General features: G+C 43.9%; 56 protein-coding genes (2 of these 56 cut by a window edge). 51 read left to right on the plus strand and 5 right to left on the minus strand.

Annotated features, from left to right (window positions below; all coding sequences use genetic code 11):
- From KCX82_RS16520 to KCX82_RS16645, 26 genes are all read left to right on the plus strand, one after another.
- A protein-coding gene (locus KCX82_RS16520) for an amino acid ABC transporter ATP-binding protein (RefSeq protein ID WP_227019598.1) crosses the window boundary here: on the plus strand, positions 1–256 show its end. Its footprint begins 488 nt before the window's first position; the window shows 256 of its 744 coding nt (coding positions 489–744); the start codon falls outside the window, past its left edge; the stop codon is at positions 254–256.
- 44 nt (positions 257–300) lie between these two features.
- The gene (epsC, locus tag KCX82_RS16525; protein ID WP_227019599.1) at positions 301–1236 is read left to right on the plus strand and encodes a serine O-acetyltransferase EpsC; all 936 of its coding nucleotides are present in this window, start codon (positions 301–303) and stop codon (positions 1234–1236) included.
- A gap of 43 nt (positions 1237–1279) precedes the next feature.
- Positions 1280–2470 (plus strand): trans-sulfuration enzyme family protein, encoded by a 1191-nt coding sequence (locus tag KCX82_RS16530; protein WP_227019600.1) that lies wholly within the window; start codon positions 1280–1282, stop codon positions 2468–2470.
- Between the two features lie 562 nt (positions 2471–3032).
- Entirely contained in the window at positions 3033–4094 is a 1062-nt protein-coding gene (locus KCX82_RS16535; RefSeq protein WP_227019601.1) for an ABC transporter substrate-binding protein, read from the plus strand.
- Positions 4095–4117: 23 nt separating this feature from the next.
- The gene (locus tag KCX82_RS16540; protein ID WP_405127706.1) at positions 4118–5197 is read left to right on the plus strand and encodes an ABC transporter permease; all 1080 of its coding nucleotides are present in this window, start codon (positions 4118–4120) and stop codon (positions 5195–5197) included.
- Positions 5194–5979, plus strand: coding sequence for an ABC transporter ATP-binding protein (locus KCX82_RS16545; protein ID WP_405127707.1), 786 nt, complete (start codon positions 5194–5196; stop codon positions 5977–5979). Before KCX82_RS16540 ends, KCX82_RS16545 begins: the two co-directional genes overlap by 4 nt.
- Positions 5980–6140: 161 nt before the next feature.
- Positions 6141–6290, plus strand: a complete 150-nt coding sequence (locus tag KCX82_RS16550) for a hypothetical protein (protein ID WP_227019602.1) — start codon at positions 6141–6143, stop codon at positions 6288–6290.
- Between the two features lie 11 nt (positions 6291–6301).
- Positions 6302–6460, plus strand: a complete 159-nt coding sequence (locus tag KCX82_RS16555) for a YezD family protein (RefSeq protein WP_227019603.1) — start codon at positions 6302–6304, stop codon at positions 6458–6460.
- A complete protein-coding gene (locus KCX82_RS16560; protein ID WP_227019604.1) occupies positions 6457–6600 on the plus strand; it encodes a hypothetical protein in 144 nt (47 codons plus the stop codon). The genes KCX82_RS16555 and KCX82_RS16560 overlap by 4 nt, the downstream gene beginning before the upstream one ends.
- A gap of 68 nt (positions 6601–6668) precedes the next feature.
- A complete protein-coding gene (locus KCX82_RS16565) occupies positions 6669–7982 on the plus strand; it encodes an O-acetylhomoserine aminocarboxypropyltransferase/cysteine synthase family protein (RefSeq protein ID WP_227019605.1) in 1314 nt (437 codons plus the stop codon).
- A 66-nt stretch (positions 7983–8048) separates the two neighbouring features.
- Positions 8049–8924, plus strand: a complete 876-nt coding sequence (nifH, locus tag KCX82_RS16570; protein ID WP_227019606.1) for a nitrogenase iron protein — start codon at positions 8049–8051, stop codon at positions 8922–8924.
- 12 nt (positions 8925–8936) lie between these two features.
- The gene (locus KCX82_RS16575; protein WP_227019607.1) at positions 8937–10424 is read left to right on the plus strand and encodes a nitrogenase component 1; all 1488 of its coding nucleotides are present in this window, start codon (positions 8937–8939) and stop codon (positions 10422–10424) included.
- The gene (locus tag KCX82_RS16580; protein WP_227019608.1) at positions 10408–11742 is read left to right on the plus strand and encodes a nitrogenase component 1; all 1335 of its coding nucleotides are present in this window, start codon (positions 10408–10410) and stop codon (positions 11740–11742) included. The genes KCX82_RS16575 and KCX82_RS16580 overlap by 17 nt, the downstream gene beginning before the upstream one ends.
- Positions 11743–11768: 26 nt before the next feature.
- Entirely contained in the window at positions 11769–12128 is a 360-nt protein-coding gene (locus tag KCX82_RS16585; RefSeq protein WP_227019609.1) for a NifB/NifX family molybdenum-iron cluster-binding protein, read from the plus strand.
- A complete protein-coding gene (locus KCX82_RS16590; protein ID WP_227019610.1) occupies positions 12125–12988 on the plus strand; it encodes a radical SAM protein in 864 nt (287 codons plus the stop codon). The genes KCX82_RS16585 and KCX82_RS16590 overlap by 4 nt, the downstream gene beginning before the upstream one ends.
- A 129-nt stretch (positions 12989–13117) precedes the next feature.
- Positions 13118–14275, plus strand: a complete 1158-nt coding sequence (locus KCX82_RS16595) for a trans-sulfuration enzyme family protein (RefSeq protein WP_319633362.1) — start codon at positions 13118–13120, stop codon at positions 14273–14275.
- A 5-nt stretch (positions 14276–14280) separates the two neighbouring features.
- Complete coding sequence (locus tag KCX82_RS16600; RefSeq protein ID WP_227019611.1) at positions 14281–15198, plus strand: PLP-dependent cysteine synthase family protein; 918 nt, start codon at positions 14281–14283, stop codon at positions 15196–15198.
- A 220-nt stretch (positions 15199–15418) separates the two neighbouring features.
- Positions 15419–16366, plus strand: a complete 948-nt coding sequence (locus KCX82_RS16605) for an AEC family transporter (RefSeq protein ID WP_227019612.1) — start codon at positions 15419–15421, stop codon at positions 16364–16366.
- A 24-nt stretch (positions 16367–16390) separates the two neighbouring features.
- Positions 16391–18301: a histidine kinase gene (locus tag KCX82_RS16610; RefSeq protein ID WP_227019613.1), complete on the plus strand. Its 1911-nt coding sequence runs from the start codon at positions 16391–16393 to the stop codon at positions 18299–18301.
- Entirely contained in the window at positions 18288–18929 is a 642-nt protein-coding gene (locus KCX82_RS16615; protein ID WP_227019614.1) for a response regulator, read from the plus strand. The genes KCX82_RS16610 and KCX82_RS16615 overlap by 14 nt, the downstream gene beginning before the upstream one ends.
- 148 nt (positions 18930–19077) lie before the next feature.
- The gene (locus tag KCX82_RS16620; RefSeq protein WP_264373309.1) at positions 19078–20289 is read left to right on the plus strand and encodes an ammonium transporter; all 1212 of its coding nucleotides are present in this window, start codon (positions 19078–19080) and stop codon (positions 20287–20289) included.
- A gap of 167 nt (positions 20290–20456) precedes the next feature.
- The gene (locus KCX82_RS16625) at positions 20457–20792 is read left to right on the plus strand and encodes a PRC-barrel domain-containing protein (RefSeq protein ID WP_227019615.1); all 336 of its coding nucleotides are present in this window, start codon (positions 20457–20459) and stop codon (positions 20790–20792) included.
- A gap of 119 nt (positions 20793–20911) precedes the next feature.
- Positions 20912–21379, plus strand: coding sequence for a transcriptional regulator NrdR (nrdR, locus tag KCX82_RS16630; RefSeq protein ID WP_227019616.1), 468 nt, complete (start codon positions 20912–20914; stop codon positions 21377–21379).
- A complete protein-coding gene (gene cmk, locus KCX82_RS16635) occupies positions 21372–22031 on the plus strand; it encodes a (d)CMP kinase (RefSeq protein WP_227019617.1) in 660 nt (219 codons plus the stop codon). The genes nrdR and cmk overlap by 8 nt, the downstream gene beginning before the upstream one ends.
- On the plus strand, positions 22019–23263 hold the full coding sequence (locus KCX82_RS16640; RefSeq protein ID WP_227019618.1) for a DUF1015 domain-containing protein: 1245 nt from the start codon (positions 22019–22021) through the stop codon (positions 23261–23263). The genes cmk and KCX82_RS16640 overlap by 13 nt, the downstream gene beginning before the upstream one ends.
- 81 nt (positions 23264–23344) lie before the next feature.
- A complete protein-coding gene (locus tag KCX82_RS16645; RefSeq protein ID WP_227019619.1) occupies positions 23345–24940 on the plus strand; it encodes a peptidoglycan D,D-transpeptidase FtsI family protein in 1596 nt (531 codons plus the stop codon).
- Here the strand turns inward: KCX82_RS16645 and sigK are convergent.
- The 3 genes from sigK to KCX82_RS16660 form a co-directional block, all read right to left on the minus strand.
- A complete protein-coding gene (sigK, locus tag KCX82_RS16650; RefSeq protein ID WP_264373310.1) occupies positions 24937–25647 on the minus strand; it encodes an RNA polymerase sporulation sigma factor SigK in 711 nt (236 codons plus the stop codon). The two genes, KCX82_RS16645 and sigK, sit on opposite strands and share 4 nt — an antisense overlap.
- Before the next feature lie 90 nt (positions 25648–25737).
- Entirely contained in the window at positions 25738–26325 is a 588-nt protein-coding gene (locus tag KCX82_RS16655; protein WP_227019621.1) for a Maf family protein, read from the minus strand.
- 104 nt (positions 26326–26429) lie between these two features.
- Positions 26430–26606, minus strand: coding sequence for a DUF1540 domain-containing protein (locus KCX82_RS16660; RefSeq protein WP_227019622.1), 177 nt, complete (start codon positions 26604–26606; stop codon positions 26430–26432).
- A 372-nt stretch (positions 26607–26978) separates the two neighbouring features.
- Between KCX82_RS16660 and radC the strand changes: the two genes are divergently transcribed.
- Genes radC through minD form a run of 6 tightly spaced genes read left to right on the plus strand, consistent with a single transcriptional unit; the run spans position 26979 to position 33634 of the window.
- A complete protein-coding gene (gene radC, locus KCX82_RS16665) occupies positions 26979–27677 on the plus strand; it encodes a RadC family protein (protein WP_227019623.1) in 699 nt (232 codons plus the stop codon).
- A 20-nt stretch (positions 27678–27697) separates the two neighbouring features.
- Positions 27698–28738, plus strand: coding sequence for a rod shape-determining protein (mreB, locus tag KCX82_RS16670; RefSeq protein WP_227019624.1), 1041 nt, complete (start codon positions 27698–27700; stop codon positions 28736–28738).
- Between the two features lie 2 nt (positions 28739–28740).
- A complete protein-coding gene (gene mreC / locus KCX82_RS16675) occupies positions 28741–29565 on the plus strand; it encodes a rod shape-determining protein MreC (protein WP_227019625.1) in 825 nt (274 codons plus the stop codon).
- 14 nt (positions 29566–29579) lie between these two features.
- A complete protein-coding gene (gene mreD, locus KCX82_RS16680) occupies positions 29580–30116 on the plus strand; it encodes a rod shape-determining protein MreD (protein ID WP_227019626.1) in 537 nt (178 codons plus the stop codon).
- Positions 30113–32866: a penicillin-binding transpeptidase domain-containing protein gene (locus KCX82_RS16685; RefSeq protein ID WP_227019627.1), complete on the plus strand. Its 2754-nt coding sequence runs from the start codon at positions 30113–30115 to the stop codon at positions 32864–32866. The genes mreD and KCX82_RS16685 overlap by 4 nt, the downstream gene beginning before the upstream one ends.
- An 18-nt stretch (positions 32867–32884) precedes the next feature.
- Positions 32885–33634, plus strand: a complete 750-nt coding sequence (gene minD / locus KCX82_RS16690) for a septum site-determining protein MinD (RefSeq protein WP_227019628.1) — start codon at positions 32885–32887, stop codon at positions 33632–33634.
- Positions 33635–33736: 102 nt separating this feature from the next.
- On the opposite strand, the gene KCX82_RS16695 is transcribed toward minD, so the two are convergent.
- The gene (locus KCX82_RS16695) at positions 33737–34843 is read right to left on the minus strand and encodes an FtsW/RodA/SpoVE family cell cycle protein (protein WP_227019629.1); all 1107 of its coding nucleotides are present in this window, start codon (positions 34841–34843) and stop codon (positions 33737–33739) included.
- A 259-nt stretch (positions 34844–35102) separates the two neighbouring features.
- Here KCX82_RS16695 and rny point away from each other — a divergent pair, with 259 nt between their 5' ends.
- The 12 genes from rny to spoVAE all read left to right on the plus strand — a co-directional run bounded on the left by rny (position 35103) and on the right by spoVAE (position 46607).
- Positions 35103–36644: a ribonuclease Y gene (gene rny / locus KCX82_RS16700; RefSeq protein WP_227019655.1), complete on the plus strand. Its 1542-nt coding sequence runs from the start codon at positions 35103–35105 to the stop codon at positions 36642–36644.
- A gap of 113 nt (positions 36645–36757) precedes the next feature.
- Positions 36758–37924, plus strand: coding sequence for a cysteine desulfurase family protein (locus KCX82_RS16705; protein ID WP_227019630.1), 1167 nt, complete (start codon positions 36758–36760; stop codon positions 37922–37924).
- On the plus strand, positions 37924–39114 hold the full coding sequence (gene thiI / locus KCX82_RS16710) for a tRNA uracil 4-sulfurtransferase ThiI (RefSeq protein ID WP_227019656.1): 1191 nt from the start codon (positions 37924–37926) through the stop codon (positions 39112–39114). The genes KCX82_RS16705 and thiI overlap by 1 nt, the downstream gene beginning before the upstream one ends.
- Positions 39115–39233: 119 nt before the next feature.
- A complete protein-coding gene (gene spoIIAA / locus KCX82_RS16715) occupies positions 39234–39611 on the plus strand; it encodes an anti-sigma F factor antagonist (protein WP_227019631.1) in 378 nt (125 codons plus the stop codon).
- Positions 39612–39642: 31 nt separating this feature from the next.
- Entirely contained in the window at positions 39643–40068 is a 426-nt protein-coding gene (gene spoIIAB, locus KCX82_RS16720) for an anti-sigma F factor (protein ID WP_264373311.1), read from the plus strand.
- Entirely contained in the window at positions 40058–40789 is a 732-nt protein-coding gene (locus KCX82_RS16725; protein WP_227019632.1) for a sigma-70 family RNA polymerase sigma factor, read from the plus strand. The genes spoIIAB and KCX82_RS16725 overlap by 11 nt, the downstream gene beginning before the upstream one ends.
- 468 nt (positions 40790–41257) lie before the next feature.
- On the plus strand, positions 41258–42403 hold the full coding sequence (locus KCX82_RS16730) for an acyl-CoA dehydrogenase (protein ID WP_227019633.1): 1146 nt from the start codon (positions 41258–41260) through the stop codon (positions 42401–42403).
- A gap of 21 nt (positions 42404–42424) precedes the next feature.
- On the plus strand, positions 42425–43225 hold the full coding sequence (gene etfB, locus KCX82_RS16735) for an electron transfer flavoprotein subunit beta (protein WP_227019634.1): 801 nt from the start codon (positions 42425–42427) through the stop codon (positions 43223–43225).
- A gap of 20 nt (positions 43226–43245) precedes the next feature.
- A complete protein-coding gene (locus KCX82_RS16740; RefSeq protein WP_227019635.1) occupies positions 43246–44532 on the plus strand; it encodes an electron transfer flavoprotein subunit alpha/FixB family protein in 1287 nt (428 codons plus the stop codon).
- 183 nt (positions 44533–44715) lie between these two features.
- Positions 44716–45189 carry a stage V sporulation protein AC gene (gene spoVAC / locus KCX82_RS16745; protein ID WP_227019636.1) on the plus strand — a complete coding sequence of 158 codons (474 nt, stop codon included), beginning with the start codon at positions 44716–44718 and terminating at the stop codon, positions 45187–45189.
- A 9-nt stretch (positions 45190–45198) separates the two neighbouring features.
- The gene (gene spoVAD, locus KCX82_RS16750; RefSeq protein WP_227019637.1) at positions 45199–46254 is read left to right on the plus strand and encodes a stage V sporulation protein AD; all 1056 of its coding nucleotides are present in this window, start codon (positions 45199–45201) and stop codon (positions 46252–46254) included.
- Complete coding sequence (gene spoVAE / locus KCX82_RS16755; RefSeq protein WP_227019638.1) at positions 46254–46607, plus strand: stage V sporulation protein AE; 354 nt, start codon at positions 46254–46256, stop codon at positions 46605–46607. The genes spoVAD and spoVAE overlap by 1 nt, the downstream gene beginning before the upstream one ends.
- A 10-nt stretch (positions 46608–46617) precedes the next feature.
- Here spoVAE and KCX82_RS16760 read toward each other — a convergent pair whose 3' ends face one another.
- Positions 46618–49938, minus strand: coding sequence for a transglycosylase domain-containing protein (locus tag KCX82_RS16760; RefSeq protein WP_227019639.1), 3321 nt, complete (start codon positions 49936–49938; stop codon positions 46618–46620).
- A 210-nt stretch (positions 49939–50148) separates the two neighbouring features.
- Between KCX82_RS16760 and KCX82_RS16765 the strand changes: the two genes are divergently transcribed.
- The 7 genes from KCX82_RS16765 to KCX82_RS16795 all read left to right on the plus strand — a co-directional run.
- Complete coding sequence (locus KCX82_RS16765; protein WP_227019640.1) at positions 50149–50565, plus strand: HutP family protein; 417 nt, start codon at positions 50149–50151, stop codon at positions 50563–50565.
- Between the two features lie 80 nt (positions 50566–50645).
- Positions 50646–53054, plus strand: a complete 2409-nt coding sequence (locus KCX82_RS16770) for a DNA internalization-related competence protein ComEC/Rec2 (protein ID WP_227019641.1) — start codon at positions 50646–50648, stop codon at positions 53052–53054.
- A complete protein-coding gene (holA, locus tag KCX82_RS16775; RefSeq protein ID WP_227019642.1) occupies positions 53006–54061 on the plus strand; it encodes a DNA polymerase III subunit delta in 1056 nt (351 codons plus the stop codon). Before KCX82_RS16770 ends, holA begins: the two co-directional genes overlap by 49 nt.
- A 1-nt stretch (position 54062) precedes the next feature.
- Positions 54063–54965, plus strand: coding sequence for a DMT family transporter (locus KCX82_RS16780; protein ID WP_227019643.1), 903 nt, complete (start codon positions 54063–54065; stop codon positions 54963–54965).
- A 184-nt stretch (positions 54966–55149) separates the two neighbouring features.
- Positions 55150–55668 (plus strand): NADH-quinone oxidoreductase subunit NuoE, encoded by a 519-nt coding sequence (gene nuoE, locus KCX82_RS16785; protein ID WP_227019644.1) that lies wholly within the window; start codon positions 55150–55152, stop codon positions 55666–55668.
- 15 nt (positions 55669–55683) lie between these two features.
- Positions 55684–57432 (plus strand): NADH-quinone oxidoreductase subunit NuoF, encoded by a 1749-nt coding sequence (locus KCX82_RS16790; RefSeq protein WP_227019645.1) that lies wholly within the window; start codon positions 55684–55686, stop codon positions 57430–57432.
- Positions 57433–57451: 19 nt separating this feature from the next.
- Positions 57452–57671, plus strand: partial view of an FAD-dependent oxidoreductase gene (locus tag KCX82_RS16795; protein WP_227019646.1) — the 5' end (the start) only. 3275 nt of this gene lie beyond the right edge of the window; only the first 220 of its 3495 coding nucleotides appear in the window; its start codon is at positions 57452–57454; the stop codon falls past the right edge of the window.

Consider the following 57671-nt stretch of genomic DNA (forward strand, 5'->3'; position numbering starts at 1 on the left):
GCTGTTGTTTGATGAACCCACCAGCGCTCTGGATCCGGAGCTGGAAATTGAAGTCCTGGAAATGATAAAAACGCTTGTACAGGAACAATATACGATTGTAATTGTAACCCATAAAATGGCCTTTGCCAAAGAGATCAGCGATCATATCATTTTTCTGGAACAGGGAAAAGTGGTAAAACAGGGCAGCTATTCGGAACTTTACCACTCCGGCAATGAACGTATCAGTAAATTCCTAACAACCTTGCAATCTTCCTGATTTTATTGTACTCTTAGAAAAAAACAGGAAAGAGGTTGAGTAAGGTGAGTAAACAATTCAATGATCATTTTCAGCGAATCGTGGAAGAAATTACATCAAACTATATAGAAGAAGAACTTTTTCTTCGCAGAAATAAACTGGAACTTCCCAACAGAAGCAGCATTATCGAAATCATTAATGATTTCCGCAGAATCATGTTCCCCGGCTATTTCGGGACAGAAAAGCTGGACGATACCCTTGCACCCTATTATGTGGGCCAGAAACTGGCCAGCATCTATGAGCATTTGAAGGTCCAGGTGGAATTGGCCCTTTCTTATAAGAAAGGGGTCAAAGATGATTCTGTAAAACAGGAGGCGGAGGAGCTTTGTGTGGCTTTTCTGAATGAAATCCCCAGGATCCAGAAGATCATTCTGACTGATATCCAGGCCGCTTATGATGGAGACCCTGCCGCAGGGAACAAAGAACAGGTCATTTTCTCCTATCCCGGCCTGTATGCCGTATTTGTATACCGCATGGCACACGAGCTATATATCCGCAATGTTCCGTTCATTCCGAGAATCATGACAGAGTATGCTCACAGCCGTACGGGTATCGACATCAATGCAGGTGCTGTCATTGGCAAGTATTTCTTTATTGACCACGGGACCGGTGTTGTAATTGGAGAGACCACCACCATCGGAGATAATGTAAAACTGTTTCAAGGCGTTACGCTGGGAGCCCTTTCCACCAGGGGCGGGCAGCTTCTGGCCGGTGTTAAACGACATCCTACCATTGAAGATAATGTCACCATCTATTCCGGAGCTACGATCCTTGGAGGAGATACGGTGATTGGAGCAGATTCTGTTATTGGAGGAAATGCTTTCATCACAAAATCCATACCTCCAAAGACAAAGGTAAGCATTAAGAACCCGGAATTGCGGCTGAAGGGGGAAGAGGAGAAGCCTGAAAGCGGGGAATATGTGTATGACTGGATTATTTAATTAAGACCTCAGAGAAACGAGATCTCTGAGAAAGGAGGCAGCAATGACAGCAAGATACTATGGAAATCACTTTGGATTTCAGACACGTGCCGTTCACACAGGCAATGATGTTGATCTGGGTACGGGAGCCATCAAGCGTCCCATCACCATGGCAAACAGTTACGAATTGCCTTATGACCCATCCGTTTTAAACTGGAGCGGTGCGGACAAAAATTTATATACCAGAAACGGCGGCTCCAATCAGCAATACCTGCAGGAGAAAATAGCATCTCTGGAAGGCGGGGAAGATTGTATCGTGCTGGCATCCGGTGTAGGAGCGCTGTCCGGCCTGTTCTTTTCCCTTCTGGAAAGCGGAGATCACGTTATATTTTCGGATATTACCTATATTGCCGTGTACCGGCTTTTAAATGAACTGCTCAATCATAAGTTCAATATAGAAACCTCTATCGTGGATACTTCGAATGTAAATGCGGTGAAGGATGCGATCCGTTCGAATACCAAGCTAATCCATATTGAAACGCCTGGAAATCCCACGCTGAAGGTTTCCGATATCAAGGCCATTGCGGAAATCGCACATCAGAATAATGCGTTGCTTTCCGTTGACAATACCTTTGCATCACCGTACAACCAACGGCCGATCGAATTGGGCGCCGATTTTTCCATCGAGAGCCTGACAAAATTTATCAACGGCCACGGAGATGCCATGGGCGGCTCCATTACGGGCAAAAAGGAATACCTGGAGGTGATCAGAGCCCAGGCACAGGTAAATCTGGGGGCTACCATCAGTCCCTTTAACGCTTGGCTGATCATGAGAGGTGCGGTGAGTTTTCCGCTGCGCATGAGGCAGCACAATGAAAATGCTCTGGCGGCGGCGGAGTTTCTGGAGCGGCATCCCGGCATCCGGTTTGTCGCTTATCCGGGCCTTCCCAGCCATCCCAACCATGAGGTTGCCAAGCGGCAGATGAACGGGGGCTACGGCGGCGTACTTTCCTTTGGCCTGCATGCGGACCATGATACCCATAATCGGTTCGTAAGCTATCTTCGGGTAATCACCTCAGCCGTATCTCTGGGACATGATGAGAGCCTTATCGTTTTTCTCGGCGAGAACGACGAACGGCAGTACCTGTATCCCGAGGAATTCCACCAGGGCTTTTTCCGGTTTAGCGTGGGCATTGAGGATATCGAAGATATTCTGGAGGATCTGAGACAGGCGCTGGAGAAGGCAGGACTTTAGAAGATCGTAAAGAGGAGCTGTCCCAACGACAGATCGAGAGACTTTGGGACAGCCAGAGTGCACAGGAAAAGAAATATCTTGTAACGAAATAAAAAGGCATTGACAAATGAAAAAAATAATGCTAAATTAGGAATATGTAAAACATATTATTCATATATATTTAGTATGAATTAAGAAAGGAGATATGAGTAATGAAAAGCCAACAAGATTGTATGTGTTGTAAAATATGCGGAAAGTGTCTGTGTATGCGGATAAAAGTTGAATAGGAAAAGGATAGTGAAGCTTCATGATTGACCGAAAAAATCAGAGATCAAGTAAGGTTTAACGGCGTGCGCCGGAAAATCCCTGCTTGATCTTTTTTTTCGGGAAGTTGCGAAAGGAGCTCCAACCCCAATTTGCCCACTCTTTTTCTTACAGTGCCTGCTGGCAGGGAGCTTTGGTAATTTACCTCAGGCGCTGTAATTCTTAGTATCAGTCAAAATTTGAAAAGCTGACCTATTAAACAAAAAAAACAAACAGGTTTTTGCATTGATTGATTTGCAAAATTAAGGAGGATTATGTAATGAAAAAGAAAATTGTAAAAAAATGCTTCAGTGCTGCTGTGATTGCCCTGTCTTTGATCGTAGCTTTTGTCGCTTGCGGCACAAAGGCGGATACGGAAGGCTCTTCCGATAAGGGTGAAACGCAATACAAATACGGTAAGATCGATATCCCTGGCAAGGATGGTGCCCTCTGCGCTGCGCCGATTTACATAGCCTATGAGCAAGGGTTCTTTGCTGAGGAAGGCTTTGATGTGACTTTGATTTCCGCCGATACCGAAACGCGGAAAATCGGACTCAATAACGGAACGATCCCCATTGTGAACGGCGATTTTCAGTTTTTCCCATCCATTGAGGAGGGTGTGAAAGTTAAAGTGGTAGACGGTCTACATAACGGCTGCATCAAGTTTATCGTGCCAAAGGATTCTCCGATCAACAACGCCAGAGATTTAAAAGGGAAAAAGATCGCTGTTGACGAAATCGGCGGCACGCCGCATCAGGTGGCCAGCGTGTGGCTTGAAAAAGCCGGCATCTCCGCAAAGCAGGAAGACAATGAGGTCACCTTCGTTCCCTATACCGACGGCAATCTGGAAATAGAGTCGGTTAAAAACGGTGATGTTGATGTGGCAGCCTTGTGGGATCCGCTTGGGTCCATCGCAGAGCAAACCGGAGACTTTAAAGTGATCTTTGATCTTTCTACCGATCCTACCTTTGCAGGCAAATATTGCTGCTTCCTGTATGCTTCTGAAAAGGTGCTGAACGAGGATCCGGAAAAGGTAGCGGCGCTCCTGCGGGCATACAACAAGGCGCAGAATTGGATCGCAGAAAATCCGAAGGAAGCTGTAGATATCATTGCGGATAAGAAATATGCTGCTATAGAAGATAAAGTCCTTGCCGAAGCCCTCGTAAAGAGTTACGCATATCCTTCCGCAGAGAACCATGCTTCCGGCAATACCCATATCTATGAGGATGTGCTCTATTTCGTTCAGGAACTGCAAAGTATCGGTTATCTCAAAACGAAAGATGCCGCCGCATTCGCCGATCAGATTTATTTTGACGTGAAATCCGCGGTTTCCTCCAATTAAAAAATCTCTCAGGAGGACATCAAGTGAGCATTAATTTATCAATACTGAAAAAGAATGTACAGCCCCCGCTTGAACGGGGACTGTACGCAAAACAAAACATCATATCGGATCAAAATCTCATTTTTTCCGCACTATTTTCTATTACCGGTTTGATTGTTGCGCTTCTTGTCAACTGGTTATTTCCACAAATTGCCGATGTCGAAATCAAGCCCTATGAGTTGAATCCCTTCGGATTGTTCACCGTACAGCTGAATATCACGCAGGCGTACGGCATCGTCCTTTTTACAATTATCCTGATTTATGCCGGAATCGCCGCATATTCTTTTTTCGATAACGACCGGCGTAAAAAATTTATAAAACGTGCACCATTCCGGTTCGCGTGCGGCATTGCACTGACGGTATGGGATATTCTCGGAACAAAAACGCTTCTGCTTCCGCAGCCTTTTTTCCCGGGGCCGTCCAGAATCCTTGAAGCACTCCTGTTGGAGGGAGGTTTTGTGCTGGAAAATACCCTTTATTCCCTGCGTCTTTTTGCAGCGGGTTTTTTCTCCGGTGTCGTAATTGGAATTGCAACCGGTATTTTGATCGGCTGGTTCCCCAAGGTGTTTTACTGGGTTTATCCGGTTCTGAAAATTACCGGAGTGATTCCCGCGGTAGCGTGGATGCCTTTCGCACTGACTCTTTTTCCCACACCTTTTTTGGCGGCAACCTTTTTGATCGTGATCTGCGCGTGGTTCCCGGTGGCATTTTTGACGGCGCAGGGGATTGCGGGTACGCACAAGGTCTACTATGAAGTGGCGAAAACTCTGGGGGCGAAAACTTCGTATCTTGTTTTTCGCGTAGCAATTCCAAATGCGCTTCCTCAGATTTTCACCGGCATTACCACGGCAAACGCCTTTGCGTTTACCACGCTCGTGATTTGTGAAATGATGGGGCAGCCGGGCGGTCTTGGCTACTACATCAACGCATCCAGAGTCTGGTCTGCGTACTATAAGGTGTTTGCCGCCATCATCATTATGGCGATTTTGTTCTCGCTGATCGTGCGCGGATTTGGTGCCATACAGCATTGGGTATTGAGATGGCAAAGGGGGCTTGTGAAATGAGTACTTCTTCTTTGATAGAAATTCAAAAGGTGTTTCGTACCTATATCGACACCAACGATAATAAAGTGGAAGCCCTTAACGATGTCAGCCTTTTTGTACGGGAAGGGGAATTTTTAAGTATTATCGGACCCTCCGGCTGCGGAAAGACCACCCTTCTGCGGTTGCTGGCAGGACTGGACTCACCCGATTCCGGAAGCCTTGCCATAAACGGACATGAGATTAGGGAGCCTGGTCCGGAGCGCGGCTATGTGTTCCAGCAGGGCAGTCTGTTTCCCTGGCTCACGGTGGAAAAAAACATTGCGTCGGGGTTGAAGGCCAGAGGCGTTTACAAAGAACAGAAAACAGATGTGGCCCGGTATATCGAATTGATCGGGTTGAATGGATTTGAAAAATCTTACCCCCATCAAATTTCGGGTGGTATGGCCCAGCGCGTGGCGATCGCCCGGGCGCTCATCAACCGTCCCTCCGCGCTGCTGCTCGATGAGCCCATGGGCGCTCTGGATTCCTTTACCCGGGCCGATTTGCAGGATAAACTGCTGGAGCTTTGGAAAAGGGACCAGACGACGATGATTCTGGTGACCCATGACGTGGATGAAGCCATTTATTTGAGCGACCGGATCGTCATCATGACACCGCGTCCCGGAAAAATCAGCGAGATACTGGACGTCCAGCTGCCTCGATCAAGAGACAGGGGGAGTATAGAATTCCTGACGATGCGCAGTAAAATTCTTGAGAAATTACATCTTGCAAGCGCCAGCCCGCAACCGGAATATGCGATATAAAGATAAATAAAATCATAAAACATTCTAAATCATATTGACAAAAAAGATGTTAAATGATAATTTATACTATAATCATATAGAATTAGTATGAAATATTGTTGACAACGATCATATATTAATCCTATACTAAATAAAAGTTTCAGAGAGGAGAGCGGATAGAGATGAAAAAGAAAAGAGATACAGAATATATTTCATATTTATTAAAACTTCTCAAAAAAATAGAAAATGGTTCTATTTCGGTTGTGAAGCAGGACGGCGTTGTTCTGAACATCATCGCAAAGGAGTCGCAGCAATCGAAAGTTATCGTATGAGGTGATAGGATATGGAAGAAAAAAAACCTGTAAAAACTGCAATATCGGAAGAAAACCTAAAACGGCTTTTTACGTATATTGAGAGTATACAATTTGGTACGGTAACTTTGATCATTCAAAACGGAGAAGTCGTACAAATTGAAAAAATGGAAAAATTTAAGTTGAGATGATTGACCGTAAAAACGGAGAGCAGGCTCAGAAATATAATGCCGCGGCAGGTATTATGATTCAAAGCTTGCTTTTTTTTACGCACCTAGCCCCATTTGCACAGCAAATGACGGCAGGCGCTATACGGGAATTCCCTAGCTAAGCTGGCTTGGAATTCTTCCGTTCAATTCACTTTAAATCAATTTAAAAACTTGAAAAGGAGATAGAAAAATGACAGACAGCAATAAAAAATTGGGATTTGATACCAGAAAAATTCATGCGGGTTACCGTTCCGAGGAGCACAATTATGCCGTCGCCGTACCCATCTATCAGACTGCTTCCTATGATTTAGGTTCTGTGGAACGGGCGAGAAAGGTATTTTCCCTGGAGGAGATCGGAAGCATCTATACCCGTATCGGTTCCCCCACTACTGCGGTGTTGGAACAAAGAGTGGCGGATCTGGACGGTGCTACCGCGGCAATCGCGCTGGCATCCGGAATGGCTGCCGTCAGCTATACCTTATTGCAGCTCACCGAGGGGGGCGGAAGGATTTTGTCCCTGCCCAACATCTACGGCGGGACGGTAGACAGTTTTTTGAGAGTATATCCCTCTCTGGGCATCGGCATCGACTACCCGGAGGACATCCACGATCCGAAATCCTATGAAAAAGCCATCCGGGAGGACACCAAGGCCATCTTTATCGAGAGCATTTCAAATCCCAATGCGGAGCTTGTTGATATCAAAGCCATCGCGGAGGTTGCCCACAAGCATAATCTTCCGCTGGTGGTGGATAACACCTTTGCAACGCCTTATCTGTTCAACCCCTTTGAACACGGTGCGGATATCGTCGTCTATTCCGCTACCAAGGCACTGAACGGACATGGAAATACCATCGCAGGGTTGATTCTGGAAAACGGGCAGTTTGACTGGGGCAACGGAAAATTTCCGCAGTTCGAGAAGAAGGAGCATGTCCTGAGAACGAGAGAACAAGTGTACCGATCCTTTCTGGAGGCAGCCCCCGGCGCCGTATTTACGACGAGAATCCGCTTGACTTACCTCAATTATCTAGGTGCGGCACTGAGTTCCTTTGATGCTTTTTTAGTCCTCCAGGGGATCGAGACCCTTTCAGAGCGTGTTTCCAAGCAGGTTTCCACCGCGAAGAAGCTGATTCAATATCTGGAAGGAAAAGATGAGGTTCTTTGGGTCAAACATCCGGAAGCCAAAAACAGCACCTATAAAGAGCTGGCCTCCGCGTATTTCCCCAAAGGGACCGGCGCGATCTTTACCTTCGGTTTGACCGGTACGAAGGAAGAACGGGATGCATTTCTGGATTCTCTGGAACTCTTCTCCTATCATGCCAATGTGGGAGACGCCCGCTCCATCATCATCAATTCGCCGGAGACCACCCACGGAGAATTGAACAAAGAGCAGCAGGCAATGGCGGATATCCCGCCGGAGACCGTGAGAATTTCCGTCGGTCTTGAAGATCCGGAGGACCTGATCAACGATCTGGAACGGTCATTCCAGAAGGTTTACCATCCATAGATGCTGACGGATCAATCGGACACACAGAAGACATCTGAGATTATCTGTAATAAAGGAGAAAAAGAGATGGGGAAGAAAATAAAGCAGATTGCAATTTATGGGAAGGGAGGAATCGGAAAGTCTACAACCACTTCCAATATCAGTGCGGCTCTGTCGGATATGGGATACAAGGTAATGCAGTTTGGTTGTGATCCCAAGGCGGATTCCACCAACACACTGCGTGACGGTACATATATTCCCACCGTTTTGGAGCTGCTTCGGGAAAAGGGTACTGTGGATGCCCATGATGCAATCTTTCAGGGATATAACGGCATTTACTGTGTAGAGGCAGGAGGTCCTGCCCCCGGCGTAGGCTGCGCAGGAAGAGGGATCACCACCGCAGTTCAGCTGCTGAAACAGCAGAAGATTTTCGAAGAACTGGATCTGGACTATGTCATTTACGACGTATTGGGAGATGTGGTGTGCGGCGGCTTTGCGGTGCCCATCAGAGAGGGGATTGCAGAGCATGTGTTTACCGTTTCCTCTTCTGATTTCATGGCAATCTATGCCGCAAACAATTTGTTCAAAGGGATCCAGAAATATTCCAATGCAGGCGGTGCACTGCTGGGCGGTGTCATCGCCAATTCCGTGACCTCACCCTTCCAGCAAAAGATCATCGATGACTTTGTAGAACGGACAAAAACACAGGTGATGGAGTATGTCCCGCGATCCATCACGGTAACCCAGAGTGAATTGTCGGGCAGAACAACGATAGAGGCGGCGCCCAATTCTGTGCAGGCCCAGGTTTATCGGAATCTGGCAAAGCGCATTGATGAACACAGCGAGTCCACCGTACCGGCACCGCTGGATTCCCAGGAACTGAAGGAATGGGCGGCAAAATGGGCGGATCTGCTTGTCGCCATCGAATCCGGCGAAATCAGAGGCGCCAGCGAAAGCATTTAGGGGGTGTAAGTGTTGAATAATCTAAATCTCAAGGCATCTGAGGTCGTTGTTAGAGAAGTAAGGCTTGGGTCCATCACCGGTTTTTCCGGAAGTGCGGAGGAACTGGTCGGCTGCGCCAGATGCGGCAAGCTTACGGATCAGGCAAGAAGCTTCAGCCAAACCCTCGGATGTTCTGCCAGCAACGCATCCTGTACGGTGATCCTGATCCAGGATGCGGCGGTGATCAGTCACGGCCCTGTGGGCTGTGCCGGATGTCTCCACGAGTTTGCGTTCACCTACCGTGTAAACGGGGTTCATAGGGGACTTTCCAAAACGACACCGAGAAGGATCTTTTCCACGGACCTTACGGAAAAGGATACCATATACGGCGGCAATCAAAAACTGGCTGACGCCATCAGGGAAGTGTATGACAGGACCCATGCCAATGCTATCTTCATCGTCACCACCTGCGCTTCCGGCATCATCGGGGATGATGTGGAAGGAATCGCAGGAGAGGCGGAAGAGGAGCTCGGGGTTCCTGTGGTGGCAATCTTTTGCGAAGGCTTCCGATCCAAAATCTGGACCTCGGGGTTTGACGCCGGGTATCACGGCATTGCGCGTAAATTGATCAAGGCACCTGAAAAAAAGCAGGAGGACCTGATCAACATCGTAAATTTCTGGGGAACGGACATCTTTGCGGAGTGGTTTGGGCGGCTGAATTTAAGAGCCAATTACCTGACCCCTTATGCCACCATCGACCAGATCGCACATGCTTCGGAAGCAAAAGCGACCATTCAGATCTGCTCTACGCTGGGATCCTATCTTGGGGCCGCGCTGGAACAGGAATACGGGGTGGAAGAAATCAAGACCTCACCGCCCTACGGCATTCCTCAGACGGAACGGTGGTTTCGGGAACTTGGCAGGATCACAAACCGGGAGCAGGAAGTAGAACGTTTCCTTGCGGAAGAACGGGAACGGTGGCTTCCACGTATCCGGGAGCTGCGGGAAAAGCTGAGCGGGAAAAGCGCATATGTCACAGCCGGAGCTTCTCACGGACACTCTCTCCTGGCCATTTTAAAAGAACTTGGAATGAAGCCCCAGGGGGCTGCTATCTTCCACCATGATCCCTTGTATGATAACGGCGATGTAAACGCGGATACGCTCCAGCATGTGGTCAATGATTACGGAGATGTCCCTGGATATAACGTCTGCAACAAGCAGGAATTTGAACTCGTCAATATCCTGAATCGGGTCAGACCCGATATACTCCTTGCACGGCACGGAGGAATGACTCTATGGGGTGCAAAATTCGGAATCCCGTCCCTGCTCATCGGAGACGAACATTTTGGAATGGGCTATCAGGGGCTGGTACGGTACGGAGAAAGAATTTTAGAAACCATAGAAAATGATGAATTTGTAAAAAATCTTGAAAAACATGCCATCAATCCCTATACAAAATGGTGGCTTGATCAGGATCCGTATACATTCTTAGGAGGTGACCTTAATGTCCAGCGTGATTGAACAGCAGCGCTTTACCTGCGCCATCGGTGCAATGCAGACGGTGGTTGCAATCCCCAGAGCGGTACCCATCCTTCATTCGGGTCCCGGCTGCGGTACCATGGTATCCGGTTTTTTCGAACGGTCTACGGGCTATGCAGGAGGAAGTACGGCGCCCTGTACCAATTTCAGCGAGTCGGAAGTAGTCTTCGGCGGAGAAGAGAAGCTGAGAAAGGTCATTGCCAATACCTATAAAGTTCTGGACACCGATCTGCAGGTGGTATTGACGGGGTGTACCTCGGATATCGTCGGGGACGATGTGGGAAATGTGGCGGAAGAATTTGCCCGCCAGGACAAACCCATCGTATACCTGGAAACGGCTGGATTCAAGTTCAACAACTATGTGGCCCATTCTCAGGTGGTGAATGCCATCGTCGATCAGTATGTGCTGAAGTTTGCGGACTTGAATGCAGAGAAAAATCCCCGGTTGGTCAACGTTTTTGCTTCCATCCCTTATCAGGATCCTTTCTGGAAGGGGAATCTCAGCGAACTGAAGAGAATCCTGGAAGGAATCGGGCTGGAAGTAAATATTCTCTTTGGACCTTATTCCGGCGGTGTGGAGGGATGGAAGAGAATTCCCCAGGCAGGCTTTAATATCCTGGTTTCTCCCTGGTACGGAAGAGAAATCGTTTCCCATTTGAAAGAGCTTTTCGGTCAGCCCTTCTATCAGTTTCCGTTTCTGCCCATCGGCGGGAATGAAACCAGCCGGTTCCTGAAAAATGTCGCAGCTTTTGCAGCCGGACAGGGAGCTGAGCTGAATTTAAAGCAGGTCAGTGAATTTATCAAACGGGAAAATCAGGCGTTTTACGAGGAGATCGATAATTTGGCCACCTTTTTGCTGGAATTCCGATACGGGCTGCCCAACTTCGTCCATGTGATCCATGACGCCGGGTATGTGCTCGGCATTTCCAAGTTTCTGCTTCACGAGGTGGGTATCGTTCCCAAGGAGCAGTTTATCGTAGATAAGATTCCCGAAGAATTTCAGGAACAGATCACAAATATCCTCAAAGAAACATCGGACAAAAAAGTGATTCCGCTGCACTTTACACCGGATGCCGGCCTGGCTCAGGAGGCAATCAGAAAAACGGAACATAAAGGCCGCGGATTGATCATCGGAAGCGGATGGGATAAAGAACTGGCCCGAGAGAAGGATTATGACTTCCTCTCGGCCGCAGCCCCAAGTCCTTACAGGCTGGTGCTTACCACAGGGTATGCCGGATATTCCGGAGGACTCAGGCTCATTGAAGATATTTATGACGTCGTGCTTGCATCTTATGCATAAGAACTCAGCAAGAAAGGGGGGATAGCATGTCTTATCGTGTTGCTGTTGCTAGCTTAGACGGCATTGAAGTAAATCAGCATTTTGGACGTGCGAATGAGTTTCTGATCTATGATATTCAGGATGAAACATACGCTTTTTTGGAAACGAGGCGCACGGCTCCCAGCTGCTATAACCATACCCATACTGAAACCCGGTTTGATCGCGTCATCACACTGCTTTCTGACTGTGATGCCATTTTTGTCAGTCAAATCGGGGAAGGCGCTGCCGCATATTTGATTCAGAAGGGTGTTCGTGTTTTTGAATCCCCTTATGAAATCGAAGACGTATTGCAGATCGCCATCGATCAAAAGCTGCTGGAAACGGGAAAAGGAGGTGGCAAGGTATGACTTTGAAAACGCATCCCTGTTTTTCCGAAGCGGCGCATTTAAAATACGGTCGGATTCACCTGCCGGTAAGTCCCGACTGTAACATCCAGTGTGCCTTCTGCAAAAGAGGGATCAATAAAATCGATCAGGTTCCCGGCTGCGCGGGAAGGGTTCTCACGCCTCGGGAGGCCTTGGACATTTTGGGCAGAGCGTTGGAGCTTTGTCCGGAAATTACGGTGGCAGGGGTAGCAGGCCCTGGCGATACGCTGGCTACCGACCACGCGCTGAAGACTTTTCTCTTGATCCAGGAAGCCTATCCGCATATTCTCCGGTGTCTGTCTACAAACGGACTCCTGCTGGGGGAAAGGGTCCGGGAAATCAAAGAGGCAGGCGTGAATTCCATCACTGTGACCATCAATTCCATCACAGCAGAGATCCTGAACGAGATCAATGAGTTTGTCATCTACCACAATCAGATCCTGCGGGGCTTGGAAGCCCAAAAGCTGCTGATCAAATCACAGCTTTCCGGGATCCGGAAAGCAACAGAGGAAACGGATGCGGTGATCAAGATCAATACCGTATTGATCCCGGGACTGAACGATGGAGAAGTCGGGGACATTGCACAGGCTGCCAAAGAGGCAGGTGCGGTGATGCACAACATTATTCCCCTGATTCCCCAGCAGAAAATGGCAGACAGACGGAGGCCGGACTGCGAAGAGCTGCATCGGGCCAAGATGGCTGCCTCACACTATCTCGATGTCTTCCACCACTGCAGGCAGTGCAGAGCAGATGCCGCAGGCATCATGGGAAAGAATCTGGATATCACGAAACAGCTCTACGGAGAAGATGCGCCGGCACCCGACGTATTTTCTCACGGCTGACGGCTGTGAAAGAGCGAGCGAGGCGGATATTCGGAACGGCCGGATATGACGTTTCGAAGTCTTCCTGAGTTGTTCCGAGGCAGCGTTATCAAGTAAGCATATATATAGAAGAAAGGAAGAAAATTAATTATGAAAACTGAGAGTGACATGCGAACCTTATTCATTCATGGGGGCATTGACGGTGATGAACTGACAGGGTCGGTGAACGTACCCATCTATCAGACATCCACCTACCGACAAACTTCTTTGGGAGTGATGAAAGGTTACGAGTATTCCAGAACGGGAAATCCCACGAGACATGCGCTAGAGGTGTTGATCACCGAACTGGAAAAAGGAACGGACGGCTTCGCCTTTGCATCGGGGATGGCGGCTATTACAGCGGTGCTTAGCTTATTTCAAAGCGGCGATCGCGTCATTATTTCCAACAATGTATACGGCGGTACCTTCCGGGTGCTGGATAAAATTTTTCAGCAGTTCGGTCTTGCTTATACCATCGTAGATACATCGGATCTCAAAGAAGTGGAGACGGCTATCTCAGATCAAGTGAAGGCAATTTTTATTGAATCACCGGCCAACCCGCTGATGACCATAACCGATATCAGAGCGGTTTCCGCCCTTGCAAAGCAAAAGGGCATTCTTACCATCGTTGATAATACCTTTATGACCCCTTATCTGCAGCGCCCGCTGGAGCTGGGAGCCGACATCGTGGTGCACAGTGCCACCAAATATCTGGGAGGACATAGCGATTTGATCGCCGGTCTTGCAGTCACAAATGACAAAACCCTGTCCGACAGGCTTTCCTTTATCCAAAATGCCACCGGAGGGATCTTGCAGCCCTTTGATTCCTGGCTGCTGATCCGAGGCATTAAAACCCTGTCGGTAAGAATGGACCGGCATGTGGAAAACGCAGGCTATCTCGCCGAATTTCTGAAGCAGCATCCCGCTGTGGATGCGGTTTATTATCCGGGACTTGCCGATACTCCGGGCTATGAGATCCACAGGCAGCAGTCGGATGGACCAGGGGCGATGATTTCCTTTGTTCTGAACGAAGCCTATGATACGGAAACATTCTTTTCTTCTCTTGAAGTGGCTGCGCTGGCTGAGAGCCTGGGAGGCGTAGAATCTCTGGTTTGCCATCCCGCTACCATGACCCATGCGTCTATCCCTGAGGAAATCAGGAAGAAGGTGGGGATCGTGGATGCTCTGATTCGTTATTCCCCGGGCATCGAAGCAAAGGAAGACCTGATTCGGGATCTCGGACGTGCGCTGGAACGCAGCAAGAGGTAAGGCAGATGGGTGAGAAATACTATAATGACATTCGGGAACTCATCGGCAATACGCCGGTTTTAAAGCTGAACCAGCTGGCTTCGAAGGAAGCCGTTCCTATTTTTGCAAAGCTGGAATTTTGGAATCCCGGGGGCAGTGTCAAGGATCGGATCGGCAAAGCGATGATAGAAGATGCCGAAGCCCGGGGACTTTTAAAACCTGGATTTACCATTCTTGAGGCGACGGCAGGGAATACGGGATTGGGTATTGCTTTGGCTGCCATCAACAAGGGATACCGGATTATCTTTATCGTTCCGGAGAAATTTTCCGTAGAAAAGCAGATCCTGATGAAAGCCCTTGGTGCGGAGATCATCAATACCCCCAGGGAACGGGGCATGCTTGGAGCCATGGAAAAGGCCAGGGAACTCAGAGCGGAACTCCCCAATGCGGTGGAGCTTGGACAGTTTGTCAATCCTGCCAATCCCCAGGTTCATTATGAGACCACCGGGCCCGAGATTTACCATGCTCTGGGCGGGGAGATCGACTTTCTGGTGGCGGGAGCGGGAAGCGGCGGGACTTTTACCGGAGCACTACGTTATTTAAAGGAAAAGATCCCAGCGATCAAAGGCGTTCTGGCGGACCCCGAAGGCTCTACTATGGGGGGAGGAGAGGAGCACTGCTATAATATTGAAGGGATTGGCAACAACTTTATCCCGGAAACCATGGATATGGGACTCGTCGATGCTGTGATCAAAGTTTCGGATGAAGAGGCTTTTGCCACGGTGAAGCAGCTGGCCAGGAAGGAAGGGCTGATTGTAGGAACTTCCGCCGCTGCAGCGGTAGCCGCATCCCTGAAACTTGCAGAAAAGCTCACAGAAGGCAGAATCGTAACGATTCTGCCCGACCGGGGAGACCGATATTTCAGCAAGAATCTATACGAGTAAAGAAGCTATAAATAATAGTCATAACTTTCCTTCTAATTTTGAGATAGGGCTGTTGCATTCTCCTACCTTTTGCAACGGCCCATTTCTTTGCTTTACAAACTAATAGCGATATGCTGAATTTTGAAAACATGGATTGTATCTGACAGAGAAAAGTGGCATAATAGAATCGTTTATTACAGAATGTTCTGAACTAAATTTAACAGTAGACGAGGAAATGATTTTGGACAATTTTATTTATAGCCTGAATGCAACTGTTCCGGTCTTTGTGGTAATGCTGGCCGGTTGGATCTTACGCCGGAGGGGGATGCTCAATGAAAATTTTGTGAACGTAGCAGACCGTTTTAATTTTAAAGTGACGCTTCCGATTTTGCTTTTCCGGGATATTGCCGCCATGGATATCATGGCCGATTTTGAGCTGCGGTTCTTTTTATTCTGCATGATTGCCACGGCTTTGTGTTTTGCGGGAATCTGGCTCTTTGCAGAGTTATTGATTAAGGACAAGTCCCTGATTGGAAGTTTTGTTCAGGGCTCCTTCCGAGGGAGTCTTGCAGTGCTTGGCATTGCTTTTATTCAGAACATCTATGGCAATGCGGGACTGGCTCCTCTGATGATCGTAGCGGCGGTGCCCTTATATAATATTTTCTCTGTTGTGATCCTCACTCTGAAAGGAGAGAATCAAAGAGGGAAGGAAACAGAAAGAATCCGGTCCGCTTTCTTTCACATCTGCACCAATCCGATCATATTGGGTATCTTTATCGGTTTGCCTTTCTCTATCTTCCAAATCGATTTGCCCACTATAGCAGAGAAAAGCCTGAATAATTTTGCTGCAATGGCGACACCCCTTGCACTTATCGCAATCGGTGCAGGATTTGAATTGAAGAAGGCGTTGGGGAAAATACAGATTACCGCAATCGCTTCCTTTGTAAAACTAATTCTGCAGCCGGGGATCTTCTTGCCTATTGCCATTCTGATGGGATTTCGTGATCAGTCCGTTATCGCACTGCTGATTATGCTGGGAGCCCCATCTACTCCCACCTGCTACATCATGGCTAAGAATATGTGTAATGACAGTGTTCTGGCTTCCGGTATTGTAGTACTTTCAATGCTTTTATCACCCATCACCATTACTGCCTGGATTTTTGGTTTAAAAACTTTTGGTTTTATTTAATTTTAAAGTTCGGAGGTGAAGCAAATGCAGGAGATTGATACGTTGTGGATTATCATTTGCGCTTGTTTCGTTTTCTTTATGCAGGCGGGATTTGTCTGCTATGAAGTCGGTTTTGTACAAAGTAAAAATGTAATATCGGTTGCCATCGAGAATCTGGTAACCTTCATGATAACGACCATCGGTTTCTGTTTGGTTGGCTTTCCCGTCATGTTCGGGAAAACCTTTTATGGCATTGTGGGAAATAGTTTATGGTATTTTCAGGGTATTGAGAAGGCGTCTCCTTTAGGCTATGCCTTTGTTTTTTTTGAGCTGATGTTTGCCGCCACTGCCGTCACCATCTTTGCCGGTTCCATGTCTGAGAGAACCAAACTCTTTCCGTTGCAGATCGCAGCCCTTGTAAGTGCCGTGTTGATTTTCCCCGTTTACGGACATTGGGTTTGGGGCGGACTTTTTATTCATCAGGAGACATGGCTGTCTTCTTTGGGCTTTATTGATTTTGCCGGCGCTACAGTCGTACACACAACGGCAGGATTTATTGCTCTGGCCGGTTTGATCGTGATAGGGAAAAGAAGTAAGCCGGGCGGAAGAAGATCCAATATTCCCTTTGCTGTATTGGGCGTTTTTATCCTGTGGTTTGCCTGGTTCGGATTTAACGGAGGCAGTATATTAGCCTTTAATGATAAAGTTGGCCTGATCCTTCTGAACACAAATCTGGCGGCAGCCTCCGGAATGATAGGAGCCCTTGCTGTAAACCGCCTCCAATCAAGAAACGGAGGCTATCTGCTCTCAATTTTTAATGGAGTACTGGGCGGTCTGGTGGCTATAACGGCTGCTTCTTATTACTTAGGTCCTATGGCAGCATTGCTCATTGGATTTTTTGCCGGCATGATGGTGGAAGTATCCAGCAATCTATTGGAGAAATTCGGAATCGATGATGCGGTAGGGGCCGTTCCCATTCACCTGTTCGGCGGGATCGCGGGCACTCTGCTGCTTCCTTTTTTCATGCATGAGGATTTGCTGCATACTGCCAGCCGTCTTCAGCAATTTTTAGTTCAGCTTTTGGGACTCCTTGTAAACTTCTGCTGGGCTTTCGGAGCCGCTTTTCTTATGTTCAAGATCATTGACCGTTTGACTGGTATGCGGGTAACCCCTGAGGAAGAAGAAAAAGGACTGAATATTGTTGAGTTTTCAGATATCTATTCCTGGGAAAAACATATGGAAATCAGCAGCTATGAAAGAGAAATCAAGGAAAAAAATGATCTCCTGAGAAAACAGGCCCGACTGCTGACGGTAACGGAAGAACAGGAGAAAACAAAGCTGGCCAGGGATCTTCATGATGGTGTGGGGCAAAGTCTGGCGGCTTTAAAGTTGATTTTGGGAATGACGAAAAAGAATCTGGAATCGGATGCACAGAAATTGGATAAAAATCAACGGGCACTTATACAAAACACCGAAAAAGCGGTAAAACTGGCCGAAACCTCAATCAATGAGATCCGTAACGTTCTGAACAATTTAAAACCGGAGCATCTGAAGGAAAAGGGATTGACGGGAGGCCTGGAAGCCATGACAAAGGACTTGAACAGCATGAATGGATTGTCATGCCGGCTGGAGATCCTGCATCCGATACCTCACTTTGATGATACCATTACGCTGAATCTTTATCGCATCATGCAGGAGGCACTGACCAATATTGTCAAACATGCAAGAGCAAGCTCTGTAGTGATCAGAGCGGGTGCCATGAATAAAAACGACTACTATGATTTCCAGATTATTGATGACGGCATCGGTTTCGATATCCGGAAGAATCAGTTTGGAGTAGGTATTCCCTCCATTCAGGACCGTGTAAAAATGTTGGGTGGCCGGGTTGAAATCCTTACCGAAGAAGGGAAAGGTACAAGAATCATTGTGGAGGTGCCAATCAATGACGAAAGATAAAATAAAAATCTATCTGGCAGACGATCATAAGATCCTTCGCGAATCTTTGATCATACTGCTTGGACAAGAGGAAGATATCGAGGTGGTGGGGGAGGCCCAGGATGGAATCGTAGTGGAAGAGCAGGTTCCCGCCAGAGAAGTAGATCTGTTGATTCTGGATATTTCCATGCCCAAAAGAAGCGGACTTGATGTCGCAAAGAATCTCCTGCGAATGCTGCCCAATCTGAAGATCATATTCCTGACGATGCACAAAAGTGAAGAGATCCTTGCAGAAGCATTTGAAAGCGGTGCCAAAGGTTATGTATTAAAGGAAAATGCTTTTGAAGAACTGATTCAGGCGATCCATACCGTTATGGCCGGAAACATTTATGTATCCTCGGTTCTTTCACCGACACTGCTTCATGGATTTTTGTCCAATGAGCGGCGCGGGAAGGATCTTTCTGTCAGGGAAAGAGAAATATTGAAACTGCTGGCTGAAGGATACAGCAATAAAGAGATTTCCGATATCCTGGTCATATCCATTAAGACCGTAGAGACACATAGAGCCAATATCATGAGAAAAAATAATTTTAAAAATATAACAGAGCTGGTGCTTTATGCAGCACGAAACCATCTCATAGAAATTTAAAGTTTTTTCCTTGAGAAAATAGGGGTTTTGCAGTATTTCATTGCGGCCCCTGTTTTTTTATATTGATTATAACGGCAGTTTGATACTTTTGCCGTATCAATTCGGAGATAGAAGGTCTCCTGTTAAAAAAGAGAAGGGAAGTGACTTTATGATCAACAGCGGCGATACCGCATTTATCATTATCTGTGCGGCATTGGTATGTCTGATGACGCCTGGATTGGCTTTTTTCTACGGTGGTCTGGTGTCCAGAAAAAATGTATTGACCATCATGATGCAGAGCTTTATTTCTATGGGTGTTGTAACCATTATCTGGGTTACCATCGGATTTACTTTGGCATTCGGTCCGGATGTGTCGGGAATTATCGGAGGTTTTAAATATGCATTTTTAAGCGGGGTAGGTATGGAGCCGAATCCGGGATATGGCGCGACCATCCCGTTTCTAACCTTTTTCAGTTATCAGCAGATGTTTGCAATTATCACTCCGGCATTAATAACCGGGGCTTTTGCAGACAGGGTAAATTTTAAAAGCTATTTGATTTTCCTTGTGGCATGGAGTATCTTAATCTATGTGCCATTGGCTCATTGGGTATGGGGCGGCGGATTCCTGCAGCAAATGGGTGCTGTTGACTTTGCCGGCGGTGTTGTGGTTCATGCAAGTGCAGGTTTGGCGGCTCTGGCTTCCGTTCTGTTTGTAGGAAAAAGAAATCTCGCGGATCACGACAGAGAACCTCACAATATCACCTATGTTGCCCTGGGTACCGGACTGCTCTGGTTTGGATGGTTCGGATTTAATGCCGGCGGTGCATTAGCCGCTAATTCCATTGCAGCTGTGGCCTTTATCAATACGGATATCGCAGCTTCTGTGGCCATGATTACCTGGCTGGCGATTTCCTGGGTAAAAGACAAAAAACCAAGCTTTGTCGGTGCTTTGACCGGGGCTGTGGCCGGCCTTGCGACCATTACTCCTGCTGCCGGTTTTATAGAACCTTGGGCTGCGGTCATCATCGGATTGGCTTCCGGTTTTGTCTGTTACTATGCGGTTCAGCTTCGCATCAAACTTGACTGGGACGATGCGCTGGACGTCTGGGGTGTTCATGGCGTAGGCGGCATGCTGGGAAGCATATTGGTAGGCGTTTTTGCAGTGGGTTCCGTAAATGGCGTAAGCGGCCTCATCGAAGGAAACGTGCATCAGCTCCTGGTCCAGATAGCAGCCGTACTCATTGCATCCGCCTATGCTTTCGTGGTGACTTATGTCATTCTCAAGGTAGTTAATAAATTTGTCCCGGTTCGTGTATCCGAGGCAGAGGAGAAAGAAGGCCTCGACATTTCAATTCATAAAGAAATTGCATATCATATCTAATATCATGTGTTACGAATCCGGTTTATTTACGAAAAAAACCGCGGCGCAGATATATCCCTTAAAAAAGTATGTGTGTTTGTACACATACTTTTTTAATCCGGGCATATAATGAATCAATTAGAATTATGGATTTTATAATCTGTTAAACAGCAAGGGGGAAAAACGAAATGATAAGTACACAGGATTTGAGAAATAAAGAGGTTATCAATATTTATGACGGCAAAAGCCTGGGGTTTGTATATGATATCGAAGTAAATCTGGAAAAAGGAATCATAGAGGGCATTATTGTACCGGCTCAAAGAAGTTTTTTTAATTTTTTCAACCGCGGTGACCATGATTATATTATCAAATGGAAGGATATAAAAAGAATCGGCGATGATGTGATCCTGGTAGATGTAGCCGGAGTTTACGATTCGGAAATTTCCTATGACAGGGGATATATGTCCAATGTCAGCAATATTTCCGGGCTTGACAGACATCTTGATGAGGAAGATGAGAATTAAAGGGGCTTCAAAGGATAAAGTCCTTGCATAAACCACAAGATATGGGTAAAATCTTAGTTATAGCATAACAGTAATTGTATATTTGGTAACTGTTGTAATCGAATGGTGGAGGGAAACGGATGAAGTGCCCATTTTGTGAAAATGCTGATACAAGAGTCATAGACTCCAGGCCCACTGAGGAAGGACATGCTATCAGAAGAAGAAGAGAATGCGATAGCTGCAGTAAACGCTTTACTACTTATGAAAAGATTGAAGAAATGATTTTTATGGTCATTAAAAAGGATGGCAGCCGTGAGGCTTTTGATCGAAACAAGGTTATGAACGGGATCATTAAAGCTTGCGAGAAACGGCCGGTATCCATTGCATCCATCGAGAAGATTGTGGAGGATATCGAACGCGGTCTGAATAATATGATGGAAAAAGAGGTAGAAAGCAAGCTTATCGGAGAAGTGATCATGGAGCATCTCAAGGATTTGGACGAGGTTGCTTATGTACGCTTTGCGTCCGTATACAGGCAGTTTAAGGATGTAAATACTTTTGTGGCTGAAATTGAAAAGCTTTTGGGGAAGGGAAAAACAAATGGATAAAAAAATTCGAGTGGCAATAGACGGACCTTCCGGAGCAGGAAAAAGCACAATTGCGAAGCTGGTTGCAAAAAAATTGGGTATCGATTATATTGATACGGGAGCCATGTATCGGGCTATTGGCTATAAAATGCTGCAGAATCAGATCCCATTGCACGACGAGGAAAAGCTGCTGAAAATGCTGAAGGAAACGGATATTGATTTCTCCAATGGCAATATCGTATTGGACGATGAAATCATAAACGAGAAAATCAGAACTCCGGAGATATCAGATATGGCATCCAAAGCATCCGCCTTACCGCCGGTTCGTGAAAAGCTGGTAGCATTGCAGAAGAAAATGGGACAATCCAAAAGTGTCGTGATGGACGGCAGAGATATCGGTACCAATGTGTTGACGGATGCGGAATATAAATTTTTTATGACGGCGTCCTCGGCAGAAAGAGCTAAGAGAAGATGGAAAGAACTCAGCGATAAAGGTGAGACGGTCAGCTTGGAGCAGGTGGAAGCCGATATCATTCAAAGAGATCTGAATGACTCTACCAGAAAATTAAATCCTTTGTGTATGGCTGAGGATGCAATGGAAGTAAATACAACAGGAATGACCATAGAAGAAGTGGCACAGAAAATATTGGAGGTTATGAAATGGCAATCCTAAGACCTTTTCAGGCAGTAAGACCGGCAAAAGAATATGCAGATAAAGTGGTTTCCCTGCCTTATGACGTAATGAACCGGGAAGAAGCGGCGAAGATGGCGGAAGGGAATCCCTGCAGTTTTCTACATATCTGCAGGTCGGAAATCGATCTGCCCCAGGAGGACAATCCTTATTCCGATTCCGTTTATGAGAAAGCAAAGAATAATATCCTGGATTTTCTAAGAGACGGAATTTTAATCAAAGATCCGAAACCAATGTACTATCTTTATCGGCAGATTATGGACGGGCGTGCCCAAACCGGTATTGTAGGCTGTGTTTCCATTGATGATTATCAAAATAATGTCATCAAAAAGCATGAATATACGAGAGTGGAAAAAGAATTGGACAGGATCAATCATTTTGACGTGTGCAATACAAACACCGAACCGGTATTTTTGACGTATCGCGATGACAAGAGAGTCAGAACCATGCTGGAAGGCTTTCAGAACCACAACGATCCTGACTATGATTTTGTTACGGCAGATGGAATCGGACATACTCTTTGGGCAATTACAGACGATAATATGATTTCAGCTCTTACAAATCTGTTTGGCGAAATCGACAGTTTCTATATCGCTGACGGTCATCACCGTTCCGCTTCCGCTGTTAAAGTGGGACAGAAGCGAAGAGAAGAAGCAGCGGGTTATACCGGCGATGAAGAGTTTAATTACTTTATGGCGGTAATATTTCCCGATAGTGATCTGAAAATTTTTGACTATAACAGAGTCGTCAAGGATTTAAACGGAATGACCAAAGAAGAATTTCTCAGCGAAATCGGCAAGAAATTCACTGTGGAGGCAGTGAAACAGGGCCCATATGCTCCTGCTTCCAAGCATGAATTCGGAATGTATCTGGATCATCAATGGTATCGGATGACAGCATTGCCCGGAACCTTTGATGAATTGGATGTCATTCAGTCATTGGATGTGGCGATTCTTCAGAACAATCTGCTGGCGCCTGTTTTGGGCATTGAAGATCCAAGGACGGACAAAAGAATCGATTTTGTCGGAGGAATACGAGGACTGAAAGAACTTGAAAGACGGGCTGAAACGGATATGGCGGCAGCCTTTGCATTGTATCCCGTATCCATCTCGGATCTGCTTGCAGTATCGGATCAGGATATGGTGATGCCGCCGAAATCCACCTGGTTTGAACCAAAACTGGGAAGCGGTCTATTTTTACATGAGTTAATCTAAACCAACGGTTTACCGCAGAAATGGAACATCCGTATAAAAACCCCCTGATTGTGGAAAAATACAAAGCAGGGGGTTTTTTGTATGAAAAAAAGATTACTATTTTTAATGATGGGTTTTGGGCTGCTGCTCATCGCCCTCGTTGTCAGACTTACTTATATACAGATTATAGACAGTGAAGAATTTGCTTCCGTTACAGCCAGACAGCAGCGAATCACACTGGAAGGTGCCGACAGCAGAGGTACCATTTACGACAGAAACATGGCGCCCCTTACCGGCGCGGTCGATGATTATATCTATATTATTGAAAAAGGAAAAATGGATGCCACGGCAGCAAAGATCTTTCAGAACATTGGAGCGGAAAGAGCCAGGAATAACAGCCTGCGCTATTACGTGTACCGAAGCAGTCTTTTCAGTTCCGATGCCGCCTACGTACTGAAGCGGGACTATGATGTCTTTATGATCAAATCTGCAAGGCGATACGGAAATGACCAGCTGGCCGTACATCTGATCGGATATATCAATGAAAAAGACGGGAACGGCTCATGCGGAATCGAGAAGGATTTTAACGATATATTATCCAGGAAGAACAAGGTGGTTTATGCATCTGCAGACGGGAAGAGAATGATCATTCCCGGACTTGGCATTAATTGCACGGTAGATTCATTAGACTGCGGAGTGGTCACAACCCTCGATGCAAAAATTCAGAAAAAAGCGGAAGATATCCTGAACGCATCCGGATATTCGGGTTCCATAATTGTGTTGGATTCAAAAACAGGAGATGTACTTGCAAGTGCCAGTTCTCCCTCTTTCAATCCATATAATATAGAAGAATACCTGGACAGCGCCAACCAGGAATTTGTAAATAAAGCTACTCAAAGCCAATATCCTCCCGGATCAATTTTTAAAATTATAGTTGCAGCCGCCGCTTTGGAAAAGGGAGTGGTGACTCCGGACACTCTTTTTACCTGTAAGGGATATGAGGAAATCAACGGAATTAAAATCAAGTGTTCCACCGGAGGAGAAGACGGACACGGGACCATTACCTTCCGCCAGGCTTTTGCAAAATCCTGCAATTCAACTTTTATTCAGATCGGAATGTTGACCGGAGGAGAAGAAATTCTTAAAATGGCGAAAGACTTCGGCATCGGGCAGAAAACACTGCCTGATATTTCGGAAGAAAAATTTGGAATTTTACCGGGCATCGATGATGTACAGGGTGCGGGAATCGGCAATCTTTCTATAGGGCAGGGCAGACTGCTCGTGACACCCATCCAGGCAGCAAAGGTCACCTCCATTATTGCATCAGGAGGACTGGATTTAGGACTTGGCCTTGTAAAAGGAACCATTGTAGATGGTGTGAGAACAGATGTTGAGAAATCAAAACCCAAAAGAGTGATATCGGAAGAGACGGCGGAGACAATTAAAAATCTCATGGTGGATACGGTAGATTTTGGCACTGCAAATAATTTGTCTAAAGATTTAGGTGTGTCCATTGCCGGTAAAACAGGATCCGCAGAAGCGTCCTATTATGGCGAGATGGTAGTACACGGATGGTTTACAGGATTTTTACCAGCTTATGATCCTCAATATGTAATCACGGTATTTGTTGAATCCGGAGGATCTGGCAGGAGTTCTGCAGTGCCGCTTTTTGAACAAATGGCAAAATATTTAAGTTAAAAAGTGTATTCTTCGGAAAAGGCTTCCTTTAGTTTCAGGATAGCCTTTTTCTCTATTCTGGATACATAAGATCTCGATATCCCCAGTTCCTTGGCTACCTCTCTCTGTGTTTTGGCATTTTGACCTGCCAAACCAAACCTCTTGATGATAACCATTCTTTCTCTGTCCTTTAACAGACAGCAGATGGCCTCGTGAAGTTTTTTCACTTGCATTTTGTTGTCAATATCGTCGATAATCGCATCCGTATCCGTACCCAGTATATCATTGAAGCTGATTTCGTTCCCATCTTTGTCCGTACCGATGGGATCATTCAGAGAAATTTCAATTTTTGTTTTCTTTGTTGTTCGAATATTCATGAGTATTTCATTTTCGATGCATTTCGCGGCATAAGTGGCTAAACGTACACTTTTGTTGCGATTATATGTATTTACTGACTTGATGAGTCCAATGGTGCCGATAGAAATTAAATCATCGGGATTTTTCCCTGTGTTTGCATATTTTTTTGCAATATGTGCCACAAGCCTTAGGTTACGCTCTACCAGTACATTCTTAGCATCTTTATCCCCTTGTTCATAAAGGCTAAGATAGTAAGTCTCTTCCTTATCGGTAAGCGGCTGAGGAAAAGAATTTCCCATTGATACATAGGAAGACAGCAGAACCAATGGATTTGACAGCAGCAGGGATGTGAGTATTAAAGAAATGCTCATATACATAAACCCCTTTCAGTGGAAAATAAACTGTTAGAAGTATATGCACTGAAAGGGGCAATAGTGCCTGTCACAAAGAAAAGAGGACAGTTAAAACTTGTCTAATTCTGTCTTAATTTTGTCCCAGGGAAAACCCATTACATTATCAAAACTGCCATGAAGACGGCTTACATATTTTCCCCAGTAGCCTTGGATCCCATAAGCACCTGCCTTGTCCCAGGCTTCACCTGATTGGATATAAGCTTCGATATCGGCATCCGTATAATCCGTGAAAAAAACCTCTGTGATATCATAAAATACTTTACGCATAGTTGTTCCGGGAGAAAGCAAGGCGATGCCTGTTGCTACAAAATGACTTGTATTTCTAAGCGTTCTCAGAATATGTAGGGCATCCTGATAATCAGCCGGCTTCCCGATAATTTGATTTTTATAAACCACCGTATCCGCTGCAATGATTACCACAGGTTCTTTTGTATATTCGGGATGGGATTCCCATTTGCTTTCTACCTGCAATGCTTTTTTTAAGGCAAGATACATTACGGCCTGTTCCATGGTAATATCAACGGGCAAACTTTCGTCAACGTCCGGCGGCATAATAACAGGTTGAATATCCTGGTTTTTCAGTTTTTCAATTCTTCTGGGAGAGGATGATGCGAGAATCAGCTTTGAATATTTCATAAAATAAACTCCTTAAACAATTAATAAATAGTTTCTTGATTACAAAACATAAGTCAGACCAAAGAAATTACTTCGGCCTGACAGATGCAGTTTGTTAAAAATATTTATCGATTTGAAGCTACAAAAGATTGACAGTCAGTACATTGCTTTTCACTTGGATGTTTTTCATGCGTACCGACCTTTATTTGGCTTAGAGCACAATAATCCGCATTATCGCAATGAAACTTACAAGAATCTACGGAACACATAATGCTATGGTTTCTATTAGATTTGTCCAACATTTTTATTACCTCCCATATGAAATATTTTTATCTTTCTTAGTATGTCACGATAAAATTATAATATAATCGGTTAAAGATAGAAAAAGAGCAATATCCTTCCGTAGATTTATAAATGCATTTCTTTTTAAGTTTACCTTCATTGCAGCGGAAAAGAAAGAATTATTTAGGATTTCTATTTTAACGTGAAAAATCAGTCCATATTTTTTCATATTAGAATTTTATCTTTTTAATTGTATTCCCTGGCTTGTAATGTTAAAATATTATGTACTAATGAAATTAGTAAAATATAGGGGAAAAATGGCGTATCTTGCCAATGATATGGGATTTTGAGAAAGAGTGATTTTCGAACGTGGCGCTAAGCCGGAGGAAATCATGAAATACATAAAAAAAGAAACGATGATTAAGGAATTGCCTTTTGATGAAAGACCTAGAGAAAAATTGCAGAGACAAGGCATAGGTTGTTTATCAAATGCAGAACTTTTGGCCATACTTATAGGTAGTGGGACAAAAGATGCATCGGCAATTGTACTTGCCAATCGAATATTAGCTCTCGAAAAAAATGGAATTTCTTTTTTAGCCGACTGTATGCCGGAAGAGCTTTCTCATATTCCTGGAATTGGAATGGCGAAATCATGCCAAATTGTAGCCGCAATAGAGCTTGGAAAACGAATTGCAACGAAACCAAAGGAAAAAAAGCTGAATATCAAGTCACCGAAGGATGCGGCAACTTTATTTATAGAGGAGATGAGATATCTAAAAAAGGAATTTTTTAAGGTTTTACTCTTAAATACCAAGAATGAAATAATTATGATTGAAAATATATCCATTGGAAATCTTAACAGCTCTATGGTACATCCCAGAGAGGTGTTTTGTACTGCTGTTAAGAAAAGTGCTTATTCCATGATCGTAGTACATAATCATCCCAGCGGCAATCCCATACCTAGCCAGGCTGACATTGACATAACCAGAAGACTTGTGGAAGCCGGTGAAATCTTAGGTATTAAAGTACTGGATCATTTGATCATAGGAGACGGAATTTATATCAGTTTAAAGGAAAAGAATTTAATGTAGATTGGAAGGAGTAATGAAATATGTGCTTTAAATTTTTCACGAAAGATATGGGAATCGATCTTGGGACTGCTAATACTTTAATATATATAAAAAATAAAGGAATTGTACTAAACGAACCTTCTGTCATTGCAGTGGACGAATTTACGAAGAATGTGCTGGCCACCGGAAGGGCTGCAAAAGAAATGATCGGAAAAGCACCGTCCAATATGAGAGTGATAAGACCGTTGCAGGATGGAGTTATTTCTGATTTTGAAATGACTGCTTCCATGCTGAAGGATTATATCAAGAGAGTCATGCCGGAAACATCTTTTTTTACAAAGGTAAGGATTGTAGTCGGCGTGCCTTCCGGCGTTACGGAAGTAGAGAAACGTGCGGTTGAAGAAGTAATCCGTCAAATGGGCGCCAAGGAAGTATATATTTTAGAAGAACCCATGGCTGCTGCCATTGGGACAGGCTTGGCTGTTGACAGTGCAATGGGCTGTATGATCGCAGATATCGGAGGAGGTACGTCCGATATCGCTATCATTGCTTTGGGAGGAATTGTAACCAGTACTTCTCTGCGCCATGCCGGTGATAAGCTCAACGAAGCGATCATCCAATACATGAGAAAGCAATATGATCTGTTAATCGGAGATAAGACTGCTGAGGAAATTAAAATAAAGATTGGATGCGCGTATATTGATAAGCCGGAAGAAGAAAATATCATGGAGATGCAGGCCAGAGGCAGAGATATTATTTCCGGATTACCTAAGACAATCACCATCTCCTCAATTGATGCAATGAAAGCTTTGGAAGAACCCATCAAAATTATCATAGACGGCATCAAAAACACACTGGAAAAAACTCCTCCTGAAATTGCTGCAGACATCGTTAGCAATGGCCTTGTTCTGTCAGGCGGCGGTGGTCTCATTAAAGGACTTGATAAGCTGATAGAGTTATCTACAGGGCTTAGAGTAGTCATTGCCGAAAACGCATTGGAAGCAGTTGCTGAGGGTACGGGAAAAAGTCTGTCGAATATTGAAAAATTATATAAATATGCGGGAAGAGGCAAAAGAAAATAAGAATGAACTGGATTAGAGAACATAAAAAAACAACAATTTTATTATCCGTTTTGTTGATATTGGTGATGATCACCATAGTATCCTATAAGTACTCCGGCCAAAGTACGCTGTTAGGCCAGGGGGTTGAAAAAGTGGTCACCTTTGTTCAAGGGCCCGTTTCCAGTGCAGGCAATGGCGTGAAATCGGGTCTCAAAGGGATATTTCAATTTCGCAGTGTCGTGAAAGAGAATGAAGAATTAAAAGAGAAGGTTGCTGATCTTAACAGAGAGATCATACAGCTTAAGCTTACGGAAGCGGAGCTTGCAGAACTGAAAGACCTGTCAAATATATTAGGATATGAAAATGTTTCACAGAATTATTCCTTTGTAACCGCCGATGTTATTGCCATGGATGGTTCCAATTGGTTTAATATTTTTACCATAAATGCCGGTTCGGCCGATGGGGTTTATAAAGATGCGGTTATTATCAATGGTGACGGGCTTATCGGCAGAGTTCTTGAAGTCGGAGACAATTGGTCAAAAGTAATTTCAGTCATTGATGAAACAAATTCCGTGAGTTTTAAGGTATTTCGGGACATGCAGCTTTTGGGCATTCTTTCCGGAGACGGTAAGGGAGGTCTTGCCGGCTATATGATTGATACGGAAGCAGCAGTCATTGAAGGTGACATTTTGATTACGTCGGGAATCGGTATGTATCCTGAAGGGATTGTGATCGGAAAAGTCAGTAAGGTTGTTTGGAATAATGACACCTTATTAAAAACGGTATCTATAGAGCCTGCAGCCTATTTTAAAAATCTGCAGAAGGTAACGGTACTGATTAAAAAATAGATTCGGAGGGCAAATTGAAATACAGATATTCCATCGCTTTATTTTTTGTGGGTTTTATTCTGCAATCAACAGTATTGAATCATTTTGCAATATTGGGGGTCAGTCCAAACATTATTTTATGTCTGGTTGTGATTTTCTCTTTTCTATATGAAGGAAATCATGGCCTGATACTAGGTCCTGTGTTTGGCATGATCAACGATATCTGTTTTGCTGAGATTATTGGGGTATCCGCATTGTCTTATTTTTTGGTGGCTCTTCTTTGTCTGGAGCTGAAAAGGTACCTATATAAGGATAGCTGGGTTTCTATGATGATCGTATCTTCTGCGGGAACCGTGTGCTTTGGCCTCCTTTATTGGGGAACAACCAGAATTCTGGGGAATGGTGTTCATTTCCTTTATGTTTTGAAATTACACGGCATCCTGTTGGCTTATAATGTTATGGTTACGATTATCATGTATCACTTTATGAGCAGAAGAGTGATCAAACATCGAAGTGACAGATATATGTACCGGGGGAATTTACAGGAAGCAAGGAGCTTATATCGATCATGAAATGGTTAAAATCTAGAAACAATCAAATATTGCTGTTTTCCATGGTTCTGATGTCCCTATTGGGAATCAGACTTTTTGGCCTGACTGTAGTAGAAGGTGCTAAATGGGACGAAGCAGCATCCAACATCAGCATCAAAAGCATTCATACTTCAGCACCGAGGGGAGAAATCCTGGATCGGTACGGAAGAGTACTGGCAGGTAATATACCAAGTTTTACGGTGCAGATCAGTGCCGGAGACCTGAACAATGAGCAGATTAATGCGGTATCCAGAAATCTTATCAGAATTCTGGAAGCAAACGGAGATTCTTACTATGACAATTTCCCGATTCTGATAGAGAACGGACAATTTTATTATACGTATCAAAAGGATATTGAATATTGGCTGGCGGCACAGGGTATGCCTGTTGATTTTACCGCTGAGCAAGCATTTGAAGAAATAAAGAGACGACAAAACATTGACGAGGGCCTGGATAAATACGAAGCTCAGGAGCAGCTGCAGTCGGTTTACAACATATTTCCTCCCATTTCTGTAAAGAACATGAAGTATCTCAAGGATCTGGATAAGGAAAGTTTTTTGGGCCGGTATTATCTCGATACGGATTTAACTGCCAAAGAAGCATTTGAATCCCTGCGAAAGAAGTTCGAGATTTCCGATGCTTTATCGGATGAGGAAGCCAGAAAAATCATGGTTGTCAGAAACGAATTGTCTTCTCAGGGGTATCGAAAATATATGCCTGCTAAGATTGCAAGCGGCGTTTCCAACAATACCATCGTAGTCATAGAAGAAAAGAATTCTGATCTGCCGGGTGTTGAGGTTGTAGCAGAGTCTATTCGATATTATCCCAACGGAAATACGGCAGCCCATGTTTTAGGGTATTTAGGCCAGATTTCGGAAAGCGAGAAGGCACATTATGTAGACGAAATGGGGTATAAGTCCAATGATATGGTGGGACAGGAAGGTATCGAAAAAGCCTTTGAGTCCACACTTAAGGGTACCGACGGAACGAAGAATGTAGAAGTAAATGCTTTTGGAGAACTGGTTCGGGTCATCAATGAAACTACACCGGAGAAGGGGAAAGACGTCTATCTGACCATTGATCTCGAGCTTCAGAAAACGGCAGAGGATGCTCTGGAGCAGGCATTGAAGCAGATACAGGTAGCAGGAACCTTCGAAAGCCAGTGGGGCAATTATAAATATGGAAAAGCTTTTAAAAATGCCAATGTAGGTGCGGTGGTTGCCCTGGATGTAGAAACCAGCGATGTATTGGCCATGGCAAGTTATCCGGATTTTGATCCAAATTTATTTGCAACCGGCATCAGCAAAGAGGATTGGAATTCGCTTCAGGGAGAAAATCTCAGAGATCCGCTTTCTCCGCTGCCGCTTTTCAATGTTGCTGCCAGGACAGCAGTACAGCCGGGTTCCACCTTCAAGATGGTTACGGCTACAGCCGCTCTGGAAAGCGGGCTGGATCCTACCCGCAAACTGGTAGACGGCGGTTACGTAAAGCTTGGAAACAGGACCTACGGATGTCTCGTATGGAACAGGAACAGAACAACCCATGGACTGATCAATCTGTATGAAGCCATAGAAGTATCCTGTAACTACTATTTCTTCGATATTGCCACAGGACGTGATTTCTATAAAAAAACATCTCTGGGTCTTGCTGAGCCGATGAACATTGAAAAGATTACAACCTTTGCTCAGCAATATGGCTTGGGACTGAAAACAGGAATTGAAATTCCTGAGACTGTTGTGCCTGTACCCAGTGAAGAAAGAAAATTGGCACAGATCAAAACGTATCTCAAGAATGTTCTCATAGGCAGAGCAGAAATTTATTTTAAGCGAGATATCATTGATAATAAAGAAAAACTCAATGAACAAATTAAAACCATTGTAAGTTGGACGGAAGAAAATCCTACCAGAAACGAACTGATTGAAAGAGTGGGCAAATTGGGCATCAAAGAGGATATGGTTGAAACCGTCGCCGATTTATGCAAATTTACTTATTTTAATCAGGCCGCATGGACCACCGGAGATGAACTCAACATTTCCATCGGACAGGGAGAAAATGCTTACACACCGCTGCAAATGGCTAACTATGTTGCCACCATAGGCAATAAAGGGGTTCATAATCAGGTGAGCTTGATTAAAGCCGTAGAAGGAGAAGAAAACAGAGAAAGAGAACCTGGTAAAAAGATCGATATCAGCAGTGATGAGACTTTGGATCACATCATAGAGGGAATGAAACGGGTAGTATCCGGTTCAAAAGGAAGCTTAAAAGGTGCGTTTACCGGATTCCCGGTTCAAGTTGCAGGTAAAACCGGAACAGCTGAAAGAGCGGGTAAGATTAATCCGCCGGATGAAGTAGAATATATCAAACAGTATTTGCCGAGAATCAACGGCAGCCTGAGATGGGTAGATGTAGAAACGGAAATGTATAGACTTTTAGAGGAATATCCCGACGTCTATACTTCCCAGAATTCCGCAGTGAGACAGGCTGTTATCAATCTGAGCCACGGAAAGGTTACCACTGCAAAACTGGATGCCTATAAAGCAAGCTATGACAACTTCGCCTGGGTCGTTACCCTGGCTCCTGCCGACGATCCGAAGATTGCTGTTGCTGTACTGCTCTTCCAGGGAGGCACAGCAGGTTATGCTGCTCCGGTGGCAAGAGAAGTAATCGCAAAATATCTGGAACTGGATAAAATTTATAATGACTATAATTTAGATACGGTAATCACACAATAATAGTACGAGGAGATAGAAATGGGGAAGGTTATTCTGATTGCTTCCGGTAAGGGTGGCGTAGGAAAGACGGTATTTACCGCAAATGCAGGTGCTGCACTTGCTATGAGGGGATTTAAGGTCGCATTGATTGACATGAATATGGGACTGAGAAATCTGGATCTTTGTCTGGGTTTGGAAAGTAAAGTTGTATACGATGTGGCAGATGTACTCTCCGGTGTTTGCAGAATCAAACAGGCATTGATCCGGGACAGGCGTTTTCCCGAGCTATACCTGATGTCTGCTGCTCAAAACAAGGAAAAAGCAGATATGACACCGCTTCATATGAAAGTTCTCTGCAGTAAATTGAAAAAAAACTTCGATTATATTCTCATAGACGCACCCGCAGGAATCGATGACGGACTTGTCCTTGCAGGAGCTGGCGCGGATATGGCCGTAATTATCACCGTCCCTGAATATGCGGCGATCAGAGACGCCGACATGCTGGACCGTGTACTACTGAATCTGGGTATCCAAGACAGGGCCTATGTGATCAACAAAGTGAAAGCCAATTTGATCCGTACAGGCCTCGTTCCCAGCCTCGCGGAGATTGCGGAGATCCTTCGACCAAGGATTGCGGGAATCATTCAGTATGATGACAATATTCATGTAGCTGCAAATAACGGGTTCCCCATAGTCCTGAAAGAAGACACCTATATTCAAAAGAATTTTGTAAAAATCATTGATAGAATTTTGGAAACGGACATCGATATTTTAGAAGAAGCAAAATAATCATGATAAATCAAAAAGCCGGAAAACCCGGCTTTTTTTGTTTTGAAAGCTTGTGGATACCTAATGAAACAGACGCTCTTACATCCTGTTTTCAAGCAGACATCAGAAATTGATGATTTTACTGCGGATTCCCACATTGAGTACCAAACCCAGTGCGATCATATTGGCCACCACGGAGGAACCGCCGTAGCTGATAAAGGGCAAGGTGATTCCGGTTACCGGCATGATACCCATTGTCATTGCAATATTTTCAAATATCTGAAAACCAAACATGGCAAGAATGCCGACTGCAATGAGTGAACCGTACATGTCTTTGGCGTTATCCGCAATTTTAAGTAAACGATATAAAAAGGTGGTATAAAGTATAATCACAACAGCTCCGCCTATCAATCCCAGCTCTTCTACAATGACGGAAAAGATAAAGTCGGATTTTTGAACCGGCAGAAATTTCAGCTCCTTCTGCGTTCCTTGAAACAGGCCTTTTCCGAAGATCCCTCCGGAACCGATGGCAACCTTGGAGTTCCATACCTGATAATTCCCCGTGAGAGACAGATTTTCCGGATGAAGAAAAGCGTCAATCCTTTCTTTCTGGTGAGATTCCATAAAACGATAAACAATGGGCATCGAAATTAAAAAGGTGCCGGCCAGCTTTGCAAATAATTTATTATCAATGCCGGCTGAGAAAACCATAGTTACAGCGATAACACACATAACGATGGCCGATCCCAGATCCTCCTTTAAAATAATCAGAATGAACGGAGAAGCATAGAGTATCGCAAAGCCGATCCCTTTCAAGGTCATCAGGGAACCCCGTGTTCGAGTCAAATAGCTTGAAAAAATAAGGATAAAGGAGATTTTAACCAGCTCCGATGGCTGCATATCAATGGGACCGAGGTCCACCCAGGCTCTGGAACCGAAATGCTCAACTCCAAGTCCGGGGATATAAACCGTAAGCAGAAACAGGATCGACCCCGCATAAATGATCTTCTCCATACTCTCAAAGTTCTTATAGTCAAAAAGAAGAACCAGTGCCAAAGCTACGGCACCAAGACAATAGGCGGCTATCTGAACTTTAATATCTTTTGTAATGATAAATTCTCCTTCGTAGGCGGTGCTCCCTACCATAATTACACTGATGACTGCAAAGCAGACAGGCAGTATTAACAGCACTTTATCTATATTTTTAAGTAAATTTCTAAAATAATTCATTTTGGGTTGCCTTTCATTTGGTTTGTCTTTACGTAGTTTTAACTGAATTCGTATCTGATTAACAATAATAGTCGTTACTGTAAAATTATTGATATGGTCAAAGCTAATTCAACTTGACATCATGTTACGATAAACATTATAATATATATTGTGTAGTTATATCAATATTTAATTACGTAATGCTGATATTTAGTAATCTGCAAGGGTTTGAACCAAGCGTTAAAAGTTAAAAATAAATAGTAAAGGGAGGTGTGTTAGCATAGGAATAGGAATTGGAATTCTCATTGGAATTGTTGCCTTAGCCTTTGGGCTTTTGGTTGGATATATATTCAGAAAGACGGTAGGCGAAAAAGCTATCGGAAGCGCGGAACAAAAAGCAAAGAATATGATCCTCGATGCTGAAAACAGATCGGAAACCATCAAAAAGGAAATAACCATTGAAGCAAAAGAAGAAGCTCATAGGATGAGAAGTGAAGTTGAGCGAGAAATAAGAGAGAGAAGAGCAGAGATTCAGAGATCGGAAAAAAGACTGATTCAAAAAGAAGAAGCCATTGACCGAAAAACTGAAAATCTGGAAAAGAAAGAAGAAGGCATTACTAATAAAGAGCAGCTATTAATAGCCAAGCAGCAGGAATTAGATGGATTTATAACAAAGCAAATGGAAGAGCTGGAGAGAATATCTGGTTATACTGTGGAGGAGGCAAAGAACGTTTTGCTTTCCAACATTGAAAAGGAAATCAGATATGAGGCCTCTGTCATGATCAAGGACATCGAGTCCAAGGCCAAGGAAGAGGCTGATAAGAAAGCAAAGGAAATTATTACAGGAGCCATCCAGAGATGTGCCGCAGATCACGTAGCAGAAAGCACGGTCTCTGTAGTACCGCTTCCAAATGATGAGATGAAAGGTCGAATCATCGGAAGAGAAGGAAGAAACATCAGAGCAATTGAAACCCTTACAGGAATTGATTTAATCATCGATGATACGCCTGAGGCCGTCATCCTGTCGGGATTTGATCCTGTAAGAAGAGAAATCGCTCGATTATCTCTGGAAAAACTCATTGTTGACGGACGTATTCATCCGGCAAGAATTGAAGAAATGGTTGAAAAAGCCGAAAAAGAAGTAAATAACATCATTAAGGAAGAAGGGGAACAGGCTACCTTTGAAGTTGGTATTCATAACCTTCATCCTGAATTGATCAAGCTTCTTGGAAGATTGAAGTACAGAACCAGCTATGGCCAGAATGTTTTAAAGCATTCCGTTGAAGTCGCCCATTTAGCCGGATTAATGGCAGGAGAATTGGGACTAGATATCAAGAGTGCCAAAAGGGCAGGCTTACTCCATGACATCGGTAAATCCATAGACCATGAGGTGGAAGGTACCCATGTAGATATCGGTATCGATCTGCTGAGAAAATATAAAGAGTCAGAAACCATTATCAATGCCATGGCAGCCCATCATGGGGACTATGAGCCGAAGAGCCTGGAGGCGGTGCTTATCGCGGCTGCTGATGCTCTGTCTGCAGCAAGACCTGGGGCAAGAAGAGAGACTCTTGAAACTTATATTAAGAGACTTCAAAAGCTTGAGGAAATTGCCAATACAACGCCTGGTGTTGAAAGATCTTTTGCAATACAGGCAGGTCGGGAAATCAGAATTATTGCCAGACCTGAGGAAATGAACGACGAAGAGATTGTATTCCTTGCCAGAGAAATCAGCAAAAAGATTGAAAGTGAACTGGAATATCCAGGCCAGATTAAGGTTAATGTAATCAGAGAAACAAGAGCAATTGAATATGCAAAATAAAGAAGAGGCTTAAGCCTCTTCTTTATTGGGGATTCTAGCACCGGTTGACAAAGTACAAACTTTGCGGCGTGTTTTACCTCGTTAACCGATGCTACAATAGTTGGAGAATACGGATGGAAGTTTATTTGGATAACAGCGCCACCACAAAACCCTATGGGGCAGTGGTGAAAGAAATCATGAGATATATGGAAGAAGACTATGGAAACCCATCCTCCCTGCACAGAATGGGCATCACAGCGGAAAAGGCTCTCAAAGAGGCCAGAAGAACTGTCGCCCTGTCTCTGGAGGCCATGGAAGAAGAAATTTATTTTACTTCAGGAGGAACCGAATCCGATAATACGGCCATTTTTGGAGCTGCTATGGCCAGGAAAAGAAGAGGGAATAAGATTATTACCTCCCAGATTGAACACCCCGCGGTTTTAGAGAGCTGCAGAAAATTGGAAGATATGGGCTTTCAGGTGGAATATATCGGCGTGGACTCTGACGGAGTTATAAAAATAAAGGAATTAGAGCAGGCTATTGATGATAGAACTATTTTAATAACCGTCATGCAGGTCAATAACGAAGTGGGAACGGTACAGCCCATTCATGAAATTGGCTTAATAAAGAAGAACTTTGATCAGAATAAAGGATCTGATATCCTTTTTCACACAGACGCGGTACAATCCTACGGGAAGATACCGATCCGGCTGAAAAACAGCCCTATTGATCTATTATCCGTCAGCGGACATAAAATACATGGACCTAAGGGAATCGGAGCATTGTATGTAAGAAAAGGCATTCATATATCTCCCTATCTGTTTGGAGGCGGGCAGGAACGAAGTATGAGGTCCGGGACGGAAAATCTGCCTGGAATTGCAGGCTTCGGAAAAGCTGTTGAGCTAAGCAGTAAGAATTTTCAGCAGCGAATCAGCAATATGAACAGGATAAAAAGTTATCTGAGAGAAGGAATCCAATCGGAGATCCAGGATATCAGAATCAACAGCAGAGAAGACGGGGTACCGTCCATTCTCAATGTAAGCTTTCTTGGAGTCAGAGGCGAGGTATTGCTCCACAGCCTGGAGCAAGCGGGAATTTATGTATCAACCGGCTCTGCGTGCTCCTCTCATAAAAAAGGACAAAGTTATGTTTTAAAGGCCATGGGCCTTTCCGAAAAGGAGATCCAGGGTGCCATCCGATTCAGCTTCAGCGAATTTCATACCATGGAAGAGATGGATTATGTTTTAATAAATTTAAAAAATGCGGTAAGTAAATTTAGAAAGTTGGGTAGCTTCAGATGATGGAAGATAGGAATACATTTATAGTTCGATGCGGTGAGGTTGCGTTAAAGGGGCTGAACAAGCCCTATTTTGAAAGAATGCTGGTAGACCGTATCAAAAGAGCATTAAAGAAATTTGACGGAATTGAAGTGAAACGAAAAGAAGGATTGATTTTCGTGAAAGCACCTGCTGCTCTGGATCAGGATGAAATTGTGGGTGAAATTTCCAGAGTGTTCGGAGTTGCATCCATCAGTCCTGCAGTGGAAGTGGATTCTGATATGGAAGAGATTGGAAAAGCTGCAGTAGAGTTTATGTTGAGGCTTATTGAAAAGAAGGGTGTGAAAACCTTCAAGGTTGACGCGAAAAGGGCGGATAAGAGTTTTCCGGTAAAGTCACCTGACATCGCAAGAAACATCGGAGCCCAAGTACTGATTGGATGTAAAGTCCTGAAGGTGGACGTCCACAATCCGGATTGTCTGTTATTTGTGGATGTGAGAAGGGATAAATCCTACATTTATGAGCAGAAAATTTCCGGATTTGGCGGCTTGCCTTTAGGGACGAACGGAAAGGGTATGATTCTGCTTTCCGGAGGAATAGACAGCCCTGTAGCCGCATGGATGATGGCGAAAAGAGGCATGCTGATAGAGGCCGTACATTTTCATTCTTATCCGTATACCAGTGAAAGGGCTCAGGAAAAAGTGGTAGATCTGGCTAAGATCGTTGCCGGCTATTGCAGCCGCTTTAAGATGCATACCATTAATTTGCTGCCGATACAGGAATTGATCGTCCAGAACTGCCCGGAAGAAGAAACAACCATTCTTGTCCGAAGATTTATGATGAAAATCGCAGAAAAGGTAGCAAGAGAAACAGATTGCTGCATGCTGATCACCGGAGAGAATCTGGGCCAGGTAGCAAGCCAGACGGCCGAAGCTCTTGTGGTTACGGATCATTCCGTTCAAATTCCGGTGATGAGGCCGCTGATCGCTCTGGATAAAGTAGATATCATGGATATTGCAAAAAATATAGGAACCTATGAAACCTCCATTCTTCCCTATGAGGATTGCTGCACCGTATTTTTACCGAAACACCCGACTACGAAGCCGAAGCTGGAAAAGATTCTGGAATCGGAAAGCAGGCTTGATGTCGAACAACTGGTGAATGAAGCGGTAGCATCCAAAGAAACCATTACCGTATATCCTGACTATAGATAATGGCACAGAATCAGCAGCAGGATCTATATAAATCGACAAAAATAGAATCAAATCCCCTCATTCTCCTAAGGACAGCTGTTGGACAAGCCTGTATAATTAGAGAAGAGGGGGTTTTTTATATGCAGATAGATTTTGAAATGACCGACGAAATCCTGATTGCAAGTCTCAATGGAGAATTGGATCATCATACCGGTGCGGTAATAAGAGAAGAAATAGATAAGACGATTGACGCCTTCCATTCCAGGCATCTGATCTTCAATTTCGAAAAAGTGAGTTTTATGGATAGCTCTGGTATTGGGGTTATCATGGGGAGGTATAATAAAATCACGCAGTTGGGGGGAAAATTGCTGATTACGGGCTGCAATGAATATATCGATCGGATTCTGGACATGTCAGGGATTTATACCATAGCAGTGAGAATGACGACCCTTGAAGAGGCCATCGAAAAAATGAAGACTGAAACATCAGAGGAGGAGGTAGAAGGCAGTGACAGATAGCAGAGTAGAAAAAGAAAACATTGTGAACCAAATGAAGCTGGAGTTTTTGAACCGTTCTGAAAATGAAAGCTTTGCCAGAGTCGCAGTTTCTGCATTTATTACACCGCTGGATCCCACCGTTGAGGAGCTGACAGAAATAAAAACCGCAGTATCAGAAGCAGTCAGCAATGCCGTGATCCATGCTTATAAAGAGGACGAAAAAGGCTTGATTCAACTGGAATGCAAGGTGGATTCCGAACGAAGGGTGATCATAATCGTGTCTGATCACGGTGTCGGCATTGAGGATGTTTCCAAGGCCAGAGAGCCGCTATATACGTCAAAACCCAATGAAGAACGATCGGGAATGGGGTTTACCGTCATGGAGAGCTTTATGGATAAACTTGAAGTGGTATCGGGGACTGATGAAGGTACCCGGGTTACAATGTTGAAAAAATTGGACAAGGCTTATGGGATCTAATTATGTTGCTTTAAGTAAGGAAGATACATATGATCTGATTGAACTGGCCAAGAGCGGAGATGAGAGGGCCAGAGAGCAGTTGATATATCAAAATACCGGTCTGGTAAAGAATATTGCATTAAAATTTATCGGAACAGGATATGAACTGGATGACCTGCTGCAAATAGGATATATCGGACTTCTCAAAGCAGTAGATCGGTTCAACAGCAGTTACGGTGTGATGTTTTCCACCTATGCGGTACCTATGATTCTTGGAGAGATCAGAAGATATCTGAGGGATGACGGACGGATCAAAGTGGGGAGACAAGTAAAGCAGGATATCAAGAATCTGAAAAATATCCAAGAAAGCTTTTATAATAACAACGGAAGATATCCCAAGATGAGTGAGCTTGCGGAGCTTATGGAAACGGATGTGGAGAGTGTGCTGAGCATTATGGAGGCCAGTGACGCTTTAAACAATTTTGAAAGCCTGGATGATCCTGACAGGCAGGAACGGCAAAACAAGGAATTGTATACGGAAACGGAAGAGCGGAATATCGATATGATACACCTGAAGAGTATCATCGGCAAATTATCTGACAAGGAAAGGCAGATCATTGTTCTCAGATATTTTAAGGACATGACCCAGCAGCAGATCGCAGGACTGATGGGAATTTCTCAGGTACAGGTATCCAGAATAGAAAAAAAGGTGCTTGCCACCTTAAGGCAGGAAATGGAATAGCAGGATTGTCTCACGAAGAGGGCAGTCCTGCTCTTTTTTTATGGTGGGAAATTTTTTTCACGGCGGAGATCAGCCGCCCTCTGTTTTTATCTGATGAAAATTGCTGCTTATATGCTAGATAAATAACAAACGAATTTAAAAAATGAATTCTAAAATAAAAGATACGATGAAATTTTTTTCATCAGAAACAGGGTCATTTTTTGTTGTTGTTTTGTGTCGCCGCAGGACCTTTCCATGTTTCTCCAAAGCACTCAAAACATCTGAATTTTCAGTCTATTTCGGAGTTTTAAGTATATAAAAAAAAACATAAAAATCATTGCAAGAAAAGGTTGCAAAAAAGAGGAAAATGTTGTTTACTGATATTATATAATGTTATTTTTATAACGAGGATTCTACAAGTTTAGTTTCAAAAAATTTCAATTAAATAAAAAATGTGTTACAGATATAATAATTTAAGGAGGCTAAAACATGAACTTTCAACTAACGAAAGAACAAGAATTTGTAAGGAAAATGGTAAGAGAGTTTGCTGTTAACGAGGTGGAACCACTAGCTGCCGAAATCGACAAGGAACATAGATTCCCGGTTGAAACAGTAGAGAAAATGGCAAAATACGGTCTTTTAGGCGTACCATTCCCGAAAGAACTGGGTGGAGCCGGCGGAGACCATATCTCTTATGCCATCACAGTAGAAGAACTATCCAGAGTCTGTGCATCTACGGGAGTTATCTGTTCCGCTCATACATCCCTTTGCGCATGGCCAATCTGGGCATGGGGAACTGAAGAGCAGAAGCAAAAGTATATGGTTCCTCTTGCAAAAGGCGAACACCTTGGTGCGTTTGGATTAACCGAGCCAAACGCAGGAACCGATGCTGCAGGGCAACAGACGAGAGCCGTTGATATGGGCGACCACTGGCTGATAAACGGTGCTAAAGTATTTATTACAAATGGCGGCTATGCCGACACCTTTGTTGTAATGGCAATGACAGACAAATCCAAGGGTACCCGAGGCGGCATCAGTGCCTTTATCGTTGAAAAAGGGTTTGAAGGTTTCTCCATCGGTAAAACAGAAGAAAAGATGGGTATCTGCGGTTCCTCAACTACAGAATTGATTTTCCAGAACTGTAAGGTTCCAAAAGAAAATCTTCTCGGAAAAGTAGGAGAAGGTTTCAAGGTTGCGATGTCAACTCTGGATGGAGGCCGTATCGGTATTGCATCCCAGGCGCTGGGAATTGCACAGGGAGCTTTTGATGTTACCGTTGAATACATGAAATCCAGAAAGCAATTCGGAAAGAAGCTTTCCCAAATGGAAGCTCTTCAATTCGATATTGCTGAGATGAAAACAAGAATTGAAGCAGCCAGACTGCTGATCTATAAAGCTGCAGACATGAAGGATAAGCATTTGGCTTATGGTCCCACTTCTGCAATGGCGAAATTATTTGCTGCTGAAACCGCTATGTATGTAACAACCAAGGCTGTGCAGCTGCACGGCGGCTACGGATATACAAAGGATTATCCGGTAGAAAGAATGATGAGAGATGCCAAGATTACTGAAATCTATGAAGGTACCTCTGAAGTTCAGAAAATTGTTATTGCAGCGTCAGTATTTGGTAAATAATAGAAGAGGGAGGAAAGAAAAATGGCATTTAAAATTATAGTCTGCGCAAAGCAGGTTCCTGATACAAACGAAATCAAGATTGACCCAGTGAAAAAGACTCTAATCAGAGAAGGCGTACCCAGCATTCTAAATCACGATGATGCAAATGCCCTGGAAGAAGCTTTAAAAATTAAAGATACATATCCTGATACCCACGTTACGGTAGTAACTATGGGTCCTCCTCAGGCAAAAGATATGCTTTTGGAATGTTTGGCTATGGGTGCTGACGAAGGCGTGCTGGTAAGTGACAGAGCCGTCGGCGGATCTGACACTTGGGCAACTTCCAATGCTCTTGCGGCAGCCATCAACAAACTTGGGGAATTTGACCTGATCTTTGCAGGCCGTCAGGCTATCGACGGTGATACTGCTCAGGTTGGACCACAGATTGCTGAAAAGCTTGGATTACCTCAGGTAACTTATGTAACAGAATTTGAAATTGCTGAAGATAAGAAACATATCACTGTAAAAAGAGCGCTGGAAGACGGCTATGAATTAATCAAGATCCAGACTCCTTGTATGCTTACAGCAATAAAAGAACTGAACAATCCAAGATATATGTCGATCAACGGTATCTTTGACTGGGCAAACAAAGAAGTGAAAGTTTGGAATGCAAAAGATATCGAGGTAGATCTTGCAACTGTAGGACTGGATGCCTCTCCGACAAATGTATATCGATCCTTCACTCCTGCACCAAAAGGCAAAGGAATGATGATTGAGGCTGATGGTGAAAAAGAACAGGCGAAGGCTTTATTGATCAATCTGAAAGCCAAGCATGTAATCTAATAGAGGAGGAGGACAAAAGAATGGCAATTAAAGTTTTAAGTGATAAATGTAAAGGCTGTAAATTATGTATCAAGGCATGTCCATTTGAGGCAATCGACATGGAAGGCAAACTGGCAGTCATCAATGAAAAATGTACTGCCTGCAACCAGTGTATCCCGGCCTGTCCTTTTAAAGCGATTGAAAAGACAGCAGAAGCAGAGGGTCCGGTTGATCTTAGCGCCTATAAACACGTTTGGGTTTATGCGGAACAAAGACGCGGCAAGCTGATGAACGTTGCGCTTGAATTGATCGGAGAAGGTCACAGATTATCAAGAGAAATCGGCGATGATACAAAAGTTTGTGCAGTTGTAGTAGGTAATAAAATTGAACATCTTGCAAAAGAATGCTATGAATATGGTGCAGACACCGTATATCTGATTGAAGATGATCTTCTGGAAAATTATACAACAGACGGATATACCAAGGTTATGGTAGATGCCATCAAGAAATATAAACCTGAAATCGTTCTGCTGGGCGCTACTCATATCGGAAGAGACCTTGCCCCGAGAGTAGCTGCAAGACTGAACACCGGACTTACAGCAGACTGTACAAGACTGGATGTGAAGGTTTCCAGCTATATTGACTATGCAAACAAGAACACGACATTAGACACCTCCTCACTGGATCCGAATTCCGATGATAAGGGTCTGAAGCAAACCCGTCCTGCTTTCGGCGGAAACCTCATGGCGACCATCATCTGCCCAAAAACCAGACCGCAGATGTCAACGGTAAGACCTGGCGTTATGCAGAAAAAAGAAAAGGCGGAAGGTGCTACGGGAGAACTGATCAAGGTGAATCCTGCCATCCAAAAGAGCGATATCAGAACTGAAATCGTTGATATCGTAAAATCTGCCAAAGAAATCGTGTCCTTGACAGATGCGGAAATCATCTGCTCCGGAGGACGTGGTCTTGGTGATTCTTCCGGTTTTGAAATGATCAAGAAATTTGCTGACAAAGTTGGCGGCGTTGTAGGTTCTTCCAGAGCAGCCGTTGACGCTGGCTGGATCGACCATTCCCATCAGGTTGGTCAGACCGGTACTACCGTTAAGCCTAGAATCTATTTCGCCTGCGGTATTTCAGGAGCCATTCAGCATCTGGCTGGAATGCAGACATCTGATATCATCGTAGCAATCAACAAGGATCCGGATGCTCCGATCTTTGAAGTGGCCGACTATGGTATCGTTGGTGACCTTTACAAGGTAATTCCGCAGATCATTGAAGAATGGGATAATGCTGAAAGCTTGTTTGACGCAGCTTCAAAAAAATAACATTCGATTCATTTTGCCAACAGGCTTATAATAAGTACCTGAAATGAAAACCAAGAGTACACCCCAAAAGTTAGAGATGAAGATCTAATTTTTGGAGGTGTACTTTTTTCTTTTGCTGTCACAATTTTTACTAAGAATTGAAAAAATATTTATGGATAAAATATTTTTAGAGGAGGGTAGAAAATGGCTAAACAACAGGAAAAACAAAATAAAAATAAAAAAAAGGAAGCGACAAAACAATACGAACAATATGTAAAACAATTCACACCCAGTCCGAAATATTTTTCAAACTGTTTGAAAGCATTTATTGTGGGCGGCCTTATATGTGTAGCGGCTTTATACTTACAAAATGAATTGATGGATAGAGGGTTAAGTGAGAAAAATGCAGGTGCTTATGTTACCGTTATATTGGTATGCACAGCCCAGCTGCTGACGGGTTTTGGTGTATTCGATACCATTGCAAAATTTGCAGGAGCCGGCGTCATCGTCCCCATTACAGGATTTGCCAATTCTATGGTAGCACCGGCAATCGAATTTAAAAAAGAAGGACCCGTTCTTGGTGTCGGAGCAAAGCTGTTCAGCCTTGCAGGACCCGTTCTTGTTAGTGGTTTTTCTGCCGGAGCTATTATCGGCATATTATATTATTTGATAAAATAGGAGGCAGAAATGAAAAATAAGTTAGGCAAACAGACATTATTATTTCGTCAGAAACCTCGTATTATTGGGGCCTATTCCATCGTTGGTGAAAAAGAAGGAAAAGGTCCGATGGCTCAGTGGTTTGATACGATTTTAGACGATGATACCTATGGAGAAAAGACTTGGGAAAAATCGGAAAGTAAAATGCTAAAGCAATCTCTGTTAATCGCTCTGCAAAAATCAGGGAAAAACAAAGAAGATATTGATACCGTTTTAAGCGGTGATTTGATAAATCAGCTCATGTCGTCATCTTTTATGGCCAGAGATCTTGCCTTGCCTTTTATTGGGCTCTACGGCGCCTGCTCTACCATGGCGGAATCGCTGGTTTTAGGCTCTGTATTGGTTGATGGAGGCTATGCACAAAACATCCTTGCTGGTGCATCCAGCCACTATTGCACGGCGGAGAGACAATTCAGGAATCCCCTTGAACATGGGAATCAAAGGCCGCCATCCGCTCAATGGACTGCGACAGCTTCTGGTGCCATGGTAGTTTCCGCTAAGGATAAAGGGGACAGTGTAGTTGCAATGGGCCAGGAAGCAAAGGAAATCTATGTTACCCATGCTACCATTGGTAAAATTATAGATACCGGTATAAAGGATGTAAACCAGATGGGGGCGGCCATGGCTCCTGCAGCAGTGGATACCATTATGAGGCATTTCTCAGATACCGGAAAGAAGCCGGATGATTACGATATTATTCTCACCGGAGACTTGGGCTTGATTGGTAAGGAAATCGCCGTAGACTTGCTGAAGGGCGCCAACATGGACGTTACTTCGGTATATGATGATTGCGGTGCTATGTTATTCGATAAGAATCAGGATACCCATAGCGGCGGCAGCGGATGCGGATGTTCAGCCGCAATTTTCGCCGGCTATGTTTATAAGCAAATGAGAACCGGCAAAATAAAAAATGCTCTTCTTCTTTCGACGGGTGCTTTGCTTTCTACTATTAGTCCGCAGCAGGGCGAATCCATACCGGGAATCGCTCACGCAGTTGCAGTGACAACGGAAGGAGGGGGGAATTAATGGATTATTTATACGCATTTCTGATAGGGGGTATTATTTGTGTCATTGGTCAAATCCTCATGGATGTAACAAAACTGACGGCTCCCAGAATTTTGGTTATTTTTGTGGTTGCAGGAGCTATTTTGACAGGATTGGGTTTATATGAACCACTTGTCAAATTTGCAAAAAATGGTGCCACCGTTCCTCTTCCGGGATTTGGCTATTCTTTGGCAAAGGGTGCCATGGATGGAGCAAAAGATGGATTTCTTGGCGCAATTACCGGAGGCATAAAAAATACTGCCGCAGGTGTAACTGCAGCAGTCGTATTTGGATATTTCGTGGCTTTAATTTTTTCTCCAAAATCAAAACGATAAGTTTTTCTTTTTAATTTAAGAAATTTAACCAGTCAGGAGGGGCATTTTCATCATCCGGCTTATGATTATTATCTCCCGGATTGATGATTATGCCGCCGTCTTCATTGTCAGAACCTCCGCCGGGGTTTCCGTCCCAGTTGAAGTCAGGATTTAAAGTGGCGTTCGGATCAATAGGATAGGTTGAGGTATCCAGATTATGCAGATTACAGTAATAACCGGGTGCCTCATATTCGATATCGCCTACGCTTGGATTTACGGCATAGGGACGTTTTACCGCAACCTTTGTTACTGCATTGGGGCAGTAAGGAGTAGCCAGATACCCGCTGTCACTGCATACGGTCACGGAAACGTGTACATTATCCGTTGTGGTCGGCTCCGTCCCTCTGACAAAATATTCGTTGATTACGGTTCCTCTTGAATCAAGGGCGCTTAACTCAGACGGCAAACGACCGGATTTGGAATCGATGGCAACGCTGATCACGTTATCGGCAGACGGGAAACTTCCGGAAGCTATGCCGGAATGTGCCTGTTTCATAATTTTGCTCCAAAGCTTGGCGGCTGCCGCACTTCCCTGACTCAATTCGATATTCACGTCATTTCCGATCCAGACGGAAGCTGCGTATTGAGGAGTAAATCCTACAAACCAAGCGTCGTAGTTATCGGAGGTGGTTCCTGTTTTGCCGGCTACAGGCTGACTGCCTATGGCAGCTCCTTTAGCGATTCCGTTGGTTACGGTGGTTCTGAGCATATCGGTTATAATAAAGGCAACACCTTTATCCATCACCTGTTCTTTTGCAGCGGAATTTTCTAAAATGACCTCTCCACGCTTATTGGTAACCTTCGTATAAGAAATAGGTTCGGTATAAAAACCCTGATTTGCGAATGAACCATAACCGGCAACCATTTCCAGAGGTGAGACACCCTTGCTCATACCGCCGAGTGCCAAGGCCGCCGCATTCATATCATTTACATTTCCGGATTCTATAATACTGGTAACACCAAGCTTCTTTAAAAAGCTTACGGAATTGGAAACGCCGATTTCACTAAAGACTTTTACCGCGTTTACATTCACAGATTGTTCGATAGACTGCCGCATGGTATATAAGCCCCGATATCCGTTATACCAGTTTTTTGGCCAGAGCTTGCCCTGGATGGTAAGCGGAGCATCGTCAATAACACTGGCAGCGGTCCACAGATTACCGTAGCTGTTACCTTCGGAGGCTGAATTTACCTGTCCTGAGTTTGCTTTATCCACAGCACTTTGTAAAGCAGGGCCGTAAACCCCCATAGGTTTGATAGCAGAACCGGGCTGACGAGGACTGGTAGCGCGGTTGAACAGCAATCTGCCTTCGATATTTCTGCCCCCGACCATTGCTTTGATACCACCGGTTTTATAATCAAAAATAACCATAGCCGACTGGGGCTGTATGATTTTCTGTTTCAGTACGTAATGACTGTTGCCCAGTTTGATACCGGAAGGAATAAACTCAAAGAAATCCGGTTTCTCTTCAAAGAATTTTCCGTCAATGATTAAATTTCCGTCTTCATCTTTGCTTTTGTATTGCTGAGGTATCTGGATAACGCCGCCTTTCATAGAGTAGAAGATGCCGTCCTGCACTACATACATATCCTTGAATTCTACACTGTAATCGATTTGGCCCTGGACTTCCGTTTTATAGAAGTTAAGCCGTTTTCCTTTGAATAATTTGATTCCGCCATTATCAACCGAGGTGTATTCATCAGAAGATAATGTAAAATTACCCTCGGAATCAAAGTAATTGTCATAACTGTACAGAAGAATTCCGCCGTTGGAATTTAATACATTACCGGCACCATCCTTTTTTAATCCGGTAACCTTGGGGAAATTGCCGTTATTGGTAAATTCCTGCTCCGCAATTTTTTGCATGTTCGTGTTCATGGTCGTGTAGATGCGAAGACCGCTGTTATAGATCATCTGTTTTGCTTTTGATTCGTCGATGTCATATTCCTTCATGAGGTCTTTTACCACTTCTTTAATCGTAAAATCAGCAAAGTAGGATGAGATTTCATTGGACGTATCCTCACTCGGATTCATTGACAGTTTTAAATCGGCTGCTTGTGCCGTCTCAAGCTCTTCTTTGCTGATCTTTCCCTGATCATACATAAAGCTGAGCACCAGATTTTTTCTGTCTTTTACAGCATCATTATAAACCAATGTGTAGATATCACCGCGGCGGAGGATATTCGGATTGTCGGCTTCCACCTGATCACTTTCGTATCTTTTTATAAGGGCCAGCCGATCCGGAGCCTGGGGAAGACTTGCAAGGGCAGCACATTCTTCAAGTGTTAATTCGGATACATCCTTTGAAAAATATGCTTGTGATGCTGCCTGGACCCCGTTGGAATTGTATCCTAAAAAAATCGTGTTTAAATAAGCCTCAATGATCTGCTCCTTGGATAGATGACGCTCCAATAGCACCGCATAATAGGCTTCTTTAATTTTTCGCGTCAGGGAGTAATCCGCCTTGGTTTCCGCAAGATACAGGTTTCTAGCCAGCTGCTGGGTGATGGTACTTGTTCCGCTGATAGATCCGCCCTCAAAGACGCTTTCTTTGATTGCGCCCAATATACGTACAAAATTAAAACCGTTGTGATCCCAGAATGTTTTGTCTTCAATAGAGACGAACGCATTTACCAGGTCATCCGGCAAGTCGGAATAGGATACGTTCGTACGCAGACCTTCTGAGGTCAGAATACTGTCTACAATATTGCCTTCATCGTCATAAAGCACGGAATTTTCCGCGAGAAGCGAATAAATATTCTCCGGTTTAATAGGAGGAGTGGTTACGATAATGGATGTCACCACAGCCCCGAGTATGATGATGAAGATCAGGCATGTAAATAGGATAAACTTAAAAAATTGCTTCTTATTGAGTGAATACTTTTTCTTTTTTTTCTTTTTCATAGGTCCCTCTACACTGTCAAGTGTACTCTTCACATTCGTATTTCCCTTATTTTCTGTTGGTTCAGAACTTTTTTGGGAGCTGATTTTATCCGATATCTTTGTAAACAGATTCTGGGGTTTAGACTCGGAAAGCCTTTCCAATCTAGTCTTTCGCTCCGGTTGATCCGGTAGGGCTGGGGAATGCTCATCGATATCATTCAAATTACTGATTACCGTTCTGCCGGTATCCTGATTCAATTTACTTTTTGTATCCTCTGTTTTATCTGTTCTATTTATACTTCTATCGAATTCGTTACTGATTTTGTCAAACTTGTCAAAGAAATCATCTATTTCCCTTTGCTTGTTACCTTTATTAAACTCATCGGTCAACGTGATCACCTGCCTCATTAATTAATTGTAATGAATCCCCAATCTATTATAACATAGCGAGTCAATAGTGTTAATGGAAATATCAACAAAGACACATACTTGTAATATTGGAGCCTGTCAGGTTGATTTTTCAATCTCTAAGAAGTATAATAATGTGTAGGAAAAAGGGCATCATAGGATGGAAATCACGTATGGAAAATACACAGGAAGCATGGAGGGTTGGTAGGTATGTATGATAGTGTGGACGTAGCCAGAGCTGCAATCAAGCTGGCAATTACATCGAACAGAGCAGCGGAGGAACAGCTTATTGAAAAGCTGAAAGAAAAAGAAATTTATGGAGCTGCTGTGGATATCGGCGGTGATATTGTGAACTCGATCCATTTGGTTATCGAAAGGGCAATCATCGCTTCCAGAAAAAGCGGTGTAACCAAGGAATGTCATGTACAGGACGGAGCCATTGCGGGAGCCTCAAGGGAAGCTTTAATGCAGATTGCGGCAAAAGCCACCGGCCTGAACGGCGGAGGGAAGGTGGCTATCTGCAGACATCGGGAACATTTAAGTGTTTGCATCTTTATGAGTATCGGATTGCTTCATCTGAATGAGGTTGTAATTGGATTGGGGCATCGATCACTGCCGGCGAATTAAAGATTTGACATAATTACCAAATAATGTTATATTGAGAATGAGAAGGGGCGGTTTTTCCAAAAGTATTCGGAGGAGTTCTTTTGAGAAGACCAATTGCTTTTATATTTCTATCCTTTATCAGTGGAATTGCTGTAGAATTCCATCTTAAATTTGGTTTGCATTTTTTGGTTTTTATAACCGTTCTTTCATTATTGCTGCTATTTTTCAGTTTTTTCTATCGCCAGGCCAGAAGTTATTACAAAACTCTGAGCCTTTTTTTATTGATCGGCGTACTGGGCTGCTGGTATTTTTATGCTGCTGCCAGTCGAACGGATCCTTTGGAAACTCAGGCTGGAGAAAACTGCACAGTCACAGGCAGAGTGATCACATACGAGGTCAAGAGTGAATACGGAATGCAGTTCCTTATGAGAAGCGGAGGTTGGTACCGTCTGGTCTGCGTAAAAGGGATTCTTGATCACCCTCACGAAATGGTGGGAAGGAACGTTCAAGTATACGGCACCGTAGAAATTCCTCCAGGCAGCAGAAATCCCAAACTTTTTGATTATCAGCTGTATTTAAAGACAAAAGGCGTTCATGTGATTCTGAGGTCAGAGAAAAATCAAATTTTCCTTTTGGACACAAAGGGGAACCCCTTGGCCAATCAGTTATCCCGTTTCAAACATTATTTTACGGTCTTGCTTCAAAAATCCATGACGGAAGAGGCTCACGGGATCTTTATCGGCATGCTCTTCGGCGACAGAAGCTTGATGAGCGATGATTTATACGAATCCTTTCAGAAGAACGGTATTGCCCATATACTCAGTGTTTCCGGCATCCATGTGGGAATTCTGTATCTTTATATCAGCAAGCTTCTTGGCGGAAGAAAAAGTATGCTTTTTTATGGGATCTCTTTATTGATATTGACCTTTTATGCGGCTTTGGCAGAGTTCTCGCCATCGGTGGTGAGGGCGGAGCTGATGATCGTCGTTCATATGACTGCAAAAATCATTTACAGACGTTATGATTTTACCGCCTGCGCCTCGGCAGGGGCCCTTGCCATGGTACTGGTAAATCCTTATTATTTGTTTAATGTCGGATTTCAGCTTTCCTATATGGCTGTGTTCTGTCTCGCCATTGTCCTTCCCGGCTTTCTTCGGTGGGTCGACAAGCTGGAGGCGCTCTGTCAATTGGAGACGCCCTGTCACATTGAGACAGTAATAAAAATGATCCGATTTTTGGCTCCTCTTCTGGTGATTCAAATGGGAATGGCGCCGCTGACCGCTTATCTTTTCAATTATTTTTCGATTGCTTCATTTTTCGTGAATACCCCTGTCATTGTCATTGCAGGAATCCTGATACCTATTGGAATTTCATTGATTCCTTTATCCTTTATCGGAGGAATGATTTTCGGGGTGGGAGCACAGGCGGCAGAGCTGTTCATTGGAGCTATGATACGGCTAAATGATTTTTTCTATCATCCCGGACTGGGATTCTTTCCTGTTACCAGCCCGTCTATTGGATTTCTTTTCTTTTTTTACAGCCTGTTATTTTTTCTGTCTTCGGAGTACTGCAGGATCTTATATCAAAGGAAGCTGTTCCGAAAAATCATGACATACATCCTCATCTTCCTCATTCTGTCTTGTGGCCTTCACTTGTATTTCGGATCGGAGACCCATAAAGCCGGGCTTGTTTTTTTAGATGTGGGACAGGGTGATTGTCTTCATATCAAAACGCCGACAGGAAAAAACATTCTGATAGATGGCGGGGGAAGTCAGAATTACGACGTGGGCGATAAGATCCTGCTGCCTTATTTTTTGAAAAACGGAGTGCGTTCTATTGATCTGGCCATTGTTACACATCATCATGACGATCATTATTTAGGCCTGGTTCAGCTAGCTCAAAATTTGAAAATAAAAAAACTTGGAACCTATGAAGCCAACGCGCTCCGGGAAGAAGAAATTTTAGCCGAAACGGGACTGAAAAAAGAAAACATGCTATACCTGACCGCCGGAGAACGGATTTCCATTGAAGACGGCATTTGGATCGAGATCCTTTATCCCGAGGAGCAGTCCATCAAAAAATATCACGAACTGATTCGGGAGGACGCGGATGAAAATGAAATCAGCCTTTTGATGAAATTATCCTTCCTGGATATGGATGTATTGATGACGGGCGATATGGGGTTTGACGGAGAAAACCAGATTCTGAAACACTATCGGGAAGACCCTGAAAAGCTGCAGTCGGATATTTTGAAAATCGGACACCATGGCAGCCGATATTCTACCGGAGATGTGTTTTTAAAAACTGTGGATCCGCAAATCGCTGTTTTTCAAGTGGGAAAAAATAATTTCGGACATCCTCATCCTGTGGTCATTGAAAAATGTGAAAAAAAAGGTATAATGATATATAGGAATGACTTGCATGGAGCTGTACTATTGGAGCTTAAGAAAAAGGAGATGACATGGCATATAAGAACAATGCTGGAGGAGAACACGCGTTTAAACGATTAGACAAGGAACTAAAAAATGATGGCCTGAAGAATCTGTTGCTGTTTTACGGGAAAGAGGAATATCTGATTCAATGGGCCATTGATGCCATTGTGAACCGTTATGTGAATCCTGCCTGCAGAGAGCTGGATTTTTTTAAGCTGGACGGACCCACGGTAACGGTAGATCAAATCATTCAAAATTGCGAAACTCTGGCTATGATGTCCCGGCAGAGAGTGGTGCTGATTCGGGATTTCAAGCTTTTGGAAGGCACAAAAACCAAAAGTATCGGAGAAGATGACGAAAAACGCCTTGCCGATTACCTGAAGAACCTTCCGGATAGCTGCATGTTGATTCTGACCTCCGAGAATACGGATAAAAGAAAGAAACTTCTGAAAGTAATAGCCGAAACGGGCAGCGTTTACGAATTTAATGAACTGGATGAACGTTCCTTAAAATCCTTTATTGAGAAAAAGTTCAAGGAAGCGGGGAAGACGGCCAAAGCACCGGTGATAGCCGAATTCATTGCTTCTTCCGGCTACTATGATAAAGAGACCGATTATACCTTGTATAATCTGGATAACGATATTAAAAAAGCTGTTGCTCACACCGAAGGCAATGAAATACTGCTGAAGGATATTAAGGATACGGTGTCCGGCAATCTGGATACCAACGTATTTTCGATGATGGATTCTTTAAGCAAAGGCAGAAAAGAAGAGGCATATCAACTGCTTCATAATCTCCTTCTGTCAGGTGAAAAGGAATACATGCTGCTTTCCTTAATCTGTTCAAATTTTGAATTGATACTGTCGGTAAAGGAAATGAGAGAAGAGGGTTGTTCACTGCAGGACATGAAAGATTATCTTGGCATACACGAGTTTCGTATCAGAAAGGCAATGGAGTTTTCGGAGAGATTCTCTTTAAAACACCTTACCAGGGTTTTGCAGAAGGCCTATGAAGTGGATAAAAATATCAAGACCGGTTTTTTAGATTCATCTCTGGCCTTGGAGATGTTTATAGCGGAGATTTAAGATGACCAAGCAATTAAAAGCTGATTTAATGCTCATTCTAGTGACCCTGTTTTGGGGAGTTTCTTACCTGTTGATTGACATCAGTTTTAGTGAAATCAATGTTTTTACTCTTAATGCTCTTCGGTTTCTCATTGCATTTATTGCAGCAGGGATTCTGGCATTTCCAAAACTGAAAACAGTAAACAGAATCACATTAAAGTACAGTGCTTTACTGGGCGCCGTTCTTCTTGTGGTGTATATCGGTGCTACCTACGGTGTCCGCTATACAAGTCTTTCGAATGCCGGTTTTCTGTGCGCCCTGACGGTGGTCATTACACCTGTTTTGGCTTTTATTTTCCAGAGAAAGAAACCGGATAAAAAATTATTGATTGCTGTTGTTATGTGTCTTGTGGGGATTGGATTGCTGACTCTGAACGAGCAGCTCAGACCTGCTCTCGGGGATATTCTGTGTATTTTATGTGCCTTTGCTTATGCAGTGGACCTTTTGATTACAGAAAATGCAGTAAAGAAAGAGGAAATAAATGCCTTTCAGCTGGGAGTTTTCCAGTTGGGATTTACCGGTATCTATAATTTGGTTCTGGCTTTTTTTGTCGAAAATCCTGTATTGCCGAAGACACCGAAAGTCTGGGTTGCAGTTTTGTTTCTTGCAGTATTTTGTACAGGGGCCGCATTTATCATACAGGTATTGGCACAGCAATATACCAGTGCATCCCACGTTGGCGTAATCTTCTCTCTGGAACCCGTTTTTGCAGGCATTGTTGCATTTGCTTTTGCAGGTGAGGTCCTGACGATGCGGGCATACTTCGGTGCAATCCTTTTAATTTCAAGCATTTTTGCGATGGAATTAGAGATTCCTAAAGTTGTAACTAGTTTCAAAAATTTCGTAAAAAATAAAATTGTTTAAATTGTTGTGAAAACTTTTAAAAATTCACTTAAAGAGTAGTGAAAACCCTTGTAATCTTAATGGATATTTGCTATATTGAAGTTGTTCGGATTAAAGGCTTGTTCAAACAAAATTCGACAGGCCGATAATTCATAAAACGACATGATCACTTTACATGTAATTAGAATTATGGGAGGATAAGATTATGACTTGTAAAAACAGTGATTGTCAGTGTGATTGCAAGGCGCCTGACTTTTCCGAACTGGCAGAAGTGCTGGGGAAATATGCGAAGGTGCCGGGGAGCTTAATTACAATCTTACAAAAAGCTCAGGATATTTATGGATATTTGTCCATGGATGCAATCAATTATATTTCCGAGCAGACTGGTATAAAGCCTGCAAAAATTTATGGTGTTGCGACGTTCTACTCTCAATTCAGACTGCAGCCCATTGGAAAGTATCTAATCATGTTATGCCAGGGAACGGCATGTCATGTAAACGGTTCTGAAATGATTGAAGAAGCTATCTGTGAAGAGCTTTCCATATCAGACGGGGAAACCACAGAAGATGGAATTTTCACACTGAACAATGTTGCCTGTCTTGGCTGTTGTAGTCTTGCTCCTGTTATGATGATCAAGAGTGTACATGGGGACGAAACCTATGGAAATCTTACGAAGGACAGTGTAAGGGACGTACTCCAGGAAATCAGACAAAGAGAAGCGTAGGAGGTGAAGAATAGTATGAAGGTTGTTGTTGGACAGGGCAGCTGTGGTGTCGCTACAGGTGCAAAGAAAACTGCTGCGGAATTTGAAAGCCAGATTAAAGAAAAGGGCCTCAATATAGCGGTAGAAAAGACCGGCTGTATCGGGACCTGCTATTTGGAACCGATTGTTGACGTATATGATGATGATGGAAATATCACAAGATACGTAAAAGTACAGCCTGGTAAAGTTGCAGAAATCGTAGAGAAACATCTGGTTTCCGGCGAAGTAGCTGGAAATCTGGAGATATCCGACATAGATAAGACGTTTATAGATAAGCAGAAAAGAATTGTACTTAGAAACTGCGGTTTAATTAATCCTGAAGCTATTGATGAATATATTGCAACAGGTGGATATGAAGCCACAAAAAAGGTAATCACTTCCATGACTCCGGAAGAAGTTATTGAAGAAATCAAGATTTCCGGTTTGAGAGGAAGAGGCGGAGCCGGTTTCCCAACCTGGTTTAAATGGAATGCAGCAAAATCTTCACCGGGTAAAGTGAAGTACATGGTTTGTAATGCAGACGAAGGTGACCCCGGTGCATTTATGGATAGAAGTGTCCTTGAGGGAGATCCTCATTCATTAATTGAGGGTATGATTATCGGTGGATTTGCAATGGGAGCTACTGAAGGCGTTATCTACGTTCGTGCAGAATATCCCCTTGCAATTCAGAGACTTGAGATTGCTATGTCTCAGGCCAGAGAAAAAGGATTCCTCGGAAAGAATCTCTTCGGAACAGACTTCAGTTTTGACCTAAGAATCAAAGCCGGAGCCGGCGCATTCGTATGCGGAGAAGAAACAGCTCTGATCGCATCACTGGAAGGCGAAAGAGGTATGCCTAGACTGAAGCCGCCGTTCCCGGCTCAGAAAGGTTATTGGCAGAAGCCAACCAATATCAATAACGTAGAAACCTTTGCAAATGTTCCATGGATTATTGCAAATGGCGGAGCGGCATTTGGTGCTATGGGAACTCCTCAGAGCAAGGGTACAAAAGTATTCGCTCTGGCAGGAAAGATTAAAAAGGGCGGACTCGTTGAGGTTCCAATGGGATTGCCGCTAAAAGATGTCATCTACGGAATCGGAGACGGCATCAAGAACGACAAGGCATTCAAGGCAGTGCAGATGGGCGGACCTTCCGGCGGATGTATCCCGGCAGAACTCATCGATACACCGGTTGATTATGAGAATATCAATAAGACAGGCGCTATCGTCGGATCCGGCGGTATGATCGTAATGGACGAAACCACCTGTATGGTTGACATGGCAAGATACTTCCTTGATTTTACAAGAAAAGAATCCTGCGGAAAATGTAACTACTGCAGAGTAGGAACCAAGAGAATGCTTGAAATTTTAGAGAGAATTACTATTGGAGAAGGCAAGGACGGCGACATCGAACTGCTCGAAGAGCTGGCACAAAAAATCAAAGACGGCTCTATGTGCGGATTAGGACAGACAGCGCCAAATCCAGTACTTACTACCATCAAATATTTCAGAAACGAGTACGAAGATCACATTTACAACAAGAAATGTACAGCCAAATCCTGTAAAGAGCTGCTGACGTTTACTATTACCGACAAATGTATCGGATGTACTCTGTGTTCAAAGAAATGTCCGGTAAATGCTATTTCCGGAGAAGTAAAGAAAATGCATGTCATTGACCAGAATACCTGTATTAAGTGCGGAAAGTGCGAGGAAACTTGCAAGTTCGGCGCCATCATCAGAGACTAAGGGAGAGAGGTGAAGAAAAATGAAAAAATTCAGATTAAATATCGACGGAAAAGAAGTTTTCGGACTTCCGGGTCAGACTATTCTTGACATTGCAAAAGAAAATGATATTTATATTCCTACTCTCTGCTTTGATGAAAGAACAGAAATTTATGGTTCTTGCGGCATCTGCGTAGTTGAGGTGGAAGGAAATCCTAAAATGGTAAAAGCCTGTGCTACCGAGATTGCCCCGAATATGATTA

Origin of the sequence: Sinanaerobacter chloroacetimidivorans (genome assembly GCF_018128545.1) — a bacterium.
Classification (GTDB): domain Bacteria; phylum Bacillota; class Clostridia; order Peptostreptococcales; family Anaerovoracaceae; genus Sinanaerobacter; species Sinanaerobacter chloroacetimidivorans.

Bases quoted from the DNA above. Each gene is read 5' to 3' on its own strand.
- KCX82_RS16530 (WP_227019600.1), top strand. From the start codon at position 1,280: ATGACAGCAAGATACTATGGAAATCACTTTGGATTTCAGACACGTGCC.
- KCX82_RS16535 (WP_227019601.1), top strand. From the start codon at position 3,033: ATGAAAAAGAAAATTGTAAAAAAATGCTTCAGTGCTGCTGTGATTGCC.
- KCX82_RS16545 (WP_405127707.1), top strand. From the start codon at position 5,194: ATGAGTACTTCTTCTTTGATAGAAATTCAAAAGGTGTTTCGTACCTAT.
- KCX82_RS16550 (WP_227019602.1), top strand. From the start codon at position 6,141: ATGAAAAAGAAAAGAGATACAGAATATATTTCATATTTATTAAAACTT.
- KCX82_RS16555 (WP_227019603.1), top strand. From the start codon at position 6,302: ATGGAAGAAAAAAAACCTGTAAAAACTGCAATATCGGAAGAAAACCTA.
- KCX82_RS16560 (WP_227019604.1), top strand. From the start codon at position 6,457: ATGATTGACCGTAAAAACGGAGAGCAGGCTCAGAAATATAATGCCGCG.
- KCX82_RS16565 (WP_227019605.1), top strand. From the start codon at position 6,669: ATGACAGACAGCAATAAAAAATTGGGATTTGATACCAGAAAAATTCAT.
- nifH (WP_227019606.1), top strand. From the start codon at position 8,049: ATGGGGAAGAAAATAAAGCAGATTGCAATTTATGGGAAGGGAGGAATC.
- KCX82_RS16580 (WP_227019608.1), top strand. From the start codon at position 10,408: ATGTCCAGCGTGATTGAACAGCAGCGCTTTACCTGCGCCATCGGTGCA.
- KCX82_RS16585 (WP_227019609.1), top strand. From the start codon at position 11,769: ATGTCTTATCGTGTTGCTGTTGCTAGCTTAGACGGCATTGAAGTAAAT.
- KCX82_RS16590 (WP_227019610.1), top strand. From the start codon at position 12,125: ATGACTTTGAAAACGCATCCCTGTTTTTCCGAAGCGGCGCATTTAAAA.
- KCX82_RS16595 (WP_319633362.1), top strand. From the start codon at position 13,118: ATGAAAACTGAGAGTGACATGCGAACCTTATTCATTCATGGGGGCATT.
- KCX82_RS16600 (WP_227019611.1), top strand. From the start codon at position 14,281: ATGGGTGAGAAATACTATAATGACATTCGGGAACTCATCGGCAATACG.
- KCX82_RS16610 (WP_227019613.1), top strand. From the start codon at position 16,391: ATGCAGGAGATTGATACGTTGTGGATTATCATTTGCGCTTGTTTCGTT.
- KCX82_RS16615 (WP_227019614.1), top strand. From the start codon at position 18,288: ATGACGAAAGATAAAATAAAAATCTATCTGGCAGACGATCATAAGATC.
- KCX82_RS16620 (WP_264373309.1), top strand. From the start codon at position 19,078: ATGATCAACAGCGGCGATACCGCATTTATCATTATCTGTGCGGCATTG.
- KCX82_RS16625 (WP_227019615.1), top strand. From the start codon at position 20,457: ATGATAAGTACACAGGATTTGAGAAATAAAGAGGTTATCAATATTTAT.
- nrdR (WP_227019616.1), top strand. From the start codon at position 20,912: ATGAAGTGCCCATTTTGTGAAAATGCTGATACAAGAGTCATAGACTCC.
- cmk (WP_227019617.1), top strand. From the start codon at position 21,372: ATGGATAAAAAAATTCGAGTGGCAATAGACGGACCTTCCGGAGCAGGA.
- KCX82_RS16640 (WP_227019618.1), top strand. From the start codon at position 22,019: ATGGCAATCCTAAGACCTTTTCAGGCAGTAAGACCGGCAAAAGAATAT.
- KCX82_RS16645 (WP_227019619.1), top strand. From the start codon at position 23,345: ATGAAAAAAAGATTACTATTTTTAATGATGGGTTTTGGGCTGCTGCTC.
- sigK (WP_264373310.1), bottom strand. From the start codon at position 25,647: ATGAGCATTTCTTTAATACTCACATCCCTGCTGCTGTCAAATCCATTG.
- KCX82_RS16655 (WP_227019621.1), bottom strand. From the start codon at position 26,325: ATGAAATATTCAAAGCTGATTCTCGCATCATCCTCTCCCAGAAGAATT.
- KCX82_RS16660 (WP_227019622.1), bottom strand. From the start codon at position 26,606: ATGTTGGACAAATCTAATAGAAACCATAGCATTATGTGTTCCGTAGAT.
- radC (WP_227019623.1), top strand. From the start codon at position 26,979: ATGAAATACATAAAAAAAGAAACGATGATTAAGGAATTGCCTTTTGAT.
- mreB (WP_227019624.1), top strand. From the start codon at position 27,698: ATGTGCTTTAAATTTTTCACGAAAGATATGGGAATCGATCTTGGGACT.
- mreC (WP_227019625.1), top strand. From the start codon at position 28,741: ATGAACTGGATTAGAGAACATAAAAAAACAACAATTTTATTATCCGTT.
- KCX82_RS16685 (WP_227019627.1), top strand. From the start codon at position 30,113: ATGAAATGGTTAAAATCTAGAAACAATCAAATATTGCTGTTTTCCATG.
- minD (WP_227019628.1), top strand. From the start codon at position 32,885: ATGGGGAAGGTTATTCTGATTGCTTCCGGTAAGGGTGGCGTAGGAAAG.
- KCX82_RS16695 (WP_227019629.1), bottom strand. From the start codon at position 34,843: ATGAATTATTTTAGAAATTTACTTAAAAATATAGATAAAGTGCTGTTA.
- KCX82_RS16705 (WP_227019630.1), top strand. From the start codon at position 36,758: ATGGAAGTTTATTTGGATAACAGCGCCACCACAAAACCCTATGGGGCA.
- thiI (WP_227019656.1), top strand. From the start codon at position 37,924: ATGGAAGATAGGAATACATTTATAGTTCGATGCGGTGAGGTTGCGTTA.
- spoIIAA (WP_227019631.1), top strand. From the start codon at position 39,234: ATGCAGATAGATTTTGAAATGACCGACGAAATCCTGATTGCAAGTCTC.
- spoIIAB (WP_264373311.1), top strand. From the start codon at position 39,643: ATGAAGCTGGAGTTTTTGAACCGTTCTGAAAATGAAAGCTTTGCCAGA.
- KCX82_RS16725 (WP_227019632.1), top strand. From the start codon at position 40,058: ATGGGATCTAATTATGTTGCTTTAAGTAAGGAAGATACATATGATCTG.
- KCX82_RS16730 (WP_227019633.1), top strand. From the start codon at position 41,258: ATGAACTTTCAACTAACGAAAGAACAAGAATTTGTAAGGAAAATGGTA.
- etfB (WP_227019634.1), top strand. From the start codon at position 42,425: ATGGCATTTAAAATTATAGTCTGCGCAAAGCAGGTTCCTGATACAAAC.
- KCX82_RS16740 (WP_227019635.1), top strand. From the start codon at position 43,246: ATGGCAATTAAAGTTTTAAGTGATAAATGTAAAGGCTGTAAATTATGT.
- spoVAC (WP_227019636.1), top strand. From the start codon at position 44,716: ATGGCTAAACAACAGGAAAAACAAAATAAAAATAAAAAAAAGGAAGCG.
- spoVAD (WP_227019637.1), top strand. From the start codon at position 45,199: ATGAAAAATAAGTTAGGCAAACAGACATTATTATTTCGTCAGAAACCT.
- spoVAE (WP_227019638.1), top strand. From the start codon at position 46,254: ATGGATTATTTATACGCATTTCTGATAGGGGGTATTATTTGTGTCATT.
- KCX82_RS16760 (WP_227019639.1), bottom strand. From the start codon at position 49,938: ATGAGGCAGGTGATCACGTTGACCGATGAGTTTAATAAAGGTAACAAG.
- KCX82_RS16765 (WP_227019640.1), top strand. From the start codon at position 50,149: ATGTATGATAGTGTGGACGTAGCCAGAGCTGCAATCAAGCTGGCAATT.
- holA (WP_227019642.1), top strand. From the start codon at position 53,006: ATGGCATATAAGAACAATGCTGGAGGAGAACACGCGTTTAAACGATTA.
- KCX82_RS16780 (WP_227019643.1), top strand. From the start codon at position 54,063: ATGACCAAGCAATTAAAAGCTGATTTAATGCTCATTCTAGTGACCCTG.
- nuoE (WP_227019644.1), top strand. From the start codon at position 55,150: ATGACTTGTAAAAACAGTGATTGTCAGTGTGATTGCAAGGCGCCTGAC.
- KCX82_RS16790 (WP_227019645.1), top strand. From the start codon at position 55,684: ATGAAGGTTGTTGTTGGACAGGGCAGCTGTGGTGTCGCTACAGGTGCA.